The sequence below is a fragment of the Microvirga arvi genome, assembly GCF_016892765.1.
Classification (GTDB): domain Bacteria; phylum Pseudomonadota; class Alphaproteobacteria; order Rhizobiales; family Beijerinckiaceae; genus Microvirga; species Microvirga arvi.
This window is the reverse complement of the sequence record NZ_JAFEMD010000032.1, coordinates 1-57,671: the sequence shown is the minus strand read 5'-3', so window position 1 is coordinate 57,671 and position 57,671 is coordinate 1. Positions and strand designations below refer to the sequence as shown.

Below are 57,671 nucleotides of genomic sequence, written 5' to 3'. Positions count from 1 at the left end.
TGAGCAAGGGTGATCCTCGGGACGGCGTGTTCCACGAGCATCTCATAACCGAAATCGAGAGCCTCCCCGCAAAGCGCAATCGGCCGCCTGCGAATGAGCGCAGTTCGAGCGCATTCGCGAAACACCAGATGGGCCGGCAATGGTTGCCATTGCGCACCGAACCTTACTAACTAAGGCCTGCGCTCATGGAGCCGGGGAGTAAAACTTGCCACATCATCACCAATTCTACATCGATGGCCAATGGGTCGCGCCTGCTGGGGACACCTTCATCGACGTGATCAATCCGGCGACGGAGGAGGCCGTTGCAACCATTGCAGCTGGCGGAGCGGCTGACGTGGACCGGGCCGTTTTGGCCTCCCAACGCGCCTTCGAAAGCTATTCCCTGACCAGCCGCGAAGAGCGCCTGGATCTCCTGGGGCGGATCGTGGCTGTCTACCGGAATCGTACTGACGACTTGGCTGAAGCCATTTGCGCGGAAATGGGCGCTCCCCTTGCCTTTGCCCGTGACAGGCATGTGCCTGCCGGACTTGGCCACCTGACCCGGGCCATCGAGGTCCTGAAAACCTACCAGTTCGATGAGACGATCAACGCAACCCTGATCACCCGGGAGCCCATCGGAGTCGTCGGGCTGATCACGCCCTGGAACTGGCCGCTGAACCAGATTGGCTGCAAGGTCGGCCCCGCTCTTGCGGCCGGATGCACCATGGTGCTCAAGCCCAGCGAGGTCGCGCCTCTCTCAGCCCTCATCTTTGCGGAAATCCTGGATGAAGCCGGCGTGCCTCCAGGCGTGTTCAACCTCATCAACGGGGACGGGCCGAATGTCGGCCAGGCAATCGCAAGCCATCCCGACATCGACATGGTGTCCTTCACAGGTTCGACTCGGGCCGGCATTCTGGTTGCGAAGGCCGCAGCCGACACGGTCAAGCGGGTTCACCAGGAACTAGGTGGCAAGTCTCCCAACATCCTGCTCGACGACGCAGACTTCGATGTCGCGGTCACCCATGGGGCCCGGGCCTGCTTTGCCAACAGCGGCCAGTCTTGCAACGCTCCAACACGCCTCCTCGTCCCGGCGGACCGGCAGGAGGAGGTCATCGCAATTGCCCGCCGCATTGCAGACGAGACGGTGGTCGGCGATCCAAGGGCTGCTTCGACCACCATTGGACCTGTCGTCAGCCAAGTCCAGTTTGATCGCATCCAAAATCTGATTGAAGCAGGGATCAAGGAAGGGGCGTCTCTCGTGGCTGGTGGTCCTGGCCGCCCTGCCGGGCTCAACCGGGGCTACTATGTGCAACCGACCGTGTTTGCGGACGTGCGCAATGACATGCGCATCGCCCAGGAGGAGATCTTCGGGCCCGTCCTGAGCATCCTGCCGTATCAAGATGAGGAGGACGCCATCCGAATGGCAAACGATACGGTCTATGGCCTTTCGAGCTATGTCACATCGGGAGACCTTGAGAGATCCCGTCAAGTGGCTCGAAGGATCCGGGCCGGCATGGTCCATTTGAACGGGTCGCGCGGCGACACAGCCGCGGCTTTCGGCGGCTACAAGCAATCCGGCAATGGACGCGAATGGGGTCGGTTCGGGTTCGAGGAATTCCTCGAAATCAAGTCCATGTTCGGCTTCGTGGCTTAGCCGACCTCGGAGGACGAAATCGAATGCCGGGCTTCCAAGGCGATCAAAACGAGGAAGCCGGGCATTGATGAGAAGGATTGCAAGACCGGCACGAGCAGATCAGGGCATTGCCCTAGAGCATCGGATCCTTCAGGACTTAACAGGTGAACGCTTCACGGGTCGCGCTCATGGAACCGCCAAGCATCGCAGGTGCTTAATTATTGGAGCCTTTTCGCTCAAGGCTCGTCAAAGCACCGGGGTCGTCCATGCCACTGAGCCAAAACCCCATCGTCGAATGGCCAGCGGATCTTTATCCGCTGCTGCAGAACCTGCAGATTACCACCCATGCGGAGGGCAGGCGCTGTGGCCAGACCGACATCGACGTGGACGCAGAAACCCTGTTCCTGCTCAATGATTTCGAAGCTCGGGTGCGTCACCGTCGCGTCCGGCTCAGGTCGGCGACCAGTAACGAATGCCTCGTGGGCGAGATGAACGTGCTGGTTGGCCTGGGCCAATCGGCTGACCCGGCCCGGCACGTCGGCAAGGTCCGCATCAGCTTTCACGATATTCAGGATGACAGTTGCGTGGATCCGGTCCCTCACGAGTGAGGCTTTGTTCAAATCCCCGTCCAAAGGCGCAGTTGTTTTTCCCTGAGAAGCCTTGCAATATTATCGAAGCAGGAATGGCTCATCATAGGCTAACAGGCCTTTCTGGAGAAAATGACCGGAGGAAAACCTCCGGCATCGAAAAGGGTGTTAGGGACCATGAAGGACTCGGCTGTAGCGCCCGAGATCGCGGATCCGTATGCGGCTCTAGAGAAGATCCTCAAAATCGTCGGCAGATCTTGGCTGAGCGAGGAATGGCGGCTTGAGGATATTCGGCTCCTGGCCCAGGACGCAATCGCGACCCGTGGCAGAACCGGTGAGGGCAAGCGCACCAAAGGTGCCATGAGGACACTTCAGTCTCGGTCAGCCTGAAGTTCTTGCCCTGGACCAAAATTTTCCATGAGACAGAGGGGCAACTTGGTGCCCTTGAGGAAGGTGCGTAGCACAGGCAAGTTGCGGGCCTGTGTCAGCCCTTCGCCAACAAACAAAGCTTGGCCAGAAGCCCTAACAGTTGCGGTGCGGCACATTGTCAGAAAGGGCAAAATTCAAGCAGTTTTGCTTTTAGTCCTTCTCCTAATCTTTTAATAACCATTCAAACGATATCTTTTCGCGAGACAATCCAAGCAAAAGCATTCTCGCACTGGGGCACAAGCATCATGATCGGTATTTATCTGTTGTAACGCTTCGTCATGCCCATTTTTGGCGCATCCATTGCAATGTTTATTCAGTGATTGTCTTTGAAATCACAGCGTAAGCCGCAGTGCTGCAGGCGCCTCATTTCGGGATTAACTTCGCATTTATCGCCTTTATCACAAAATTGAACTGCAATGCCCGCTGTCGAAAGCTACAACTCTACTGGGAATATTTATATCGACTCCATCCTCGGCAATCTGAAATGGGTGCCGAGCGATCTGACATATAGCTTCCCTGACTCTGCGCTCTCGTATGGCGCGTTATATGGAGATGGCGAGACTGCCAAAGGGTTTGGTTCCTTCAACGGCACCCAGCAATCGATCACGCGATCGGCCTTGAACCTCTTCTCCTCAGTGAGCAACCTGACATTCCAGGAGAGCACCGGAGCAGGTGCGGCATCGGCCGATCTGCGTTTCGCGCAATCAGACGTTCCCGGGACTGCTTGGGCCTACTTTCCGACCTCGGATTCAACCGGCGGCGATGTGTGGGTCAACAATTCAAGCCGGAACTACGTGAGCCCCGAGAAGGGCAACTATGCCTACCTCACCATCGTGCATGAGATCGGGCATGCCCTCGGGCTCGAGCACGCACATGAGGGCAGCAACGTCATGCCCCTGTCGCACGACAGCATGGAAAACACCGTGATGAGCTACCGTTCCTATGCCGGCGCCTCGACCAGCACCGGCTATATGAACGAGACCTGGGGCTATGCGCAGTCGCTCATGATGTACGACATTGCCGCACTCCAGCATATCTACGGCGCGAATTACCAGACCAACAGCGGCAACACGACCTATTCCTGGAGCCCGACCACCGGCGAGATGTTCATCGATGGCATTGGGCAGGGGGCGCCCGGGGGCAATCAGATCTTCCTGACGGTGTGGGACGGCGGCGGTGCTGATACCTACAGCTTCACCAACTACACGACAGCCCTGACCATCGATCTCCAGCCCGGCGCGTGGACCATCACCTCGCAGGAGCAGCGTGCGAAGCTTCATTGGGAAGGGTCGAAGCTCGCCACCGGCAATATCGCCAATTCCCTTCTCCATCAGAATGACACGCGCTCCCTGGTCGAGAACGCCTATGGCGGATCGGCCAGCGATACGATCAAAGGCAACGTTGCCAGCAATACGCTCCGCGGCAATGCCGGCGACGACAAGCTTTATGGTCTGAACGGCAACGATGTGTTGATCGGCGGCAGTGGGAAGGACGTGCTGAGCGGTGGAACCGGCACGGATATCGCGAGCTACAGCACCGCGAAAGCGGGAGTCGTGGCCGACCTTCTGACGAAAGCCAACAACCGCGGCGATGCTGCCGGCGATTCCTTTTCAAGCATCGAGTGGCTCATCGGCAGTGCCTACAGCGACAATCTTCGCGGCAATGGAGCAGCCAACGAGATCAAGGGCAGCTCGGGCAACGACACGCTCTTCGGGCGTAGCGGCAACGATGTGCTGGATGGCGGTTCAGGGAAGGACAAACTTTTCGGGGAAGCCGGAAAGGATGTCCTTATCGGCGGCAGCGGAGCGGATACCTTCGTCTTCCGTGCTCTGAGCGACTCGCGCCGCTCATCGATGGACACGATCAAGGACTTCCGTCGCGGCTCCGATCATATCGACCTGCGCAGCATCGACGCCAGCACGAAATCCGCAGGCGATCAGGCCTTCACCTTCATCGGCAGCAATGCCTTTCACGGCAAGGCTGGAGAGTTGCGTTTTGCCGATGGTGCCGTAGCCGGCGATGTGAACGGCGACAAGGTCGCCGACTTCTCCATCAATGTTCTCGGGCTCTCGGCTTTGTCGAAGAGCGACTTCTATCTCTGAGACATTAATTTTATTACATACCATCTTTTTTGATGCGATCGACGATATGGCAGCCGATCGGTCCGCCCCGATCAGCTGCACCCACGTTCACAGGAATTCGGCATTAACCATCTAGACAACCGTCAAGCTTAGGCCTTATCCCCACTTCAAGACCTCTCGGCTCCTGGAGAAGCACGATGGATCGTTCGGGAAAACGCCACCCGGCCAATGATACATTGGCCTATCTGATGAATCTGATTGGGCTTGCCTTCAGCATCAGCTGCCTCTGGATCGTCGCCTCCGCCGCCAAGATGTGATGCGACCAGCGCCTGCTTTCAGCGGGAACGAGATTCCCTTGCCGCATCGGCAGCCCGATAGCCCCAATAGGTGAGCTGAACCGCGGCGCGGCCCAGGATGCCGCCATTCCATGCCAGATCGAAGGGTGCGAACAGACGGTAGCGGTCGCTCTCTCCCGAAATGCCTTGCGCAATCACCGTGCCACCGATGGCGGTCGTGTTCATCCCGTGCCCACCGAAGGCCGTGCAGTACCAGATCCCCGGCTTCCATTGACCGATCTGCGGCATCAGGTGGCGGGCATAGGACATGAGGCCCGACCAGGCGATCTCGACTTTGAGATCGGCCAGTTGCGGATAGGTCGTCACCATCTCGTGCCTGAGCAGGGCCGCTATATCGCGCGGGTCGGTCGTGCGCGTGGTGATGCGCCCGCCCCACAGGATACGGCTGCCGTCATCGACGACGCGGTAGTAATCCCCTGCCCGGCGATCATCGAGAATGGCGGCCCGCGTGCGGATGGCGCTTTGCACCAGGTCCGGCGCGCGCTCCGTCAGCAGAACATAGGTGGCAATCGGCAGGAAGGCGCGTTTCAACGCCGGCAGCACGGCGCCCGTGTAGCCGCCCGTCGCGAACACCACATGCTCGGCTGCAATCTCCGCCTCCTTCGTGCGGACGATCTTGAGCGCGCCGTCCAGGTCGACGGAGATCACGGGCGAGTGCTCATGGATTGCAGCGCCCAGGCGCAGCGCCTCGCGGGCCAGCGCGCGTCCGTAGTTCAACGGGTGAAAATGGAAGGCACCCTCGTCAAGGATCGCCTCATGATACTTCTTCGAGACGAAGAGGCTTCTCACCTCGTCGCGGGGAAGATAGCGTAGCTTCAACCCGAACTCGCGCTGCTGGCTCTCACAGGCAGCATGCAGGGCTCCGCGCGAGTCGTAGCGCAGCGCCTTTGCGATGCCGGATACGAGCCGAGCGTCCTCGATGCCGGGTCCGACGATGGTGTCGCGAACGATCTCGACGCCTTCCATCGACAGGCGGAAGAGCTCATGCGCCTGAGCTTTGCCCACGCGCCTCTCGATGGAGGAAAGTCCCGTCGCATAGCCCGCAGAGACGAAGCCGCCGTTGCGCCCTGACGCGCCCCAGGCTACGCGCTGCGCCTCAAGGAGTACGACCTTGCGCCCGCTGCGGGCGAGCTTCAGCGCCGCCGTGAGACCGGCGAGCCCACCACCGACGATGCAGACATCCGCCTGGATCCGGCCGCTTGCAGCAGGATAGGTCTCCGATGTTGCCGCGGTGCGACTGTAATAGGTGTCGATATAGGCGGACGACATGCTGAAAGGCTACAAGGCGATCTCGGACGCGGCGAGATAGATCTGCACGAGCGCCTCGCAACCCTCACGATCCGTCTCGTCGAAGCGATCGGGGTGCGGGCTGTCGAGATCGAGAACGCCCAGCACCTGCCCGTTCTTGATGAGCGGCACGACGAGCTCGGACCGGGAGGCGCTGTCACAGGCGATGTGTCCCGGAAAGGCATGGACATCCGCCACCACGATGGATTCCTGGCGCTCCACCGCCGTGCCGCAGACCCCGCGCCCAACCGCGATGCGTACGCAAGCCGTCTTGCCCTGGAAGGGGCCCAGGACAAGCTCCGGTCCGCGCATGAAATAGAACCCGGCCCAGTTCAGGTCGGGCAGAAACTGATAGATCAGCGCCGACATGTTGGCCGCGTTCGCGATCATGTCCCGCTCGCCCTCCAGGAGGCCGGTGAGCTGCTGAGCGAGCGAGGCATAGAAGTCACGCTTGTTGTCGGAGACGGAGATATCTTTGACTTCGAACATGCGATTTTCCTTATGAGCCTGAGGGTCCGTTGTCCAGATCGGCCTATTCGGCCGCCATGTCGGGCCGTTGAGCCCTGGCGAAATCCAGCCCCTGGTGGTCACACAGGCGGCGGTAGAGGCCGCCTCTGCGGTAGAGGCTGAGATGATCCCCCTCCTCCACGATCCGTCCCTTGTCGAACACGAGGATGCGGTCGAGGGCGCGCACCGTCGAGAGCCGGTGCGCGATGACGATGGAGGTCCGCCCCACCATGAGCCGCTCCATCGCCTGCTGGATCAGCACCTCCGACTCCGAGTCGAGGGCGGAGGTCGCCTCATCCAGGATCAGGATGGGCGCATCGGCGAGAAACGCGCGGGCGATGGCCACGCGCTGACGCTCGCCGCCCGAGAGCTTGACGCCACGCTCGCCAACGAGGGTGGAATAGCCCTTGGGCAGGCTCATGATGAAGTCGTGGGCGTTGGCAAGCCGCGCCGCCCGCTCGATCTCCGCCATGGAAGCGCCGGGCCGCGCATAGGCGATGTTCTCGGCGAGCGTGCGGTGGAACAGGATCGGCTCCTGCTGCACGATAGCGATCTGCGAGCGGAGCGACGCCTGCTGCGCCTGGGCGATGTTCTGCCCGTCGATGCGGATCTCGCCGCCCGTCACGTCGTAGAGACGCTGGATCAGCTTGACGAGCGTCGTCTTGCCGGAACCCGATGGCCCCACGAGGCCGACCCGCTCGCCCGCCTGCACCGTCAGCGACAGATCCCGGTAGAGCGGCGTGTCGTGCCCGGCGTAGTGGAAGGTGACGCGGTCGAATGCGACCTCGCCGCGCGAAACGCGGATCGGCTTCGCGTGGGGGCGATCAGGCACGCCGACGCGCTCCCTGTGGATGTCGATGAGTTCCTCCATGTCGTTCACGGAGCGGCGCAGGTTGTTGATGTGCATGCCCACGTCCCGCAGGTAACCATGGATCACGAAGTAGGTGGTGAGCACGTAGGCAAGGTCGCCCGGCGTCGCCCGGTTCTCCCACCACAGCCAGATCGCCGTGCCGATGATCGCGGCGCGGATGCCGAGCAGCGCGATGAACTGCACGGTGCCGCTGTTGGTTCCGCGCTGCCAGAGTCGGCTCGTGCGCTTCTGCCACTTGTTCAGCACCCATGTCAGGCGCGCGTCCTCCCGCGCCTCCGCGCCGAAGGCCTTCACGACCGGGTTGCAGCTCAAGGCATCGGCCAGGGTGCCGCCGACCCGCGTATCCCAGGCATTCGCCAGGCGCGCTGCCGGTGCCACATATCGGGTTGAGAGCAGGGCCGTCATCACGATGTAAGCCAGCGCGCTCGCCCCGATGACCAGGCCCATCACGGGCCAGCGCAGGCCAAGCACGATCATCGAGCCGGCGAGCACCGTGAGCGAGGGCAGCAGCGCGAGCAGAAGCGTGTCGTGCATCAGGTCGAGCGCCCACATGCCGCGGGTGATCTTGCGCACGGTCGAGCCCGCGAAGGAATTGGCATGCCAATCGGTGGAGAAGCGCTGCACGCGGGCAAACGCATCCTGCGCCACGCGCCCCATGACGCGCAGCGTCAGCTCCACGATGCCGTAGAACGCGAGATGCCGCATGACGATCATGAGCAGGCCGAGCCCCGTCATGAAGCCGAAAGCGACAAGCGCCGCATGCAAAGCACCATCACGGTCATTCCCGCCCATGGCGATGGCATCAACGAGCTGCCCCGCGAAGACGGGCATGAACACGTCGGCAAGCGTCGAAACCATCATGGTGACGGCGATCAGTGCCACATAGCGCGGCTCCGCGCGCCAGTGGCGGAACGTGAATTTCAGTACGTCGCGGGTCGCATCCCCGCTCTTCGTCTTCTGGTTCATGGAGGCGAACAGGCAGCGCCTGGAGCGCATGCCTCTCCCGAAAAATTTCGAGGAGCGACAGCAGAACGGCGGCTTACGGCGCCTGACTTCGCTCGACGATCATGGATATGGAAAGCTTGATAAGGGTTGCCGGGCCTCGGAGCCCCGCCTGGTCCAGCCTAGGGCTTGGACACGGGAGGAACGTTCAGCAAGCACACAAAAGCCATGCAGTCCTCCCTTTCTAGAATTGAAACCTGGGCGCAAAGTAGTGCAGTTCGTTCAACTTGGCAACCGCACTTTTGTTTCAGGGCTCCTGGAAGGATTTACACGACCTCGAGCGGTCGGCGCGTTCCAGCCGGCAATTCCACCCGGACAGCATCTCCCGGCCTGACCTCACCGCCTTCGAGCACGATGCCCATGATGCCGGACTTGCGGATGAGATTGCCTTGGCTGTCCTTATCCAGAACCGCTTTCATAAGCCCCTTCTGAAACCGGTCGATCTGGACGCAAGGGTTGCGCAATCCGGTGATCTCCACGATGGCACTCCCGCCGAGGAGAAGGCGCGCACCGGCCGGAAGATCCAGCAGGTCGATCCCGCGCGTGGTGACGTTCTCGCCCATCTCGCCGGCCGATACGACGAAGCCCTTGGCTTCCAGTTCATCGAACAGTTCCGCGTGAATGAGATGGACCTGCCGCAGGTTCGGCTGGCTCGGATCCTTCGCCACCCGGGAGCGGTGCTTGACCGTCGTACCTTGATGAGCGTCGCCCTCCACGCCCAAGCCTGCCAGGAGACGAATGGAACCTTGGTTGGGTTTGCTGAAGCTGTGGCTCGAGCTGCAGCTCACCGCCGTAACGACTCCATTCATGATTGCCCCAACCTCTCTCTGCACATTCTTCTTTTAGCGTCAGAGAACCATCAGATCCACTATCTCGAAACCCTTCCCGGCAAGACGCTGCGCCAGCACAGTACGATGGCAGTTGGCGGGATCGCGCTCAAAGCACAGGAGGCAGATCGGCTGGGCTCCAGCCAACGCCTCCAGTTCGTGAAGGGCCTCCTGGGCCGGTTCGGTGGCCAGAACCTCGTCGCAATAGATCCGGCGCATCAGATCTCCGTCGCCGGCACGTGCCGCCTGGCGGCCCTCCTTCGGCGTTCCGAGCTTGATGAAATGCTGGTAGCCGATGCCCTGATGGGCCAGGGCATCACGCAGGGCGGATTTCGAGAAACCGCGCTTGCGGGAGAGCGCGACGGCGCGCACATCGGCAAGCGTCGAGACACCGGCATCCTTCAAGGTGGTGAGGAAGCGGTCCACGTCCGCTCCCTCATACCCGATCGTAAAGACCTGCGGCTTTGCCATGCGGATTTACATGGACGGCATAGGACGCTGCGGCGCCTGCGGCTGCGAATAGGGCCGCATGGCTTCGGGCGTGCGAAAGTCCCGCGGCACCTCGAAGTCCTGCGCGGCGCCATGGCTCTGGCCGATGCCACGAGGATAGCCCGTGCGGTCGGAGTAATCCTGCATCGGCGGCAGCGGGTGCGGGCTTTCGCGGCTCAGCGTCTGGGCGCAGTAGAAGTCGAGCGCCGTCACGCCGGCCACCGCCGCCATGGCGATGCCGACATTACCCTTCTTGGGGTTCCTGCCCTCGAGCGCGGTCGCCAGCGTTGCGAGATCGAGCCCGTCGCCCGCCACGCGGCCCCAGATCCAGGGCGTCGGATCCTTGGATGCCAGGATGCCGATGCCGGTGACGATCTCGCGCACGCCATAGCCTGCGATCAGGCCCTCCTGTCCCTTCATGCCGAGCGCCCGCGCCAGGGAGCGCGGTGCCGCAATCTCAGCGATGCCAAAGGCGATGGAGAAGATCCCAAGACCACGGGCCAAGGTGTCGGTGGCCGTGTCGGCATGACCACGACGGCGCGTTCTTTCAGTTTCGTAGCGCATGATCTCACCTATCAGGGTTTGAGAACGACCTTGATGCAGCCGTCCTGCTTGTCGCGGAAGATCTTGTACATGTCAGGACCTTGATCGAGGGGCACCGTATGGGTGATCACGAAGGACGGGTCGATCTGACCCTCCTCGATGCGGCGCAGGAGATCATCGGTCCAGCGATTCACATGCGTCTGGCCCGTGCGGATCGTGAGGCCCTTGTTCATGATCGCGCCGAAGGGGATCTTGTCGAGGAGACCGCCATAGACGCCTGGGACCGAGAGCGTGCCCGCCGGGCGGCAGACATACGCCATCTCTCTCAGCACATGCGGACGGTCCGTCTCCATCATGGTGGCCTGTTTCACCCGGTCATACATGGAATCGATGGTCGCGGTCGCATGCGCCTCCATGCCGACGGCATCGATGCACTTCTCGGGTCCCTTGCCGTTGGTGAGTTCGTTGAGGCGTTCGATGACGCTCTCCTCATCGAGATTGATCGTGATGGCGCCGCCGGCCTTCGCCATGTCGAGGCGCTCGGGAACGCGGTCGATCACGATGACCTGCTTGGCGCCGAGCAGGATGGCGCTGCGGATCGCCATCTGGCCGACCGGGCCGGCGCCCCAGATCGCCACCGTATCCGTCGGCTCGATGTCGCACTGCACAGCAGCCTGCCAGCCGGTGGGGAAGATGTCACTGAGGAAAAGCAGCTGCTCATCGGAGAGGCTGTTCGGCACCTTGATGTGGGTGGCATCGGCAAAGGGCACGCGGAGGTACTCGGCCTGGCCACCCGGATAGCCGCCGGTTAGATGCGTGTAGCCGAAGAGACCCGCCGTGGTGTGGCCGAAGGCCTTGGCTGCGATGTGGCCGTTGCGGTTCGTGCGCTCGCAGACCGAGAAATTGCCGCGCTTGCACTGGTCGCACTCGCCGCAGATGATGGTGAAGGGGATCACCACCCGGTCGCCCACCTTCAGCTTGCCCTTCGACTCTGCGCCGACCTCGACGACCTCTCCCATGGTTTCGTGGCCCATGATGTCGCCGGATTTCATACCAGGCATGAAATGGTTGTAAAGATGGAGATCCGAGCCGCAGATGGCACAGCTCGTCACCTTGATGATCGCGTCGCGCGGATGCTCGATCTGAGGATCGGGAACCGAGTCGCAACGGATGTCGGTGGTGCCGTGCCAAACAAGCGCCTTCATGGAAGCCTCCCTCAAATGTCTGGAAATGGCCAAGCTCCGCCGCTTGACCGCTTTCGTCACAGGAAAGACTTCTTGAAGGGCTTTGCGTTCCCTTGAGGGCTGCAAAAACTGCCCTCTGCCTCCTCAGGGCGCAAGGTCAGACGTGTTCGGGCAGGCTTCGAATGAGTTCCGCGAGCGCCGGCTCGAGAACCTGATGGGCAGCCTCCTCGACCTCGAACCACTGCGCCTGACGCTGGCCCTTCTCGCGCCAAGACTTGAGCTGCTTGGAAACCTCAAGCGGGTAGACGTTCACGCGGCACAAGTCGAAATGCGCAGCCCGGCGCTTCCAGTAGTCATAGAAGCCGAGGGGCTTATTCTTGATCTCGCCCTTGACGCCCGCCTCCTCTTCCGCCTCCTGCGCTGCCGCCTTGTGAGGCTTCTTGCCCTTCATGGGCCAGCCCTTCGGGATCAGCCAGCGCTTGGTCTCACGTGACGTTACGAGAAGCACCTCGACCTTCCCGTCCTTGATGCGGAAGGGAAGCGCTGCGACTTGGCTGAGTTCATCTTTTGTGGTTTGGGGCATTCGACGAGAGTAGGATTCCGAACTGGTTAGTTTGTAACGTAAATGATTTGAGCCGGCTAAGAAAGATCAATTTACAGAGGAATGAGGACATTGGCAGGCCTCAGCCTCGTACGATTGTCCATCCTTCCAAAGCTCCATGACGGGCTCATAACAAAGAAGACACCGCTTTTGATCCACAAGGACACACAGCCCTAATGACGACCGATAGCCTGGACATGAGATTTGCCGCCGCCTGTGCCATCGCGCGGGAGGCTGGCGTTTTAGCGCGCAAGCGCTTTCTCGAGCGACCGCGCTCGCAACGGCCGGACTTCAAGGGGCCGCAGGACTTTCTCACCGCCACGGATGCGGAGGTCGAGGAACTGATCCGCACCCGCCTGAGCAGTCTTTTTCCGGACGACTCCTTTTTCGGAGAGGAAGGCGGCGGCTCCTTCGAGCGCGACGTCTGGGTGGTGGATCCCATCGATGGCACGGCGAACTTCGCTCGCGGCATTCCCCATTTTGCCATCTCCATCGCCTTCGTGCGCGACAGCCGGGTCGAGATCGGCGTGATCTACGATGTGATGCAGGCCGAACTCTATACCGCTCAAAGGGGTCGGGGCGCGATCCTCAACGGAGAGCCGATCCGGGTGAGCGGCCTGGGCGACATGAAGCAGGCGACCGTGGAAGCCGGCTGGTCGTCGCGCCTGCCTCCCGAGCCCTACATCGCCGCTGTGGATAAGCTGAAGACAGGTGGCGCCAATGTGCGACGCGCCGGCTCCGGTACGTTGGGCTTGGCTTACGTTGCGGATGGGCGCATCGACGCCTATTGCGAGCTCCACATCAATTCCTGGGATGTCCTGGCCGGCCTCCTGATCATCGAGGAAGCCGGTGGCTGGACCAACAACTTCTTGGCCAAGGACGGTCTTCGCAAGGGCAATCCCGTCCTCGCCTGCACTCCGGAACTGGCAGAGGTGCTGATGCAGGCGACGGGAATTGCGAAAGAGCCCTGAGGCGGGCATCTCATTCTAAAGATTCAGCTTTGGAGAAGGTGCAAGGCTCTTGACCCGCCGCGACAATGGGGGGAGCTTAGCCGGCCAAGCAACTAAGCATAATAAGCATGACATCACGGGAGGATAGAATGACGTTGAAGAAGACTTTCACTGCGGCAACCATGCTGGCAGGCGCCGTGACGGCCCTGTCCTTCATGTCCGCCGGAGCGGCCCAGGCCCAGGGCGAACTCGTCATGTATTGCGGCGTGCAGGAGGAATGGTGCCGCGCCATGACCACCGCCTTCGAGCGCGAGACCGGCATCAAGGTCTCCATGACCCGCAAGAGCGCGGGCGAGGTCTATGCCCAGGTGAAGGCAGAGGCCGCCAACCCCCGCGCCGACATCTGGTGGGGCGGAACCGGCGATCCCCATATGCAGGCGGCCGAGGAAGGTCTCACCGTGGAGTATAAATCTCCCAAGATGAGCGAGCTGCAGGATTGGGCCGTGCGCCAGTGGGAGCAGTCCAAGCAACGCACCGTCGGCATCTATTCCGGCGCCCTCGGCTTCGGCTACAACACCGAGCTTGCCCAGTCCAAAAAGATCGGCGAGCCGAAGTGCTGGGCCGATCTGCTGAAAGCAGAGCTGAAGGACGAGGTGCAGGTCGCAGACCCGAACTCCTCCGGCACCGCCTATACCCTTCTCGCCACGATCGTCCAGATCATGGGCGAGGACAAAGGCTTCGAGTACCTCAAGGCCCTGCACAAGAACGTCAACCAATACACCAAGTCGGGCGCGGCTCCCGCCAAGGCCATGGCGCTGGGCGAGACGACGGCCGGCATCGCCTTCATGCACGACATCGTGACGATGGTGGTTGACAAGGCCCCGGTTAAGGTCGTCGCCCCCTGCGAGGGCACTGGCTACGAGATCGGCTCCATGTCGCTCATCAAGGGCGCCAAGAACATGGACAACGCCAAGAAGTTCTACGACTGGGCGCTGACGGCGGACGCGCAGAAGCTCGGCGCTGACGCCAAGTCGTATCAGGTCCCCTCGAACAAGAGCACGCCGGTTCCGCCACAGGCACCGAAGCTCAGCGACATCAAGCTGATCAACTTCGACTTCGCGAAATACGGCTCTTCGGCTGAGCGCAAGCGTCTCCTGTCCAAGTGGGACAACGAGGTGAAGAGCCTGCCGAAATAGTCGGCTTGGCTAGGCCTTCGGCGAAGCGGATCACGCCTCGCCGAAGGCTTAATTTTTTCAGATCTGAACGTATGGCTGGTCGGTCTCTGCACCGGCTTTGAGGCAGGAACATAAAGATGGCACGGGCAACCCTTGGCTGGATCGTTCTGAGCTGGGTCGGATTTGCCCTCCTGCCCTGGTACGGCTTCGAACGCTCCAGTGCTGCCACCATCGCCGATTACTTCGTCAGCGGATCGGCGCTCGTTCATGGCTTTCGCGGTGCCGGGTGGCTTCTGCCGATCCTCGTGCCGCTCGTCATGGCCCTGATTCCGGTCGCCAGACCTTCGGAACAGCGGCAAGCCACCTGGCTCGTTGCGTCGGGACTTCTCGGTCTCGCTCTCATCGTTCTTCAGGGATTCACCATCGGCCTCAACGGATGGACGCTCGACATCCTAAGGAGCCTGTTCGGTGAGCCGGGTCCGAGTCAGGCCGGCATGGGCTACGGCGCTGCTCTCACGTCGGCTTCGTTCCTCATCATTCTCTGTCACGGCCTCGCAGCGCGCGGCTGGTGCCGCGGCGATGCTTTCGTCACCTCCTCGATCGGCGTCGTCATCGCGCTGATCGTCGTCTTCGTCTTCTTCCCGGTCACGACCATTCTCGCGAGCGCCTTTGCCGACAACAATGGCAACTTCGCGCCGTATGAATTCGTCACGAAGTTCCTCGACAAATCGATCTGGGGCCTCGACTGCCTTTCGAGCAACCTGCGCTGCGGCGTGGCCTGGAACACCCTGTTTCTCGGGTTGCTCGTGGGTGTCGGAACCACGGCCCTGGGACTTGCATTCGCACTGATCGCAACCCGCACCGAGTTCCGGTACAAGAAGCTTCTGCGCGTGATGAGCGTCCTGCCCATCATCACCCCGCCCTTCGTGATCGGTCTCGCCCTGATCCTGCTCTTCGGCCGCTCCGGCGCCCTCTCCGCCGTTCTTTGGGAGTGGTTCGGCGTGCCGCGTTCGCGCTGGATCTACGGGCTTCCCGGCGTGCTCATCGCGCAGCTTCTCGCCTTCACGCCCATCGCCTTTCTCGTTCTGATTGGGGTGGTGCAGGGCATCAGCCCGACGCTCGAGGAGGCCTCGCAAACCCTGCGGGCGAAGAGCTGGACGACCTTCTGGACTGTGACGCTGCCGCTCATGCGTCCGGGCCTCGCCAATGCCTTCCTCCTCGGCTTCGTCGAGAGCCTCGCCGATTTCGGCAATCCGCTGGTGTTAGGTGGCAATTACGAGGTGCTCTCCACCAAGATCTTCTTTGCCGTCGTCGGCGCACAGCAGGATCAGGGCCGCGCCGCCGTGCTCTCCATCATCCTGCTCGCCTTCACGCTTGGCGCTTTCTGGCTGCAGCACGCCTGGCTCGGCAAGAAGGTCTACACCACAGTCACAGGCAAGGGCGATGCGGGCATCCCGCTGCCGCTGCCGCGGCGGGTCGCTCTCGCGTCCTACTTCACGGCCATCCCCTGGGCGCTCTTTACGGTTGCCGTCTACGCCATCATCGTCGTCGGCGCCTTCGTGCGCTCCATGGGGCGCGACTACACGCCGACCTTCGAGCACTTCCTCACCGCGTTCCGTGTCGAGCGCGGCGCTTCGGGCTTCTACTTCTCCGGCTCGGCCTGGGATTCGTTCTTCGCTACCGTGAAGGTTGCCGCTTTGTCGGCTCCACTCACGGCCGCCATCGGCCTGCTGACGGCTTATCTCCTCACTCGCCAGCGCTTCTCCGGCCAGCGTTCCTTCGAGTTCGGCACGCTTCTGAGCTTCGCCATTCCCGGCACCGTGGTCGGTGTGTCCTACATCCTCGCCTTCAACGTGCCGCCCATCGAGATCACCGGCACGGGCTTCATCCTGGTGATGTGCTTCGTCTTCCGCAACATGCCGGTGGGCGTGCGTTCCGGCATCGCCACCTTGAGCCAGATCGACAAGAGCCTCGATGAAGCCTCGCTCACCCTGGGCGCCGGTTCGGCCACCACCATGCGGCGGGTGGTGCTGCCGCTGCTGCGGCCGGCCATCGTCGCGTCCCTCGTCTATTCCTTCGTGCGTGCCATGACTGCGGTCAGCGCCGTGATCTTCCTCGTCACCGCCGAGTACAACATGGCAACCACCTACATCGTCGGCCGTGTCGAGGCGGGCGAGTTCGGTCTCGCCATCGCCTATTCCACCGTGCTCATCCTCGTCATGCTGCTCGCCATCGTGGCGATCCAGCTGGCCGTGGGCGAGCGGCGCCTTGGGCGCCGTTCCGCGAGCGCCGCCCCTTCCCCCGTTGCCGTGCAGGCGATCCCATGAACAAGATGTCCTCCGTCCATTCCCTGTCCCGCCCTGCGACGTCCAAGAAGCAGGCTGCTTCCGTCGAATTCCGCAACGTGACGAAGCGCTATGGCAATGTCACGGCCGTGGATAATATCTCCTTCACTATCGATCCGGGACAGCTCGTCACCCTGCTCGGCCCCTCCGGCTGCGGCAAGACCACCACCTTGCGCATGATCGCCGGCCTTGAGATGGCCAGCGAAGGCCAGATCCTGATCGGCGAGCGTGACGTGACGAACCTCTCCGCCGCCGATCGCGACGTGAGCATGGTGTTCCAGTCATATGCGCTCTTCCCGCACATGTCGGTGCTGGAGAACGTGGCCTACGGCCCCTCCGTCCAGGGCGTTCCGAAGAAGGACGCCTACGCAATGGCCATGGAGAAGCTCGAGCTCATCGGCCTCAAGGGGCTGGAGAAGCGCGCGCCATCCGAACTTTCGGGTGGACAGCAGCAGCGCGTGGCAGTGGCCCGCGCGCTCGTGCTGGAACCGCAAGTCCTGCTCTTCGACGAACCCTTGTCCAATCTCGATGCCAAGCTGCGGCGGCGCGTGCGTGAGGACATCCGCGAGTTGCAGCAGAACCTCAATCTTACCGTGGCTTATGTGACCCACGATCAGGAGGAGGCGCTCGCGGTCTCCGACCACATCATCGTCATGTCGAATGCCCGCATCGCCCAGACCGGCACGCCCCGCGAACTCTATGAAGAACCGGCGAACCTCTTCGTGGCCGACTTCATCGGCGACGCCAACATCATCACCGGGGATCTCGCAGACATCGACGGGCCGATGGCGCAGGTGAAGATCGGCGGCCTCAACCTTCAGCTTCCCCATAGGGGGTCGAGCCAGGGGCCTGTGAAGCTGGCCGCCCGGCCCGATGCCATTTTCCTCGACGAGGCCGCACAGGCCGGCGCGCTGACCGGCACCGTGCGCAAGACGTCCTATCTCGGCACGCAGGTGGAATACGACGTGGAGAGCTCGATCGGGAACCTGTTCGTGGTCCAGTACGGGCGCAAGGAGGCGATTGCGCCCGGCACTCCCGTGTCGATCTCCTTCGCCACGCAGCGCGGCGTCGCCGTCATCCCAGACGCTTAGAAACGTCGGGACGCAACTTCATCGGAAATATGAGAGCAGGGTTGCAAATGCTGCGGGCTGTATTCCAGGGCGCAAGGGTTTATTCCCTCCGTTCTTAGCTAAAATATTCTAGAGACGATGTGATGCTCAAAGCCTTGATCTTCGACATGGACGGCACCCTGGTACATAGCGATCCGGCCCACTTGGAAGCCTTTGCCCAGACCTTGGGTCCCGAGGGCGTTGTCATCGACGAGGATCTCTATCGCACCTCGATCATCGGCCACACCAACGAGTCGATCTTTGCCGCGCTCCTGCCTCATCTGCCCATCGAGGAGCATGAGATCTATGCCGAGCGCAAGGAGGCTGCCTTCCGGCGATTGGCGCTTGAGCTGAAGCCCCTGGAGGGTCTGCTCGAACTGTTCGAATGGGCCGAGGCCCGCGGCATCAGGCTTGCCCTCGTGACCAATGCCCCGCTGCTGAACGCAACCCATATCCTCGATATTCTGGGCATCACCCATCGATTCGAGGTCAAGATCACCATCGATCAGGTCGAGCGCGGCAAGCCCGACCCCCTGCCCTATCTCACGGCTCTGGAGCGGCTCGGCATTCGTGCGGAGGAGGCCGTCGCATTCGAGGATTCGCCCTCCGGCATGAGAGCCGCCAAGGCGGCGGGGCTGTTCTCCTTCGGCGTCCTGACGGGGCTCAGCGCTGCGGAACTCACCAAAGTCGGCGCTGATAGAACCATTGGCACCTTCCGCGACCAAACGCTTTGGGACATTCTGGAACGCAAGATTGCAGCCTAAGCGGCATCAGAATGTTTCCGGTCAAGCTCGTCTCCGCCTGAGGTATCGAAGCGCTGCCTTGCTGCCAAGATCTCATCTCGATTGGCGATCGCCCATTCGCCAAGACCGCGTACAGTCTTGAGCAGGGAGCAACCCAGCCCTGTGAGTTGGTAATCCACGCGGGGCGGAATGGTCGGGTAGACCTTGCGCGTGACGAGCCCGTCTCGCTCCAATCCTCGTAGCGTCAGGGTCAGCATCCGCTGGGAGATCCCGGTCACAGCCCGGCGCAACTCATTGAATCTCTTGGAGCCGCCGCCCAACTGGACCACCACCTGGACGCTCCACTTGTCGCCGACCCGGGACAGAATCTCGGTTACGGTGCGGCAATCAGTGGGCACATGAATGTGACTGGGTGACATGAAAGTGCCTCCTTGCGGAACGCTCCAGAAGTTACTTAATGGTCCTTGGTAACAAACAGGAACTTAAGTGTTCTTAGTCCCGATTGCAAATCAAGGATCTCCCATGAAGCCCAAGCTTCACATCATCATCGCCAGCACACGCCCCGGCCGGGTCGGTCCGAGCATCGCTCAATGGTTCAGCGAGTATACGGCCGAGCATGGCAGGTTCGAGCCTGTTCTGGTTGATCTCGCCGCGTTCAAACTGCCGGTCTTCGACGAGCCCGAGCACCCGATGAAGCAGAACTATCACCATGCCCATACAAAGGCTTGGGCCGCGAGCGTGTCCGCAGCGGATGCCTTCGTGTTCGTGACGCCTGAGTACAATTACGCTCCGCCGCCGGCTCTCGTGAACGCGTTGAACTATCTGTCCCGCGAATGGAATTACGCTCCTGTCGGCTTCGTGAGCTATGGCGGCATCTCCGGCGGCCTGCGTTCGGTCCAGGTTGCAAAGCAGATCGTGACAACCCTGAAGATGATGCCGATCCCGGAAGGCGTGCCGATGCCGATGGTGTTCCAGAACCTGGACGAGAACGGCAAGTTGAAGCCCCTCGACATCTACAGAGCCTCGGCCGCGACCATGCTCGATGAGCTCGTTCGCTGGACGGAAGCGCTCAAATCGCTCCGGGCCGAGCGCAAGACTCCCTTGAAGGCCGCCGCCTGAGGCAGCGAGAGCAGTCAAAGCAAAGGCACCGCTGAAACTATCAGCGGTGCCTTTGTCGTTTGTTCCGTCGGATCAAAGACGCCCGGCCAGCGCATCCTCGAAGAGCTTGCGGGCGCTCTCCTTCGTGATCGGCACCGGATTGCCCCCGGCGGTCGGATCGTTGGGCGCCATCTCGGACATCTCGTCGAAGCGGGCATTGTCCACTTTGAGGCCTTCCAGGGTATGCGGCACGCCGAGATCGTTGCGCAGCTGCAGTACCCAGTCGAGGAAAGCCTGGAAGGAGGGCTCGAGGCCGATATAGGCGGCGAGCCGCTCGATCCGGCTCTCGATGGCCTTGCGGTTATAGACCAGCACGTAGGGCATGAAGACCGCATTGGTCAGGCCGTGATGGGTGTCGTAGAGCGCGCCGGTCGGATGCGACAGGGCATGGATCGCACCGAGGCCCTTCTGGAAGGCGGTGGCGCCCATGGCGGCGGCCGACATCAACTGTGCACGGGCCTCGATGTCCTTGCCGTCCTTGTAGGCGCGCGGCAGGTATTCCTTCACGAGGCGGACGCCCTCGACCGCGATGCCATCCGCCATCGGGTGATAGCCCGGTGCGCAATAGGCTTCGATGCAGTGGGCCAGCGCATCGAGACCCGTGCCCGCGGTGATGTGGGGCGGCATGCCCATTGTCAGCTCCGGATCGCAGATCACGATCTTCGGCATCATCAGCGGGTGGAAGATCACCTTCTTGGTGTGCGTGGCTTCCTGAGTGATCACGCCGGCGCGGCCCACCTCGGAACCTGTGCCCGCCGTCGTCGGCACGGCGATGATCGGCTGGATGCCATTGGGATCGGCGCGGGTCCACCAGTCGCCGATATCCTCGAAATCCCACATGGGTCGCCTCTGGCCCGCCATGAAAGCGATGACCTTGCCGGCATCGAGAGCCGAGCCGCCGCCGAAGGCGACGACCCCGTCATGCTTGCCGGCCTTCAGGGCTTCGAGGCCCTTGTAGACATTGGTCTCGACCGGGTTCGGCTTGATGTCGGAGAAGATGGCCGCCTTCAGACCCGCGCTGCTAAGCTGGTCGAGCGCCGCCTTCGTCATGGCTTGAGTCGCCAGGAAGGGATCCGTGACGATGAGCGGCGCCTGCATGCCAACCGACTTGCAGGCCTCGGCCAGTTCGGAGATGCGGCCTGCACCGAAGCGCACGGCGGTGGGATAGTTCCAGTTGGAGCGAGGAGACGTGGTCATGATGCTTTCAATCAGATCTGACGGAGATGATAGGATTTCGGGCGGGTGAGCGACTCGTAAGCCAAGCGCGAGAGACTTGCGCCGCGGCCCGTATCCTTCACGCCGGTCCAGGCGAGCGCGGGATCGAGATAATCGCAGCGGTTCATGAAGACGGTGCCGGTCTCAAGCTTCTCGCCGATGGCTTCCGCAGCATCCACATCCGAGGTCCAGATCGCAGCGGAGAGACCGTAGGGCGAGTCGTTCATGAGGCGGATCGCCTCCTCATCGCCCGTCACCTTCATGATGCCGACGGTTGGGCCGAAGCTCTCGTCGCGCATGACGCTCATGGAATGATCGACATTCGTGAGCACCTGCGGCGCAAGATAGGCCGTGTCGCCTGTATCGGCTGCAAACTTCTTGGACTCGATATGGGCCCTCGCGCCCTTGGCTACCGCTTCCGCATTCTGCCGGCGCACGAGATCGGCGAAGCGCTTGTGCGCCATAGGGCCGAGCGTCGTCGCTTCGTCGAGCGGATTGCCGAGCACATAGGTGTTCACGAGATCGGCCGCACCTTCGACGAAGCGATCATAGTGCTTCTCGTGCACATAGATGCGCTCGATACCGCAGCAGCATTGCCCTGAGTTGAAGAAGGCGCCGTCGACGAGGTTCTCGATGGCGTGATCGAGATTGGCGTCCTCGCGCACATAGGCCGGATCCTTGCCGCCGAGCTCGAGGCCGAGCGACGTGAAGCTGCCCGCAGCGGCGCGCTCGATGGCGCGTCCACCGGAGACGGAGCCGGTGAAGTTGCAGTGATCGACGAGGCCTTGCCCAAGAATGCGGCTTGTCTGGTCGTGGCTCAGATGCATGTTCTGGAACAAGCCCTTCGGCAGGCCGGCCCGATCCATGGCCATCTGGAAGCGCTCACCCGCCAGCACCGTCTGCGAGGCGTGCTTGAGCAGCACCGCGTTGCCCGCCATCAGCGCCGGAACGATGGTGTTGATGGCGGTCAGGTACGGATAGTTCCAGGGTGCGATCACCAGCACGAGACCAACCGGCTCGCGCTTGATCATGCGGCGGAAGCCCGGCTTCTCGTCATCGGCCGGGATCGGTTGCAGGCTTTTTTCCGCAATCGCGATCATGTAGCGCGCCCGCTCCTCGACCCCGCGGAACTCGCCGCCATAGCGAACCGGGCGGCCCATCTGCTGGGCGATCTCGGGCACCACCTCCTGGTTCATGGCGAGCAGCGCATCGAGGAAGGCGGACACCCTGCTCGCGCGCTCCGCGATGGTGGTGTTGCGCCACGCAACTTGCGCCTCGCGGGCTGACGTGATCGCCGCATCGATGGCGGCCTCGGACATGATGGGGCGGCGGACAAGCTCGCGTCCGTCGATGGGGGAAATGCAGACAATATCGGTATCGGCCATAAGGCCGTCTCCTTCAACAATGATCCCCTCCCCCTTGCGGGGAGGGGTAAGGGGTAGGGTGGAACGACGGGGTGAGCAATTCAAATAAGTCAGACGCTGTATCAGCTTCGTATCTGAGCGACTACGCACAGCATTCTGACTTTTCGACCCCCACCCCTACCCCTCCCCGCAAGGGGGAGGGAAAACTCCTGGAGCCTCAGATTTTCTAAATGATCTCGAAGTAACGCGCGAGCTGCCAATCGGTGATCGCCTTGCGTGCCTCGCGCTCCTCCCATTCGCGGGTTGCAGCGTAATGGTCCACGAAGGTGTCGCCAAAGAGCTGGCGTGCGGCCTGCGACCCTTTGAGCCGCTCGGCGGCCTCGCCCAGGGAGCGCGGCAGGGCCCGCTCCTTGGGATGCTCGACCGCATAGGCGTTTCCTTCAATCGGCTCACCCGGATCGACCCTGTTCTCGATGCCCCACAGCCCCGAGCCGATGGCGGCGGCGAGCGCGATATACGGGTTGATGTCGGCGGCCGCGACCCGGTACTCCACGCGCTGCGACTTCTCCGAGCCTGGAATGACGCGTAGCGCCGTGGTGCGGTTCTCCACGCCCCAGGCGGAATCGGTGGGCGCCCAGAAGCCGGGGATCAGCCGCGTGTAGCTGTTCACCGTGCAGGCGACCATGGCAAGGAGATCGGGCATCAGCTTCTGCTGACCGCCCACGTACCAGCGCATGGTCTCCGACATGCTGTGCTTGCCGTTGGCATCGTAGAACGCTCCCTTGCCGGTGCCCAGATCCCGCAAGGATGAGTGCAGGTGGCCGGACTGGCCGGGCCAGTCGCGCGACCACTTGGCCATGAAGGTCGCCATCCAGCCTCGGCGCTGGGCGAGGATCTTGGTGTATGTCTTGAAGAGCGCCGCCTTGTCGGCCGCGTTCAACGCATCGTCGACGCGGATCGCGGCTTCCAGCACGCCGGGGCCCGTTTCCGTGTGCAGGCCCTCGATCTCGAAATCCATCTTCTTTCCGAGGTCGAGAAGCTCGTGGTAGAAATCCGCGTGCACGCCGGAGCGCAGAACCGAGTAACCGAAGAAGCCGGGCGTGATGTTCTTGAGATCCCGGTAGCTCTTCTCGCGCACGGAGTGCGGGGTTTCCTCGAACAGGAAGAACTCGAATTCTGCGGCGGCCGAAACGGCAAAGCCCATGTCCTCCGCCTTCTTGAGCACGCGCCGCAGCACGCCGCGTGGGCAAGCCGCCTCCGCGTAGCCCTCGAATTCGGCCAGGAAGAACGGCAGATCGTTTTCGAAGGGGACGAGCCGCATGGATTCGGGGATCACCCGCGCCGTGGCATCAGGATAGGCTGTGTGCCATCCGGTGAGCGTGGTGTTGTCGTAGAGCTGATCGTTGGAGTCCCAGCCCAGCACCACGTCGCAGAAGCCGAAGCCCTTCTCGAGAGCGGATTCGAACTTGTCGCGGGCCATGTACTTGCCGCGCATGATTCCATCCACGTCCGTGAGGCCGATCTTCACGAAGGGCAGATCGCGGTCGCGCACGTATTCCATGGCATCGGCGGCATTCTTGATCTTGGGAGCGTCCATACGAAAAACCTTGACCGGTGGAGGGGAAGGGAGCGCGCAGGATGCGCGCTCCCAAAGGGGTTAGTAGGACTTGTACTCGCTCTCGCCCTTGGTGAGCGCGAACTCCTCCTCCGGCGAGAGGATCAGCTTATGCCGCCCGATCAGCAGGAAGTAGGCCATCATCACGGCATAGTACACGGCAACACCGATGACGGCGGTCCGGAAGACCGAATCGGTGAGCTGGAAGTACAGCGTCACCGCTGCGATCACCATGCAGATCACCGCGCCGGCCATGCCGAACGGGCTCCTGTAGGGGCGGTGCAGGTTCGGGAACTTCTTTTTAAGCACGACATAGGACATGCCCTGCATGAAGTAGGCCAGCATTGCGCCTGCCACCGCCATGTTGAGCAGCGTGCCGCCGATAATGCTCGCGCCGGACTCGGCTCCCACCGAGAACCAGATGATCATCATCACCAGAAGGCCGAGCACCGCGCCTGCGATCAGCGCGACATGCGGCGTCTTCCGCTCGCCATGCGTGATTGACAGGAAGCTCGGGAAGTAGCCTGCTCGCGACAGCGAGTAGATCTGCCGCCCGAAGGCGAAGATGATGGTGTGGAACGAGGCAATGAGCCCGATCACCGCAACAGCCGCAAGGATCTTCGCGATGTCCGTGCCGAACAGGGTGCGAAAGCCGTCGAGCAGCGGTTCGCCTGACTTGCCGAGGCCCACCGCGCCCGGTGCGATGCCCGTGTTCAGGAAAAGAACGAGGAAGGCGGAAGCGATGAGCGTCAGGATCCCGGCGATGATGCCCTTGGGCATATCGGTCTGCGGATCGTGCGATTCCTCCGCCGCGAGCGGCAACTGCTCGATGGCGAGGAACAGCCAGACCGCAAACGGTAGCGAGGCCAGAATGCTGCCGAATCCTAAGGGCAGGAAGGGTCCGTTGCCGTTCGGCAGTTCGGCGCCATCGGGTCCGATGTTCAGGGCCCAGCGCGAGAAATTGAACTGGCCGGAGAGCAGCACCGACACGTAGAAGAAGGCCAGCACTGCAAGCGCCGCCACCGTCACGCCCACCGTCACCTTGAACGAGAGCTCCACGCCGATGATGTTGAGCCCGACGAAGAGCGCATAGCACAGGATCCAGTAGACGGGCTGGAAGGCCGGTGCCGTCTCGAAGATCGCGGAGAGATACGAGCCGATGAAGAACACGATCACGGCCGGCGTGAGCACGAACTCGATGTTCTCGGCGATGCCCGTGATATAGCCCGCCCAGGGCCCCATCGACGTACGGGCGAAGGAATAGGCGCCGCCCGTATGCGGCAGGGCCGGCGACATCTCGGCGATCGAGAAGGTGAGGCCCAGATACATGATGGCGATGATGATCGTGGCGAAGAACATCGAGCCGAAGCCGTTGGCAAGGCCGAGATTCCAGCCCGAGTAATGGCCCGAGATCACCGCGCCGACGCCGAGCGCCCAGAGCGACCAGACGCGGGCATGGCGCTTGAGGCGCCGTGCTTCGAAATAGCTCTCATCCACCGTTGTATAGGTAATGCCGGGAGCATTCTGCGCCCCGGCCGGCGGGGCATGAACCCCGGTGCTTTCTTGTCCGACTGACATCGAGTTGATCCTCCAAGAAGTTCTGCCTTTCGGGTCACGGCACATCATGCGCCATGCCCTTCGTCAGAGCGTCCGTGCCCCCTCCCTCAAAAGCGGCGCCAGACGGCCAGCCCACGACGCCTGTCCGTCTTGTGTGCGGATCAGGTCATTGCGGATTTCGATCATCAGCGGGGGAAGGCCGCGCCTCTCGGCGTGGCGCTCCAGGGTGTGGAACACCCGGTTCGCCGGTGAATAGGGTTCGTTCATGCCGACGATGAGCGCCTGGTCCTGCTTCAGCCCAGCCTCGACACTGCGCGCGTAGCGCTCATCGCGGTTGAAGATCAGGCCGACGTGCCAGGGGCGCTGAACGTCCCGGTAAACCGGCGTGAAGGAATGGATGGAGACAACCGTCGTCAGCTGCCCCGCCGCCATGCGGGCATCCGCGAAGGCGTCGACCGCGCCGTGAAACGCGTCGTACACTTCGCGCACGCGCCTCGCCCGCTCTGTCGGGTCGAGATCGAGATTGCCGGGAATCGCGGTGCGCTCGCTCAGTGTCCAGATCGAATCCGGTGCGGATGGATCGCGGTTGAGGTCGAGCACGAGACGCGAGACGGTGGCATGGATCAGCGGCGCATCGAGCAAGCGCGAGAGTTCCTGCGCCACGCCGAGCGCGCCGGGATCCCAGGCAATGTGGCTCTCGAGTTCCGAAGGCGCGAGGCCTAATGTGCCGTAACGGGCCGGCAGGCGATTGGAGGCATGTTCGCAGATGAGCAGGATCGGCGAGGGCCCTTGCGGGTTCTCGATGGCGGCAACCGGCTGCTCTGCCGTTGCGGCAGAGGACATCCCGGCTGTCACCCGACTCGCCTGCATCATGCGGTTCTCCGTCAACCTACCCGAAGGCAGGGATTGCCCCCGTTTGAACGCTTGATACGTTTCTTGTTGGTTTCTCAGATCTTGAAATTTCTGATACAGCTTTTCAAAAGCGTCAAGGAGGGGCTGTGAATCAATCCGGTATGCGCGGCGACCGCCGCATCTCCCCCCCTGACCCGCCGAGCCTTGCCGAGCGCATCCGGCTCGAGATGGATGCCTTCACGCCCAGCGAAAAGCGCGCTGCCCACCTTCTTCTGAGCCATTACCCCTTCGCCGGGCTCGATACGGTGGCCGAGTTCGCCTCCCGCGCCGGCATCTCGGCTCCGTCCGTCCTGCGCTTCGTCACAAGGCTCGGCTTCAGCGGCTTCCCGGATTTTCAGAAGCATTTGCGGGGGGAACTGGAGGCGCAGCTGCTCTCGCCCCTCGCCAAATCCGGTCCCTCCGACAAGGGTCAGGGTGCTCCCGCGCTTGCTTCCTTTGCGGAGGCCGTCATCGGAAATCTCCAGGCGACCGTGGCGAACATCGCTCCGGCCGAGTTCGGGGCCGTGGTGGAACTCCTCTCCGATCCGCGCCGGCAGATTCATTTCACCGGCGGGCGCTTCACGGGCGCGCTCGCGCGCTACGCGGAGAGCCATTTCCGCATCGTGCGCAGCCATGTGAACTTCATCGAGGGCCAGCCCGCCCTGTGGCGCGACCGGGTGATCGAGATCGGTCGCAGGGACGTGATCGTCGCTTTCGACATCCGCCGCTACCAGGAGGACGTCACGGCCCTCTGCGAGACCGCGGCCCGGCAGGGGGCGACGGTGGTCCTGCTCACAGATCCCTGGCTCTCCCCCATCGCCCGCGTCGCGCGCCACGTGCTGCCCGCCCATATCGTGGCGCCGTCCAACTGGGATTCGTCGGCGGGCCTCCTGCTCCTGACGGAGGCCCTCATCGCGGCCGTCACAAAGCGCCTGTGGGACACGGCCAAGCCGCGCATGGAGGCGGTGGAGCGGCTGCGCAACGAGCGGTCGTGAGCCTTATTCCGCCGGCGCCGTTTTGTCTCGATGCAGCCAGCCGATGACGAGCGGCAGCACGAGGCCGATACCGAGGAAGCGGACCAGGTGGTGGATGCCCACATAGAGCGGATCGAGTCCGAGAATGAGGGCGAGCACCGTCATCGCCTCGAGCCCGCCGGGCGCGAAGGCGATCAGGCTGTTGGCGAAACTCACCCCTGCCAGCCAGGCGGCAAGGCCCGCGAAGACAGTCGCGACGATCATGGCCACGGCGAAGGAGCCGAGCGCCGCCCGGAGGGACTTCTTCAAGGTCGAGCGCTGGATGTTGCGGAAACGCTCTGCGATGAAGAGGCCGATGAGAACAAGGCCGCCGGTGGCGATGACCGGAGGGATGACACCGGTCACGAATTCCGTGCCGTGGCTCACGGAGCTCATGATCGTCGCGCCCAACAGGATCGGAGCCGCCACCTTCAGGCGCTTGAACAATGCCCCCAGGGTCAGGCCGCCGAGGAGAATGATCGCCATGCCGCCGGGACTTTGAACCGGAAGCCCCTCCCCGACCAGTGCGTTCGAATGCTCCCCACCGCCGATGAAGACCACGATGCTTGGCAGAAGGGCGATCAGGACGAAGAGCCGGAGGTTTTGCGCGATTGCGATGGAAGCAATATCAGCCTTCCGGTCGATGGCGACGGCGATCACCGTCGAGAGCGCCCCCGGCGCGGAGGCAAGCAAGGCATCGAGCCTGCGCCAGCCGGAGACGCGGACGAGCCAGAAGGAGGAGGCATAGGAGATCGCGACGATCGCGATCACCAGCACGATCAGGCTTCCGGGGTAGCGCCCCATGGCGGCAATGGCAGCCGGCGTGACCGCCGCGCCCATGGCGGCGCCAGACGTCAGCATCGCGGCATCGGCCAGTGCGCGGGGCATCGGCACAGCCCAGCCGGTCACCCCCCACAGGATGGCCGCGACAGTGGCTCCCGACAGCCAAGCCGCGGGGACGCCGAGCCAGTGGAAAGCGAGCCCCCCGAGGGCGGCGATCAGGATCTGGACGAGATGGGCGAGGACGAGACGGATCACGGGTCTGCTCAATGGACGTCCTTTAACGCCCCGTCAAATGCCGATGGCGTGCACAGGCCATGCGCTCAGCGCCTGTCAGCGAACAGGTCGGAATCGCTGTGATGGCGCCGAGGGGAGACCGCGGCCCCTTCAGGTTACGAGCCGCGGCAGGGCCTCGCTGATGCGGCGGACCGCCTCCTCAACATCCTCTGCCTTGCGCAGGTAGCACAGACGGAGATAGCCCTCGCCCGCCTCGCCGAAGGCAGAGCCCGGCGCAAGACCCACATTGGCCTCGTCGATGAGGCGGAAGGCGATATCCTTCGAGTTCCTGGCACCCTTGATCTTCAGGAAGGCATAGAAGGCGCCGCTCGGCGGCGGCAGTTCGACGAGGCCGGTTTGCGTCAGCCGTCCGACGATGTCGCGGCCCTGCCGGGCCCGGGCGATCTGCTCGGCCAGGAATCCATCGCCCTGCTCGATGGCGGCCACGCCCGCGCGCTGGATGAAGGTCGGCGTGCCGGAAGTCTGGTACTGCACCAGGTTCTCGATGACCTGTCCAAGGGCGGGCGGAGCCTCCAACCAGCCGAGGCGCCAGCCGGTCATGGCCCAGTTCTTGGAGAAGGTCTGGATGAAGATGATCTTGTCCTCGGGCTCCATCACGTCGCGGAAGGACGGTGTACGGCCGTCGATGGCGAGCGCCGGATCGTGAATGAAGCGGCTGTAGATTTCGTCCGCCACGATCCAGAGGCCGTGACGCCGGGCGAGATCGAGGGCCGCACGAAGATCGTCCTGGCTTGCCACCCAGCCCGTGGGGTTCGAGGGCGAGTTGATGACGAGCACGCGCGTGCGCGGCGTAACCGCCTTCTCGAGCCTCTCGAAGTCGAGGTGCCAGCCCTGCTCGTCGATCGTCATCGGAACGGCGACCGGGCGGGCGCCGGCAACGGTGATCGCACCGGCGAAGTTCGGCCAGGCGGGAGTCGGGATCAGCACCTCGTCGCCGTTGCCCGCAAGCATGCGGAAGGCAAGCTGCATCGCCGGCATGCCGCCGGAGGTGACGAAGAAGCGCTCGGGATCGAAAGCCTTGCGGTAGACCTGCTCGTGGTAGCGTGCAATCGCCTGACGCAGTTCGGGGATGCCGCGCTGGTAGGTATAGAAGGTCTCGCCCTTCGCGAGCGATTGAGCCGCCGCCTCGCAGATGAAGGACGGCGTCGGCAGATCGCCCTCGCCAACCCACAGCGGTATGATGCCGGGCTTCAGGCGGCCGTAGCTGAACACGTCGACGATTCCGCTTGCCGGCGCCTGCTCCGCCTCGGGGCGCAGGTTGAGAACGGACGGAATTGAAACGGACGCATTCATGGGAAACTTCCTCGAAAACGGGCGAACAGGCATGGCCCGTCCGCACCCTCAAGGCAAGTCTTGAATGCGTCGCATGACAAAAGACGAAGGGTTCGATTGAAACCGGTGATGGATCAGATCGTCCGCCCCGTCTTCATCAGGTCGCGGATCTCCGTCAGCAGCTTCACATCGGCCGGGATCTCCGGGGGCTTGTCGGCGGTCCCGGTCTTGGCATCCTCGGTGCGGCGCAGGCGGTTCATGCCCTTGACCAGGAAAAACAGAATCCAGGCGATGATGATGAAGTTGATGGCAGCGGTGACGAAGCTTCCCCAAGCGAGCACGGCCCCCTGGTTCTTGGCCTCCGCCAGCCCCGTTGCCGTGACGGATTCGGCCAGGGGCGTGAAGTAGTTCGTGAAGTCGAGGCCGCCGGTGACGGCCCCGATGATCGGCATGAAGATGTCGCCGACGAGTGAATCCACGATCTTGCCGAACGCGGCACCGATGATGATGCCGATGGCCAGATCGACCACGTTGCCGCGAAGGGCAAACTGCTTGAACTCGCTCCACATGACCGGACCCCTTAAAGCTCGCCCCCAAGCTTAAGGCTGCCCGATCCAGGAATTTCGTCAAGCCTCTCTGCTGGCGAGAAGGTCCTGCAGATCCAGGCGGCGTGTGACCATCTGGAGTTCGCCGTCAGGCGTTCTCGGCCACTGGTCCTCGGGACGGTCGACATAGAGCTCGATCCCGTTGCCGTCGGGATCGCTGAGGTAGAGCGCCTCGCTCACCCCGTGATCACTCGCGCCCTGCAGCGGAATGCCGGCCTCGGCGATCCGGACAAGCGCATCGGCGAGAGCCGCCCGCGTGGGATAGAGGATCGCCACATGGTAGAGCCCCGTGGTGCCGGGAGGCGGCGGGGAGCCTCCTTCACTCTCCCAGGTGTTGAGGCCGATATGGTGGTGGTACCCTCCGGCCGAGACGAAGGCGGCCTGGCTGCCGTAGCGCTGGATCAACTCGAATCCGAGCACCCCGCAGTAGAAAGAGAGCGCCCGCTCGAGATCGGCCACCTTCAGGTGGACGTGACCGATCCTGACACCGGGATCGATGGGTCGCGCCGCCGGTTGCCCGGTGGCGTCATGAGACATGGGTTTGATCATCGCTTTCACCTCAGGCCGACCGCGTGGACAACGCGGGAGCAGGCTTCACCGATCCGGTCCGCACCGCAAGGGCGCCGTCGCCGAGAAGGGCCTGGGTCGCGAGGGCCGCAATCCAGAACGCGAGATATTCCCATCCGCCGTTCGGGTTGTTGAAGAAGAAGCCGGCAGGGCCGTGAACGAAGGCAATGGCACCCAGCAGAACCGGGATCAGGGCCAGGGACACCCAGCGGGTATGGAAGCCGAGAATGAGGGCGACGCCACCAACGGCCTCGATGAGGATCGTGAGATAGGCCAGAGCCGGCGGCAGGCCGAGGCTGCCGAAGAACTGGGCCGCACCGGCAGGAGTGAAGACGAAGATCTTCAGGCCGGCATGGGCGAGGAACAGAACGCCGAGCGTGACGCGCAGGATCAGGGCGGCATAGGGAGCAGTGCGGGTGTCGATCATGAGGACAATCTCCTGAATGGATGATCTCATATGATCTCAAACCAGGAATATGATAATCGTCTACGCAGAATATCAGTTCACACTCTTGGAATGAGATTAGTTCATGCTCGACCGCGTCACCAGCATGCAGGTCTTCGTTCGCGTCGCGGCCTTAGGCAGCTTCTCGGCGGCGGCGCGGGCGCTCAACCTGTCCCAGACCATGGTGACGAAGCATGTGGCCGCCCTTGAGGAGAGGCTCGGGGTCAAGCTGCTGCACCGCTCCACCCGCAAGCTGATGCTGACGGAGGGCGGCCGGAACTATCTCGCGGCCTGCGAGCGCATCCTGGGCGAGATCGAGGAGGCGGAAGCCTCCGCGAGCCTGGAGCGCATCGAGCCTAAGGGGGTGCTGCGGCTCAATGTGCCCCTCACCTTCGGCTTCCGGCACATCGCTCCGGCCATCCCCGAGTTCAACCGCCTCCATCCAGAGGTCTCCTTCGATCTCGGCCTTGCCGACCGCTTTGTGGATCTGATCGAGGAAGGGTGGGATCTGGCGATCCGCATCGGCCGGCTGAAGGATTCGAGCCTCGTCGCCCGACGTTTGGCCCCCTGCCGGACGATGGTCTGCGCCGCCCCCTCCTATCTGAAGGAGCACGGCACCCCGCAGAGCCTGGAGGATCTCGCCCGTCACAACTGCCTCGGCTACACCTTGCCGAGCGCCGTCGGTGCGAGCCGCTGGGCCTTCGGCGCTGATGGCGAGATCACCGTGCCGGTGCAGGGAAATCTTCGCGCCAACAATGGCGATGCCCTGCTGTCGGCGGCCGTGGCTGGACAGGGCCTGATCTATCAGCCCACCTTCATCGTCGGCGACAGCTTGCGCGAAGGCACCCTGGTTCCGGTTCTCGGCGGCCATCCGACCTATGGGCTCGGCATCCACGCAGTCCTTCCCTCAGGCCGGCAGGCTCCTGCGAAGGTCCGGGCCTTCGTCGAATTCCTCGCCCGGCGCTTTGCGCCGGAGCCCGAGTGGGACAGGGGCCTGTAGCGCCCCGCAGTGGCGCTCCAAGCCTTAACCGGCTAAAGCTATTCCTCTTTTTTCGAGGGTTCACGCCTATGGTCGCCACCTGGGCCGTCGTGTTGTCGGCGCTGGTCTATCTCTGCTTCCTGTTCACGGTCGCCTATTGGGGCGACAATTGGGGGCGGCGCTTCGTTCAAGGACCGGCCCGTTCCACGATTGCGGCCCTTGCGCTCGCCGTCTACTGCACCTCCTGGACCTTCTTCGGATCGGTCGGGCTTGCCAGCCGCTCGGGCTTCGACTTTCTCGCCATCTATATCGGCCCGATCCTGGTGATCGGACTGGGCCATCCGCTGGTGGCCCGGATCGTGCGCGTGGCGAAAACCCAGAACATCTCGTCCATCGCCGATTTCGTGGCCGCCCGCTACGGCAAGAGCGAACGGGTGGCAGCCCTCGTCAGCCTGATCGCCCTCATCGGCTCGGTGCCTTACATCGCCCTGCAGCTGAAGGCCGTCTCGTCGTCGCTCGACGTCTTCCTGAACACCGCGAGCGGATCATCACTGTCGCAGCTCCCCTTCCTCGGCGATCTGGCGCTCGTCGTTGCCCTGGTGCTGGCGGGCTTCGCCGTCGCGTTCGGCACGCGACACACGGATGCCACGGCGCACCAGAACGGCCTGCTGGTCGCCATCTCGCTCGAGTCGCTGGTGAAGCTCGTCGCCTTCCTGATGGTCGGCGGCTACATCACCTTCGTGATGTTCGATGGATACGACGGCATCGTTCAGCGCCTCAACGAGCAGGGCACAAGCTCCAACCTGATGGGGACGACCTCCGGGTTCGGCAGCTACCTCACCCTGATCCTGCTCTCCACCTGCGCCACCCTTCTGCTTCCCCGTCAGTTTCACGTGACGGTGGTCGAGAACCATGACATCGCCGATCTGAAACGGGCGGCCTGGCTGTTTCCGCTCTATCTCATCCTCATCAATCTCTTCGTCGTTCCCATCGCGCTTGCAGGAATGGCATCGTTTCCCGAGGGAGCCATCGATCGGGACATGACCTTGCTGGCCCTGCCGCTGACGGACAAGGCCGGGACGCTGGCCGTCATTGCCTTCCTCGGCGGTTTTTCGGCAGCGACCGCCATGGTCATCGTCGACTCCGTTGCGGTGGCGGTGATGATTTCGAACCATCTCGTCATGCCCATCGTGCTGCGGCGGCGCGCCTTTGCGGGCATCGACCCCGGCAGCTTCGTGATCGGCGTCAGGCGGGTTTCCATCGTCCTCGTGATCCTCCTTGGCTATCTCTATTACCGCGCCTCCGGAGAGGCGGCGCTTGCAGCCATCGGCCTTTTGTCCTTTGCCGCCATCGCGCAGGTCGCGCCGGCCTTTCTCGGCGGGCTCATCTGGTCGCGAGGCACGGCGCTCGGTGCCAGCATCGGCCTCGTCGTCGGCTTCCTCACCTGGGCCTATACGCTGCTTCTGCCGAGCCTCGTCTGGGACGGCGTGTTCTGGTCGGATGTGGTGGTCACCGGCCCCTTCGGCATCACGACGCTGAAGCCCACGGCTTTGTTCGGTGTCGATCTGCCTCAACTCACCCACGGCGTCATCTGGAGCCTGTCGCTCAACATCCTGTGCTACATCGTCTTCTCCCTGTGGCGGCCGGTGACGGCCATGGAGCAGATCCAGGCAAACGTCTTTCTCGGTGAGGCTGCCGCTTCCGTCGCCCCCAGCTTCCGCCTGTTCCGCGCCAGCGTCAGCGTCGGCGAGCTGCGCGCAACCGTCGCCCGTTATCTCGGCGAAGAGCGGACGGCCCGCTCCTTCGAAGGCTTCGCTCACAGCCGCGGCCAGAATCTGGAGGTCCGTGCCGAGGCCGACATCCATCTCCTGCGCTATGCGGAGCACCTGCTGGCCTCGGCCATCGGCACCGCCTCCTCGCGTCTTGCCCTGTCGCTGCTGCTGCGTCGCCGCACCGTCTCCACGGAGGCGGCGCTCAAGCTGCTCGACGACGCCTCGGCTGCGATCCAGCACAGCCGCGATCTGCTCCAGCATGCGCTGAACTACGCCAAGCAGGGCATCACGGTCATCGACGGCGACCTGCGCCTGCTCGCCTGGAATCAGGCTTTCCTCGACCTCTACGACATGCCGCCCAATTTCGTGCAGGTGGGAATCGGCATGGAGCAGATCGTTCGCTACAATGCCGCGCGCGGATCCTACGGACCAGGCCGAATCGAAGATCTGGTCGAGGCCCGCCTTCATTCCTTCCGGCATGACGTGGAGCCGGTGCGCCTCAGGCTCTATCCCTCCGGCAAGGTGATCGAGATCCGCTCGAACCTGCTGCCCGACGGCGGTCACGTCACTACCTACACGGATGTGACCGAAACCGTTCTGGCCGAAGAGGCGAGCCGCCGCGCCAACGAGACCCTCGAGCAGCGCGTGCGCGAGAGAACCGAGGAGCTCACGCGCCTCAACGAGGCGCTCAGGAACGCGAAGGCCGAGGCTGACGAGGCCAACATTTCGAAGACTCGCTTCCTTGCCGCCGCCTCCCACGACATCCTGCAGCCGCTCAATGCTGCCCGCCTTTATGCGACCTCGCTCGTGGAGCGGGATCGCGAAGCCGGCGATGTGACGCTCGCCGAGAACATCGATGCATCGCTGGATGCGGTCGAGGAGATTCTGACCGCCATTCTCGACATCTCGCGCCTCGATACCGGCGCGATGAAGCCGCAATGGTCGAGCTTCCGCATCGACGAGCTGTTCCGCCAGCTGCAGCGCGAGTTCGAGCCTGTCGCCCGGAACAAGGGCCTCAAGCTCACCTTCATTCCCTCCTCGCTGACGGTGCGCTCGGACCGGCGCCTCATGCGGCGCCTGCTGCAGAACCTGATCTCCAATGCGATCAAGTACACGCCCACGGGCCGTGTGCTCGTCGGCGGGCGCCGACGCGGCGGACATATCCTGCTTGAAGTCTGGGATACGGGTCTCGGCATCCCGGCCTCGAAGCAGCGTGTCGTCTTCCGCGAGTTCCAGCGTCTGGACCAGGGCATGAAGGTCGCGCGAGGCTTAGGGCTCGGGCTCTCCATCGTCGAGCGAATCGCACGCGTCCTCAAGCATCCGATCACCTTGAACTCGGAAGTGGGACGCGGCTCCGTGTTCCGTGTCGAGGTGCCTGTGGTCGCCGCCCTTCCGGCCACGGCCGCAGCTCCCGAGCCGCCGAAAGCTCCTGCGACCGTGCTGTCGGGCCTGCGCGTGCTCGTCATCGACAACGAGCCGGCCATTCTGGAGGGCATGCGCCTTCTGCTCTCGGGCTGGGGATGCGAGGTCTGGACCGCGTCCGACCTCGAGAGCGCGCATCAGGCCCTGCGCACAAGCAAGGGCCTGCCGGAGGTGATCATTGCCGATTATCACCTGGACGAAACCGACGGGCTCGAAGTCATCAAGGCCCTGCGCTGGAAGACCCAGGTGGATATGCCGGCCCTGCTCGTCACCGCCGACCGCACGCCCGCCGTGCGGGACGCGGCGGCGGCGATGAACATCCACGTTCTCAACAAGCCGCTGAAGCCCGCGGCCCTGCGCGCGCTGCTGACGCAATGGCGTGCCACGAAGGTGGCGGCGGAGTAAAGGCAACCTCCTCCACGTCATCACCGGCCTTGTTCCGGTGATCCACGTCTGTGCACGTAGTGGTTCTGAAGACGTGGATGGCCGGAACAAGTCCGGCCATGACGAGCGTGTCACGCAGATTTCAACGCCCAATCCACCGCCGCCACAGCATGGATCGTCGTGGTGTCGAACAGAGGTACGGCGCTGTCTTCCTCCGACACGAGAAGCATGATCTCGGTGCAGCCGAGGATCACAGCCTGCGCGCCGCGTTCGATCAGGCGCGCGATGATTTCGCGATAAGCCTGGCGTGAATCCGGCCTGGCGTGCCCGAGCACCAGCTCCTTGTAGATGATCTCGTGGACGATCCTGCGGTCGTCCTCATCCGGCACGATCACGTCGAGGCCATGGCTCCCCCGCAGCCGACCCTTGTAGAAATCCTGCTCCATGGTGAAGGCCGTGCCGAGAAGGCCAACCCTTCGCAGACCCGCGGCCTTGATCTTCTCAGCCGTGGGATCGGCGATGTGAAGCAGCGGGATGCTGACAGCGGAGGAGATCGCATCGGCCAGGCGGTGCATCGTGTTGGTGCACAGAACGATGAAGCTCGCGCCGCCGCGCTCCAGGCGCAGTGCTGCCTCCTGCATGGCTTCGGCCAGCCGATCCCATTCACCGTCGTGCTGGAGCCGCTTGATCGCGTCGAAATCGACCGACCACATCAGGCATTGCGCCGAGTGCACGCCGCCGAGCCGCCGGTTCACCTCCTGATTGATGATGCGATAATATTCGGCCGAGCTTTCCCAGCTCATGCCGCCGATCAGCCCGATGGTCTGCATAGTGACTTACGGGTTCGGCGTGTAGGGCGAGCGGCCGCTTTTCAGCGCATCATCGAGGAGTTCCAGCCGATCCTGCCCCCAGAACACCTCGCCGTCGAGCACATAGGCCGGGGAGCCGAAGACGTCGGCGGCAACCGCATTCTCCAGGTTGAGGGCGTAGATCGCCTCGGTGGTGCTGCCGGTGACCACATCCATCAGCGACGACGAGTCGAGATCGGCCTGCTCCGCCAGCTCCGCGAGAACCAGCGGATCCGCGAGATTGCGATCCTCCTCCCAAACAGCAGCGAAAGCGCGGCGCAGGAAGGCATCCGGGCTCTTGCCTGAGGCGTTGATCGCGATCACGAAGCGGTCGGCGAGGTTGACGTCGAAGGGCCAATGCTTCGGGGTGATGTTGAAGGACAGGCCGCGCTTGTCGCGCCAGCGCTGAAGCTCCAGAATTCGATAGCGCTGCCGTGCCGGATGGCGCTGAGCGAGCGGAAGACCGCCTGTTTCGGCGAAGACCCGGCCGAGGAAGACAGGCTTATGGTTGACCTCGACCCCATGCCTATGCGCGATCTCCATGAAGGGCGCGTGACCGATATAGGCCCAGGGGCTCACGAGGGAGAAGTAATAATCGATGATGCGAGGCATGGGTCCGATTCGGGGTTGTTCAGGCCTTCAACGGCGATGCCCCACCTTGAACCATCAGGCCGCGGTCTTCAACGTCTCTTCCGCCGTGAGAAAGGCCTCGACTTCGGGAGCGGCTGCCGGCGCTTCAGCCCGGACCCCGACCTCCTCCAGCAGGCGGGGCATCGAGACGAATTTTCGGCTCCGGCGGTCATAGAGCCCTGCCCTCACCAGGGCGATGGCGTTGAGGATCGGACTGCCGTCCTTCGACGAGGAGACCAGCCGATGCTCCATCACCACATGGGTGTCGGACCAGGTGAGGATGCGCGTCTCCAGGGTGAAGGCGCGAAACGGCCGGAGCTCCCGCCGGAAGCGGATCTGTGCCGCGCCCACCACCGGCACCCAGCCGTTCCTGAGGATCGGCCGCCACAGGCCCGAGCGGATCATGATGTCGGTGCGGCCGAGATCCATGAGCGTCCAATAGCGCCCGTTGTTCATGTGGAGCGACGTGTCGAGGTCGTGCGGCCAGACACGGAAGGTCAGGCGCGACACGTCCCGCACCGGATCGAGCTTCGGCCGGACAAAGGAGGCAAGGATCAGCTGAATGAGGCGCAGCCAGAGGTTCACGACAGGCCCATCCCGGTCTGGCGCTGAAACAGGATGAGATCGAGGGACGGCGCATCGAGGCCGAAGCCGGTGAGCAGGCAATGCACCTGTCCGCGATGGTGCGTCTGATGATTGAAGAAATGCGTCAGGGCCGGCGCCAGTGGCTGCTCGACATCGGTAGGGTTCGTGATCGTGCGGTAGCGGAAGCGCCCCACGAGATCGGCTTCGGAGAGGCCGTCGACATAGGCGACGATCCGCGCATCCTCCCTCTCGCGCGCGGCACGGAGTTCAGCGAAGTCCTCGAACAGGATCGCGTCGAGGCGGTTCGGCGCCTCCCCGTCTCCCGAGAACCGCCTCATCCAGATGCGGTCGGCAACGAGGAGATGGTTGAGGGTGCCGTGCACCGACTTGAAGAACGCCCCGCGATCCGCGCGGTAATCCGCATCGGACAGTTGCGCGGCAACCTCATAGAGGCGCTCGTTGCTCCAGGCATTGTAGCCCGCCATCATGGCGAAATGCGGTTTCATGGAAAGCCCCCTTTTGCCCTCTCCCCTCCGCGGGAGAGGGTGGCGAACGAAGTGAGCCGGGAGAGGGGAAGTCAGCGGGCGGACACGGCCCCTCTCCCGACCTGCTACGCAGGTCACCCTCTCCCGCAAAGGGGAGAGGGTTTAAGGCAGCTCACGCCGCCTTCTTCGCAGCGGCACGACCGTAGAAGGTCTCACCGCTCGCTGCCATGTCGAGGAGCAGCTTCGGCGGCGTGAAGCGGTCGCCGTGCTTGGCCTGCAGCCTCTGGCACAACTCCACGAAGACCTTGGCTCCCATGAAGTCGATGTAGGACAGCGCGCCGCCCGTATAGGGCGCGAAGCCGAAGCCGAGGATGGAGCCCACATCCGCCTCGCGCGGATCGGTGACGACGCCCTCCTCGACGGTGCGTGCGGCCTCCAGAGCCTGCGTCACGAGCAGGCGCTGCTTCAACTCGTCCATGTCGATGAGCTCGGCCGCCGGGTTCACCTGCAGGTCCTTCAACCCGGGCCACAGCCGCTTCGGCGCGCCTTCCGGATAATCGTAGAAGCCCTTGCGGTTCTTGCGCCCAAATCGCCCTTCCTTTTCCACGAGCGTGGCAAGCAGTTGCTCCTGCTCAGGGATGATGGCGGCATCGCCCAGCTGTGCCTTGGTGGCGCGCAGGATCTTGAGGCCGAGATCGACGCCGACCTCATCGTTGAGCGACAGCGGACCGACCGGCATGCCCGCCTGCTTGCCGGCCTGCTCGATCATCGGCGCCGGCACGCCCTCGGTCAGCATGAGGTGCCCTTCGAGGATGTAGGCGAGCACGCAGCGGTTGGCGAAGAACCCGCGGGAATCGTTGACGACGATCGGCGTCTTCTTGATCAGGCGCACGTAATCGAGCGCGGTGGCAAGCGCCTTGTCCCCCGTCTCTTTTCCTAAGATGATCTCGACGAGCATCATCTTCTCGACCGGCGAGAAGAAATGGATACCGATGAACTGGTCAGGCTTCTTCGACTGTTGGGCTAAACCTGAGATCGGCAGGGTCGAGGTGTTGGAGGCGAAGATGCAGTCGGGACGGATCGAGGCCTCGACCTTCTGGATCACTTCCGCCTTCACCTTGGGATCTTCGAACACGGCCTCGATGACGAGATCGCAATCCTTCAGGTCGCCGTAATCGGCCGATGCCGTGATGCGCGCGAGCAGCGCATCCCGATCCGCCGTCTTGGCGCGGCCCTTCATGATCTGGTCGGACATGAGCTTGTGCGAATGCGCCTTGCCCTTCTCGGCCGCTTCGACATCGCGGTCGATGAGCACGACCTCGAGTCCCGCGTTGGCCGTGACATAGGCCACGCTGGCGCCCATGAAGCCAGCGCCGATGACGCCAACCTTCTTGAGGCTGGTGGGCGGCACGTCCTTGGGCCGGCGCGCACCCTTGTTGAGATCCTGCATGGAGATGAAGAGCGTGCGGATCATCGCCGCCGCTTCCTTCGAGCGCAGGATCTTGGCGAACCAGCGCGACTCGACCTTCAGCGCCAGATCCATCGGCAGCTGGAGTCCCTGGTAGACGGATTCCAGAATCGCGCGGATCGCCGGGTAGTTGTCCTGCGTCTCGCGGCGGTAGATGGCGTTGGCCGGCGGCCAGATCTGCATGCCGGCGGCGGAATAGACCTTGTTGGACGGCAGCTTGTAGCCCTTCTGGTCCCAGGGCGCGACGGCGGAGCCGCCGCCCTTGATCCAGTCCTTCGCTGCCTGCACGATCCCGTCTCGCGGCGCGACCGCATGCACGAGCCCCATGTTGCGCGCCATGAGCGGGCGGATCTGCTCGCCCTTGAACAGCATCTGCAGGGCGTCGCCCGTCTGCATGAGGCGCGCCACGCGCTGCGTGCCGCCGGCGCCGGGGAAGAGCCCGACCTTCACTTCGGGCAGGCCGACGCGGGTGGAATCCACATCGGACAGGACGCGGAAATGGCAGGCGAGCGCCAGCTCGAAGGCGCCGCCGAGGCAGACGCCGTGCACGGCCGCCGCGAAGGGCTTGCCGCAGGTCTCGAGACGACGGTAGAGGAGCGAGAGCTTGCGGGATTCGTCGAAGAAGAACTGCATCGCAGCCTCTTCGCCCTTCTCCTTGGCAAGCCGCGCATATTCCGCGCCGAGCCCCTGGAGCATGGTGAGGTCCGCGCCGCCCGAGAACGCCTCCTTGCCGGAGGTGATCACGCAGCCCTTGATGGCCTCATCGCCCGCAACCGTCTTGATGATCTGCTCCAGCTCGCCCATCACCTCGGGAGTGATCACGTTCATGGAGCGTCCCGGCATGTCCCAGGTCGCGAGCGCAATGCCGTCGGCGTCGGTCTCGAAGCGGAAATTGGTGAAGTTCGTCATCCTGTCCTCCCGGGAGGTTTCCCGTCATCCCGGCCGCAGCGTAGCGGAGAGCCGGGATCGTTATCCGATTTCTGGTCTTACGATCCCGGATTCCGCTCCGCGGCTCCGGGATGACAGTGAAAGATCAAACCCGCTCGATGATCGCGGCCGTGCCCATGCCGGCGGCAACGCACAGGGTGACGAGAGCCGTCTGCCTGTTCGTGCGCTCCAGCTCGTCGAGCACCGTGCCGAGGATCATGGCGCCGGTGGCGCCGAGCGGATGCCCCATGGCGATGGCGCCACCGTTCACGTTGACCTTCGCCGGATCGAGATCCATCGCCTGGATGTAGCGCAGCACCACCGACGAGAACGCCTCGTTGATCTCGAACAGATCGATGTCGTCCTTCGTCATGCCGGCCTTGCGGAGCGCCAGCTCAGACACGTCGATGGGACCGGTGAGCATGAGCGCGAGATCGGAGCCGATGGAGGCAAAGCCCTTGATGCGCGCGCGCGGCTTCAGGCCAGCCTTCGCGCCGCCCTCCCTGTTGCCCACGAGAACGGCGGCAGCGCCGTCGACGATGCCCGACGAGTTGCCGGCATGGTGGACGTGGTTGACGAACTCCACATCCGGATGGGCCGCGACCGCCACCGCGTCGAAGCCGCCCATCTCGCCCATCTGCACGAAGGCGGCCTTGAGCTGGCCGAGCGACTGCATGTCGGTCTGCGGCCGCATGTGCTCGTCCTTGGCGAGGATGGTGAGGCCGTTGATGTCCTTCACCGGCACGACGGACTTGGCGAAACGGCCCTCGTCCCAGGCCTTCGCGGCGCGCTTCTGCGACTCGACCGCGTAGGCGTCGACATCGTCGCGCGAGAAGCCGTATTTCGTGGCGATCAGGTCCGCTGAGATGCCCTGGGGCAGGAAGTAATTGTCGATGGCAATGCCCGGATCGACCGGCCACGCGCCGCCGGACGCGCCCATGCCGATGCGGCTCATGGATTCGACGCCGCCGCCGATGGTGACGTCCTTCATGCCTGACATGACCTGCGCGGCCGCCAGAGCCACCGCATCGAGGCCCGAGGCGCAGAAGCGGTTGATCTGCACGCCCGGCACCTCCTTGCCGAAGCCTGCTTTGAGCGCCGCAGCACGTGCGATGTCGCCGCCTGCCTCGCCGACCGGATCGACGCAGCCGAGCACCACGTCCTCCACCAGTTTCGGATCGAGATCGTTGCGCTTGCGGATCGCATCGAGCGTCGTGACCGCGAGGTCCACCGCCGGAACCTCGTGCAGCGAACCATCCGGCTTGCCGCGTCCGCGCGGCGTGCGGACGGCGTCGTAGATATAGGCTTCAGCCATGGAGGCCTCCCGGTCAGGTTGTCATCCCGAACGCGAAGCGATCCGGGATCGTCATCAGAATAGGGCGTTTTACTCGTCGCGCGATCCCGGCTCTGCGCTTCGCTCCGGCCGGGATGACGGTTGTTGCAATCAGAACATCTCCGCCGGCATCGCCATGGTCGTGTCCGCGCCCGTGACGATGCGGACAAGCCGCGTGGCGGTCTCCGGCATCATGCGCTCCATGAAGAAGCGTCCGGTCAGCAGCTTGGCGTCCATCCGCTCGGCGACGCCATTGCCTTGCGCCTTCTTTCCTTGAGCGGCCTTCGCCATCCTGCCCCACATATACCCCATAACCACGAGGCCGAAGAGGTGCATGTAGTCGGTCGCGCCGGCGCCGGCGTTGTCGGGCTTCGCCATGGCGTTCTGCATGAACCACATGGTCGCCTGCTGCAGATGGCCCAACCCCTGCTGCAACGGCGCGATGTAAGCCTTGAGGCTTTCGTCGCCGGCATTCTCCTGGCAGAAGGCGCCGACCTCGTTGAAGAAGGTCATGACGGCGCGTCCGCCATCCTTGCCGAGCTTGCGGCCGACGAGGTCCATGGCCTGGATGCCGTTGGCCCCCTCGTAGATCTGCGTGATGCGGGCATCGCGCACGAACTGCGACATGCCCCATTCCTCGATATAGCCGTGGCCGCCGAACATCTGCTGCGCCTTGACGGCATTGTCGAAACCGAGATCGGTGAGCACGCTCTTCGCCACCGGCGTCATGAGTCCCATGTAGTCCTCGGCCACCTGGCGTTGCGCCTCGTCCGAGGAGCGGTGCGCGATGTCGCTGTTGAGGCCCGTCCAGACAATGAGCGCGCGGCCCGCCTCGTTGAAGGCCTTGATGGAGAGAAGCGTGCGGCGCACGTCAGGATGCACGATGATCGGATCGGCGGGCTTGTCGGGGAACTTGGCGCCCGTGAGCGAGCGGCCCTGCAGGCGGTCCTTCGCATAAGCCACGGCGTTCTGATAGGCCACTTCGGATTGCGCCAGGCCTTGCACGCCGACGGCGAGACGCGCCTCGTTCATCATCACGAACATGGCGTTGAGACCGCGGTTTGCCTCACCGACGAGCCAGCCCTTCGCGCCGTCGTAGTTCATGACGCAGGTGGCGTTGCCGTGGATGCCCATCTTGTGCTCCAGCGAACCGCAGGAGACGCCGTTGCGCTCACCCAGCGAGCCATCCTCGCTGACGAGAACCTTCGGCACCACGAAGAGCGAGATGCCCTTCGTGCCGGCGGGCGCCCCCTCGATGCGGGCGAGCACCAGATGCACGATGTTCTCCGCCATGTCGTGCTCGCCGGCGGAAATGAAGATCTTGGTGCCGGAGATGGCATAGGAGCCGTCGCCGTTCGGCACGGCCTTGGTCTTGAGCAGGCCGAGATCCGTGCCGCAATGGGGCTCGGTGAGGTTCATGGTGCCGGTCCATGAGCCCTCGATCATCTTCGGCAGATAGGTCTTCTTCTGCGCTTCGGTGCCATGGACGATGAGCGCGGCGATCGCTCCTTGAGTCAGGCCCGGATACATGCCGAGCGCCAGGTTCGACGAGGAGACGAATTCCTGCATGATAGTGTTGAGGACGGACGGCAGGCCCTGGCCGCCATATTCCTCCGGCGCCGCCAGACCCATCCAGCCGCCGGCGGCGTATGCTTCATAGGCTTCCTTGTAGCCTTTCGGCGTGGTGACCGATCCGTCGGGATTGCGGGTGCAGCCCTCCTGGTCGCCGGAGAGGTTCAGGGGCGCGAAGACCTCCTCGCAGAGCTTGGCGCCCTCGGCGAGGATCGCCTCCACCGTGTCGGGCGTCGCGTCGGCGAAGCCGGGCAGGTTGTTGTAACGCTCAATCGGGAACACGTCGTTCAAAAGGAACGCGACGTCTTCGACGGGGGCCTTGTAGACCGGCATTCGGATGTCTCCCAGATCGGATACACGCGCCATCTTCCGTTAGGATAGCGCATCGGCCAAGTAGATAGTTCACATATAAACTATCTTGCCGCTTTGGGAAGAGGGAGGGCAGGAATTCTTGGGCGGACAGACGCAAGCCGGTTTCGGTGAAGCTCGACCGGATGGCCCCGAGGCCGCGTATCTGTTGGCCAAGTCTCGATAAGGGGTAAACCAAAACGCCCGTACGGCATCAGGCGTCTCACCTGATGCCGTACGGGCGTCACTTTGGACTCTGCGGGAGGAGTCAGCCTCAGGCGGCGGCGGCCATGTCGGCGCGGCGGGCCTTCAGCTCGGCCAAGGCCTCTTCGATCTCGCCCTTCTGCTGCTCAAGGTGCCGGATCTGGTCCTCGACCTGCTCCAGCGAGAGCTTGAGGTTCATGGCAGGCCCATTGCCTGAGCGCTCCTCGGCCACCATGGCGCGGATTTCCGTCAGGGTGAAGCCAAGCTGCTTGCCCTTCAGGATCACGGACAGGCGGTCACGGTCACGGGCATCGTAGATGCGGGCCGTTCCGTCGCGGCGGGGGGACAGCAGGCCGCGATCCTCGTAGAAACGGAGAGTGCGGAGAGTGACTCCGAACTCGCGCGCGAGATCACCGATCGTATAAACCCTTGCACCCTCTCCGGCATCGCCAGCCTTGGTGCTCATTGCATATTGATCCATGGAATGCCCCATCTTTCATTGTTGCCGGCTCTGTGCTTGGAGCACGTCCCCTTCAGTAATGAAATGATATAACATATAATTTGAAAGATGCAAGAGTATTACGATCATCATATACCCATGGGGCAGTGGAATGGCCCCTTTGGGGCAGGACGTAGGGGAAAGGGCGGGTTCTCGGGCAGGATTTCCCGCTAAAGCCCCTCCGTTTAACGGGTTTTTTACCACGCTCGACAAAAGTTGCGGCGTCGGTCGAAGAGCCTGAAGGCGGTGTGATTCGCCTCACGCAGGCTCCAAGCCCGTCAGGCGGGCATCGGTACGGGGGGCTCCTGTCCGCCTCAAGGTCCTGCGTACCCCACGAGCCCACGATGAGACGATACGTCCTCTCAAGACTTGACGACCTCGACCGCGATGCCCGCGAGCTGGCCATGGCTGCGGCCCGCCGGGCGGGCCTGAGCCTTGAGGAATGGGCTGCGACCCTTCTGGCCGAACAGGACGACGAGCCGGCCCCTCCCCCGCACCCGGCCCGCCGGAACACCGGCAGCGATCTCGACGCCCTGATCGCCCGGATGTCATCCGTATCGCGTCCGCGACCAAAGCGGGATTACGAAGCCCTGATGGCGGCCATCGCCACGGAGAGCGAACGTCAGGCCCAGGATCAGGCATCGCGAACAGCCATCGCGCTCGAATCCATGGCGAGCTGGATCGAGCAGGCGGAAGCCCGGCTCAACGACGCCGCCCGCAGCTCCGCCGATCAGCAGGACCGGATCGCCGCGATCCTGTCCCAGGCCCTGTCGTCCCTGAAGGAGCGCCTCGACGCGGTGGAGCGCCAGGTCGCTTCCGAGCGGGCCGTTCCGCCGCGCATTGCGTTCCCGATGGAGGAGGCGCTCAAGGCGCTGGCTCCCGTGTCCGAAACGCTAGCCGGTCTGCGGGCCGATATGTCCCGCCTCGCCATGCGCCTGGAGAAGCCCGACCCAGCCTTCGCGCCTGCCGTGGAGACCATCCGCGCCGAGATCGATACCCTTCGCTCCGGCATGGATCATCTGGCGACCCGCGAGGAGATCGCCGCCCTCGATGCCTCCCTCGGCTCCATCGCAAAAGATCTCGAACAGGGACCGACGACGAAGGACCTGCGCACCCTCGCCAGCTCGATGACCGTCCTCTACGAACAGGTCCAGACCCTCTCCGAGGGACTGAACGAGGGCCTGCACCAGCGCATCGGCCGCGGCATCGATCTGCTCAAGGAGAAGATCGACCGGATGGCCGATGCCGGGACCGACCGGTCGGTCGTCGATTTCCTCAGCAGCCAGATCGTGGACCTGCGCCAGGATCTAGCCAGCCGGGCCGAACCGCAGCAGATGGCCAAGCTCTCCGACGAGATCGAAACCCTCGGCCGTCACGTTGCTGAGCTGCGCCTCCATCAGGTCAGCAAGAGCGATTTCACGGCCCTGAAGCGATCCCTCGACGATGTCTGTTCGGCCCTCTACGTCACCGCCACCGCACAGGAGGCCGGCAAGGTGCCGGAGCTGCTGGAGCGCGTCGACCGACGCCTCGACCTCCTGGCCCGCCGTCCGGATCCGAAGCCGGCCGATTTCACGCCGATCGGCGAGCAGCTGGCGCTTCTGACCGAGCGAATGGCGAACCTGTCCGGCGCCCGCTCGATGGACAGTGATGCCTTGACCGACGCGGTAGAGCGGCTGTCGTCCCAGGTGCAGGCCGTGGCCGAAAGGGAGGCCGTCTCCCATGAGCCCCTGCTGCAGCGGTTCGACCGGATCGAGCAGGAACTGCGGCTGCTCGGTCGGGAGACCGATACCGCCGACATGGCGCAGGTGCTGCGCTCCATCGACGAGAAGCTGGACCGGACGCCCGCCCAGCCTGCGGGCTTCGATGCCCTGGAACGGCAGATCGCGGCGCTTGCGGAGCGCCTTGGATCCACGCCCGATGCGCCGCTGCACAAGGCTCTGGAGGAGGCCACCGGGCACCTGCGGCATCTTCAGAACGAAGCTGCCGGGATTGCGGAACGTGCCGCCAAGGCCGCGCTGAACGACATTCGGCCCACCCTGCCGGATGCCGGCGACCTCGATAGCCTCAAGCATGGCTTCGTGGAGCTGAAAGCCCTTCACAACCGCTCCGACCGGAAAACGCAGGAGACCCTGAGGGCCGTTCATGAGGCCCTGGAGAACCTCGCCACCCGTTTGCCGAACCAGTTCGCGCCGGCGGCCGGCAGGCCGATCACGCCCGCGGCGGAGCCGCTGCCTCCCTCGCTGCCGTCGACGGATCGCCTCGAGGCCGCCGTGCGCCGGCTTCACGCCGCCACCCTGTCCCAGATCGAAGAGGTCGCTTCGCCCGTATCGGACACGCCCGCCCCCGAAATCCTGAGAGCGCCGCCCTCCGGAGAACCTGCGGCATCGGGCCTACCCCTGACGGCTTCGGATGAGGAGCGTGGCCATGTCCGCGCCAGCTTCATCGCAGCCGCACGAAGGGCCGTGCAGAATGCAGCGCTGGAGCCGGCTGAAGGATCCGCCTCCGCGCCGCTCATGCAGGAGGCAGGGGACACCGATCCCTCCGAGGATAAGGAAGCGGACGAGGCGGCGCCCCCATCCCTGTTCGAGCGCCTGCGCCGGACCCTCGATGGCCAGCGCCGCCCCTTCCTTCTCGGTCTGGCCTTTCTGATCCTGGCGGCCGGCACAGCACGGATCCTGTCCGGAGAGCATGGCGTTTCGGCCATCGCCTCCCCCTCGCCGGACGTGTCGCACGAGATCCTTCAGGCTCCTGAAACCCGATCCCGCAACATGGCGGACGCTTCAGCGCCGAAGGAAGCCGCGACCCTCTTCCAGGCTTCAACCCTCTCTCCGGAATCCTCAGCCTCGGCCCCACTGGCAGCCGGCAGGTTCCTCGTGGACCCGGCGACGGTGGTTGGGATTCCGGCGGATGTCCCGGCAGGCCTGCGGCAGGCGGCCCTCTCGGGCGATGCGGCAGCGCTCTATGAGATTGGAACCCGGCTGGCTGAAGGGCGCGGCCTCGCCCAGGACATGGCTGCGGCCGCACGGCTTCTCGAGCGATCCTCCCAGGCAGGCCTCCCGCCGGCCCAGGAGCGCCTGGCCACCATGTTCGAAAAAGGCCTCGGCGTCGCGCGCGACTTCAAGCAGGCCGTCTTCTGGTACGAGCGGGCGGCGCTGGGCGGCCATGTCCGCGCCATGCACAACCTCGCGACCCTGCTCGCCTCCGGCGCCGCCGGCAAACCGGACTACGCCACCGCTCTGCGCTGGTACACCGAGGCCGCCGAGGCAGGCTTCCAGGACAGCCAGTTCAACATGGGGATCCTCCTTGCCCGCGGCATCGGCTCGAAGCCCGACCTGTCCAAGGCGTTCCAGTGGTTCTCACTGGCCGCTGCCCGGGGCGACGCGGAAGCGGCCCGCAAGCGCGACGAACTGGCCCCGCGCCTCAGCCCGGCGGACCTGAAAGCCGCCAAGGCCGCAGTCGATCTCTGGCGCCCGCGGGCGGCCGACCCGGTCGCGAACCAGCCTCCGACCGCGGCCCCGGAATGGACGGCCGCTCTGGATCGATCTTCAGGCAACAGGAGTTAAGAGCAGGCAGGCTCCGTCATCTTCCATTCAGACCATGACCGTTACATCGCCTGCATGATGCTGTAACAACAAGGTGGCTGCACCGGCCATTGGGGGAACCGGGTTGCAAATCTATTTGCCGATCGCTGAAATGCCTGTGAGCGTTCTTCTCATCCTTGGGATGGGTGCGGCGGTGGGCTTCATATCCGGGCTGTTCGGCATCGGCGGCGGCTTTCTCATGACGCCGCTCCTGATCTTCCTCGGCATTCCTCCGGCCGTCGCGGTGGCGACTCAATCGGCCCAGATCGTAGCCTCCTCCACCACCAGCGTGCTGAGCGCGCTGAGACGGGATGCGCTCGATCACAAGCTCGGCGCGATCCTGGTGGCCGGCGGCTTCGTGGGATCCGCCCTCGGCGTCTGGTTCTTTGCGGCGGCACGCCGGGCCGGGCAGCTCGATCTCGTGATCGTCATCTCATATGTCACGCTTTTTACCGTCGTCGGCAGCCTGATGCTGAAGGAGAGCATCCGGGAATTCTGGCACAGACGAAAGGGAGGCACGGTGCGCCTGCGGCGCAAGGCCGGCGAACATGCACCCTATCTCGGCTGGCCGTTGCGAATGCGCTTCTATCGCTCCAAGCTCTATGTCAGCGTCATTCCCATCCTCGGGCTGTCGCTCTTCATCGGTTTCGCGGGAGCCCTGCTCGGCATCGGCGGCGGCTTCATCGTGGTGCCGGCGCTGCTCTACGTCTTCAGGGTGCCGACCAACGTGGTCGTGGGCACATCCCAGTTCCAGATCGTCTGCACCACCCTCGTCGCTCTCGTCCTCCATGCGGTCACGAATCAGGCCGTCGACATGGTGCTGGCGATCCTGCTCATCGTCGGCGGCGTCTTCGGCGCGCAGTTCGGCGCCCGCATGGGACGCCACCTGCGAGCGGAACTGTTCCGCTTCCTGCTCGCCCTCCTGCTCCTGGCCGTAGGACTGCGCTTCGGCCTCGAGCTCGTGCTGCAGCCGAAGGAGCCCTTCTCCATCACGACGCAGGAGGTGCGCACGTGAGGACGCTCGGCCTCCTCCTGCTCCTGTTGATCAGCCTGGTGCCAGCCAAAGCCGAGACGCTGATCACGTCGCTCTCAAACCACCGGGTCCTGATCAACTCCAACTACACGGGAACCCAGATTGCGGTCTTCGGAGCCATCGAGCGTGACGCCCAGACCGTGGCCCGCGCCACGGGTTTCGACGTGGTCGTCACGGTCCGGGGGCCGCGGCAGTTTCTCACCGTGCGCGAGAAGGAGCGGCTCGGCCCCGTCTGGATCAACCAGGAGCAGCAGAAGTTTCCAACGGCGCCGTCCTACCTGGGCGTGCTGACCTCCCGGCCCATCGCGGAAATCACGAGCGATCAGCTGCGCCAGCGCCAGAAGGTCGGTCTCGAAGCCATCGTCAATTCCACCGATTTCACCCCCCAGCGCAATGGTGCGGACAGGCCCTTCCGGGAAGCGCTTTACCGGCTGAAGGCGCAGGAGGGGCTCTACCTTGAGGACGAACGCGGCGTGACGTTCCTCACCCCCGACATCTTCCGCGCCGGCATTCCGCTGCCGGCGACGGCACCGCCGGGCAATTACGAGGTGGATGTCACGCTCTTCGCCGACACCGTGATCCTGGCCCGCACGAGCACGAATTTCGAGCTGGTCAAGACGGGGTTCGAGGAGCAGGTCGGCGCCGTCGCCCGGGACTGGTCGCTGTTCTACGGCCTCGCGACGGCCGTGATCGCCATCTTTTTCGGCTGGCTCGCCAATGTGATCTTCCGGCGCGACTGAAGCGGAAGATCATGTTGACGGTAGAGTTAATGCCATCAGGCACGGTGTGATCATTGATTAACTGTAATCCGCTCCAGTTGAGCGGAAGGCGCCGATACTGCTTGATGCAGAAGAAGAAGCCTCATACCAAATAGATGTTGGCGCAACGACCTTAGAAACGGGTCAAAACGCCCAAACAGCACGATGGTAAGCCTTCGTTTCGAAGGCGAGGCATGACGCCCTAGCCAGAGTTCCGGCGCAAGCCCGGATGCATGTGAGCAGCGGATCGAGAGCTCTCTCGAGGTATGACACCCCTCCGCTGGGTCGGTTGAAGTCCGACATTCCCTGACACATTCCCTTATCGCTCAAGGAACAGCACATGACTTCCATCAACACCAACCTCTCCGCCATGACCGCCCTGCAGTCGCTCAAGTCGACCCAGAGCAACCTCGGCAAGACGCAAAGCCAGATCTCCACCGGCCTGCGCGTCGGTGAGGCTTCGCACAACGCCTCCTACTGGTCGATCGCCACGCAGATGAAGTCCGACAACGGCGCGCTCAGCGCGGTCAAGGACTCGATCCAGCAGTCCAAGGCACTCATCAACACCTTCACCTCGGCCCTCGACAAGACCCTGGTCTACCTGAACAAGATGAAGGAAGGCCTCGTGGCCGCCACTCAGCCCGGCGCGGACCTGGCCAAGATCAACACCGAGTTCAAGGCCAACATCGAAGGTATGAAGAGCGCCGCCACCTCGGCCCAGTTCAACGGCCAGAACTGGCTCATCAGCGCTCCGAGCGCCGCCGCAGGCACTGCGGCTTCCGACGTGAACATCGTCGTATCCTACGATGCCAAGAACAACTCGGTCGGCCAGCTGGCCATCGACATCGAGGACATCCAGCTCTTCGAGACGAACACCACCACGGACGGCGGCATCCTCAACCAGGGCACCACGCCGGCTTCCAAGTACATGGACTCGGTTGTGGGCATGAACCTCGAGGATACGACGTTTGCGGCCAAGAATACGGCCGGCAAGGAAGCCGACCTGAAGGTGATGCTGACCACCATCGACACGGCGATCACGGCCGTGACGAAGGGCTCGTCGATGCTGGGCGCCAACAAGGCCCTGCTGGAGACGCAGGAGGAGTTCATCGGCGCGCTGTCGAACAACCTGACGGCGGGCGTGAGCGCCTTCGTCGATGCCGACATGAACGAGGCTTCGACCCGCCTGCAGGCTCTGCAGACGCAGCAGCAGCTCGGCGTGCAGGCGCTCTCGATCGCCAACCAGAACAGCCAGATGATCCTGCGCCTCTTCCAGTAAAAGGTTCAATCATTAAGCTAAAGGGAGCCCCGCCTGAAAAGGCGGGGTTTCCTTTTGGACCGCTCAATCCCTGCAGAGCATGGACTTTGCAATGGCGAAGATGCGCTCGGTTCCGATGAGATGGGCGGTGAAGCCGTTCGAGAAGAGCGGCTTGAAGGCGGCGTCGCAGGCATTGAGCCCGCCTGCATAGGCGCCGAGCGCCGGCATCACGCAGCGGCTTCCGTCGGTGAGAAAGCAGCGCCGCCGCGTGGAGCGTCCGCGCATCACCACCTTGCCGACCGGATGCAGGTGGCCGGCGATCTCCGCCTGTTCTCCCGCCATGGGTTCGTGGCGAAGCGTCAGCGATCCGAGCGACATTTCCTCCACCACCTGCCCGCCGATGCTGTCAGGCAGGATGCGATCGTGGTTGCCCGTGACCCAGATCCACTCGCGGCTCTTCTGCACGTCAGCCAGCGCGGCGCGCTCCTCATCGCCCAGCCGGTCCGGCCCGGCGATATCGTGAAACGAGTCGCCGAGCGCGATGACGGTCTTCGGATTGAAGCGGAACACCGCGTCGGAAAGGGCCAGCAGGATCTCGCGGGTGTCGTAGGGCGGCAGCATCATGCCGCGCCGGGCGAAGGACGAGCCCTTCTCGAAATGGAGATCGGCCACGAGCAGGGTGTCCTGCGCAGGCAGATACATCGCCCCCGTCAGGTCGAGGAGCGCCAGCTGCCCCTTCAGCTCGATCTCGTGCGTTGTCTGTTTGTTCTTTCGCAATGCCGTCACGCCAAAGCCTCGTCGAGAAGCGCTGCTTCCGCCTCGGCCAGAATCTCGTCCGCATTGTCGCTATAGACGCGCTCGCGGCCGATCTCCAGCATGACGGACACGCTCAAAGGAGAAACCCGGTCGAGCGGCTTGTGGATGATTCGCCCCCGGATGCGCTCTAGCATCATGCCGAGGCGCCTCACGTCGAGGAGTCCAGTTGCCGCATCCGCCCGCGCGGCGCGCAGCAGCACGTGGTCGGGCTCGTGCTTGCGCAGAACGTCGTAGACGAGATCGGTGGAGATCGTGACCTGCCGCCCCGTCTTCTTCTCCCCCGGGAAGCGGCGCTCGATCAGCCCTGCGATGACCGCGCATTGGCGGAAGGTGCGCTTCATGAGGGACGATTCGGCGAGCCAGTCCTCCAGATCGTCGCCCAGCATGTCCTCGGAGAAGAGGTCGTCCATGAAGCCGGGATCGCGCGCGGCGCGGCCGGCGATGTCGCCCGAAGCATAGACCGCGATGCCGTAATCGTTCGCCACGAAGCCCAGCGGCTTGAGCTTGGCGCGCTCCAGGCGGCGGGTGAGCAGCATGCCCAGGGTCTGGTGCGCCAGCCTTCCCTCGAAGGGAAAGCAGGTCATGTAGAAGCGGTTGGCCCTGGGAAAGGTCTCGACCAGGAGGTCGCGCGGACCCGGCACGATGGAGCGGCGACGCTGGTGCAGGAGCCATTCGGTCATCTGCGGCGGCAGGCGGTCCCACTCGAAAGGGTCGGCGAGGATCTCGCGCACCCGCGCTGCGAGAAAGGTCGAGAGCGGGAACTTGCCGCCCTCGTAGGACGGGATCATCGGATCGGTGCCGGCGCCGGCGCGGGTGGCCAGCACCTCGTCCTCGGAAATTCCCTCGAAGCGCAGCACCTCGCCGGCGAACAGAAACGTGTCGCCCGGTGTCAGGGTCTCGGCGAAATACTCCTCGATCTCGCCCAAGATGCGCCCGCGTGGCAGAACGGTGCCGGGCCGGGAGCGCATGCTCTTGCCGAGGCGCACCTTGATCATGCTCGACTCGACGATGGTGCCCACGTTCAAGCGGTATTGCTGCGCGATCCTGGCATCGCGCACGCGCCAGAGGCCGTCTTGGCCCTTCACGATCTTGGCAAAGCGCTCATAGGCCCGAAGGGCATAGCCGCCGGTCGCGACGAAGGCGACGCAGGCCTCGAAATCCTCGTAAGGAAGATCGGCATAGGGCGCGGCGGAGCGCACCTCCTCGTACAACTGCGCAAGGTCGAAAGGTCCCGCGCAGGCCATGCCGAGAATGTGCTGGCACAGCACATCGAGGGCGCCGATGCGCGCATCGGGCGTATCCTGCGCCGCCTCGTGCACCGCATCGAGCGCCGCGCGGCATTCGAGGATCTCGAACCGGTTGGCGGGCACGAGATAGGCCTCCGACGGCTCGTCCATGCGATGGTTCGAGCGGCCGATGCGCTGCATGATGCGCGAGGCGCCCTTCGGCGCGCCCACATTCACCACGAGATCCACATCGCCCCAGTCGATGCCGAGATCGAGCGTCGCCGTGCAGACCACCGCCTTGAGCTTTCCCGCCGCCATCGCCTCCTCGACCCGGCGGCGCTGCGATACGTCGAGGGAACCGTGGTGGAGCGCAATGGCGAGACTGTCGTCGTTGAGCTTCCACAGCTCCTGGAACGTGTACTCCGCCTGCAGCCGGGTGTTGACGAAAACCAGCGTCGTCTTGTGCGTGCGGATGAGCTCGTAGATCGACGGCATCGAGAGCGAGGCCGTGTGGCCGGCGAGCGGCAGGCGCTCGTCGAGCTCGAGCATGCGGATGTCAGGCTGCGCGCCGCCCTGCACGACGACGAGGTCGGCCATGGGTGTTTCCCCTCCCCCTTGCGGGGAGGGGCCAGGGGTGGGGGTGGTGCGACTGGGTGAGAGTTCAGCCAAGTCTGGCGTCGTACGCGCGACAGCACCATCTGATTGAAGCACAGCGCTTTGACTGTCCGACCCCCACCCTTCATCCCTCCCCGCAAGGGGGAGGGAATCTACGGCGCGCTGCGGCACCAGATAGCGCCTGAGATCATCCGGCTGGCGCACCGTCGCCGACAACCCCACTGCGGTCGCCTGCGGTGCCATCGTCATCAGCCGCGCAAGACCGAGCGAGAGGAGATCGCCGCGCTTCGAGGTCACGAGGGAATGCAATTCGTCCAGGACGACCCGGCGCAAATCCTTGAAGAACTCCTGCGCCTCCGCATGCGCCAGCAGCAGCGCCAGTTGTTCCGGCGTGGTGAGCAGGATGTCCGGCGGCCGTTCGATCTGCCGGGCGCGCTTGTGGGAAGGCGTGTCGCCCGTACGCGTCTCGATGCGGATGGGCAGCCCCATCTCGGCGACCGGCGCCTCGAGGTTGCGGGCGACGTCGGTGGCGAGCGCCTTCAGGGGCGAGATGTAGAGGGTGTGGAGCCCGCGCTTTTCACCTTTCGCCCCCCCTTCCCGCTTCGAGAGTTCGACGAGGCTCGGCAGGAACCCGGCGAGCGTCTTGCCTGCCCCCGTCGGCGCGACGAGCAGGACGGAGCGCCCCTCTCCCGCCTTGGCGAGCAGGTCCAGCTGGTGTGCCCTCGGCTTCCAGCCGCGGCTCTTGAACCAGTCACGAAACGTCTTGGGGAGAAGGGAGGCGGAGATTCGAGACATGAATCCTCAAGATAAGGTTGCTGGAAAGGTTCCGCCATGGCTGAGGTTCCCGGAGCACCTCCACTGTCATCCCCGCGCAGGCGGGGATCCATAACCACGACGCCCAGACGATCCAGTCAGCGGCCGATACACATCATTCCCCAGCGTCAGCGGTTATGGATCCCGGACTCTCGCTGCGCTCGCCCCGGGATGACGGTGGACCGGCAAGAGAAGATGTGAACGCTTCCCTTTGCCGGCTTGCTATCCGGCTTGAGATCCTTTCAGGTCGCTCCAACGCCAACCGCGATAGAGAGCAAACGTCATGCCGCACGAGAACCAGTTCCAGAACGCCGTCGCCGTCGTCACCGGAGGCACGCAAGGGGTGGGCGAAGCCATCGCCCGCACGCTCGCCGAACGCGGCGCCAAGGGCCTCGTGATCTGCGGCCGCAACGAGGAGCGCGGACATGCCGTGGCGCGCGATATCTCGGGCCAGGGCTGCCATACGGAATTCGTGCGGGCCGATCTGGAAAGCGTCGAGGAGGCGCGTCAGGTCACGGCCCGGGCCGACAGCATCTTCGGACGCGTCAATGTGCTGGTGAACGCCGCCGGCATCACCGACCGCGGCACGATCTTCGACACGACGCCGGAGCTCTTCGACAGCATGTTCGCCGTGAACGTGCGCGCGCCCTTCTTCCTGATGCAGGAAGCCGCCAAGATCATGCGGCGGGAGTCGATCGAGGGCACCATGGTCAACATCCTGTCCATGTCGGCCCATGGGGGCCAGCCTTTCATCTCCGCCTATTGCGGCTCGAAGGGCGCGCTCGCCACGCTCACCAAGAATGCCGCCTTCAGCCTCATGCCCTGGCGCATCCGGGTGAACGGCCTCAACATCGGCTGGATGAACACGCCGGGCGAGGACCGGATCATGAAGACCTATCATGGGGCGCAGGACGGCTGGCTCGAGAAGGCCGCCAGGGAGCAGCCGTTCGGGCGCCTGCTCGACCCGCGGGAAGTGGCCCGCGCCGTGGCGTTCCTCACATCTCCTGAATCCGGCATGATGACCGGCTCGATCATCGACTTCGACCAGTCGGTGCTGGGCTGCTACGAGAGCTCGCCGCACCCCTCGACCCCGGCGCAGTAAATCGCTCCCACAAACACGCTCTCATCCTGAGAGTCTGGCTCATTAAGGTTGTGCCGGGTGTTTCCCTCCCCCTTGCGGGGAGGGATTAAAGGGTGGGGGTCGCAAAGTCGGAGCGCTGCGCTCGACAATCCGTCAAAGCCTGTTCTACCGCGTCATCCCCGGACTTGTTCCGGGGGTCCACGCCTTTGATGCGCTGCGGTTCTTAAGACGTGGATAGCCGGGACAAGCCCGGCCATGACGGAGAGGTCTCATCCAGTCGCACCACCCCCACCCCTAACCCCTCCCCGCAAGGGGGAGGGAAATGGCAGCACACGGCTTTATGAGCCAGCCTCACGGCTACTCCTCAGGATGAGGCTTTCGGGCTGACCTTGACGCTGGAAATCAGCGCTGCAGCACACACAAAAACCCGGGAACCGGCACGCCGCGATCCTCCCGGGTCGAGACCCGCTCGAAGATCACGATGGTGAAGCCGGTCCCTTCGGCAAGGCGGCGCAGGTAGCTCTCGCTGTGGGCGTAACGCGCATCCTTGCCGAGCATGAAGTCCGCGCCCTCATGCGCCTGCACCGTGAAGGCGAAAAGGCCTTCGCTCTTCAACACCCTTTGCGCCTCGCGAAACACCGCATCGAGCGCCGCCATGTAGACGAACACATCGGCGGCCACCACGAGGTCGGATTCGGCGGTCGGACGGCCCGAGAGAAACGACACGAGCTCACCCTCGTGCAGCGCGTCGTAGAGCTTCGTCCTCCCGGCCTTCTCCAGCATGCCGGGGGAGAGATCGACGCCTTCGAGGGCCGAACACAGCCCCGCAAGCGCCTGCGCCATCAGGCCGGTGCCGCAGCCGAGATCGAGGGTGAGGCCGAAGCAGTAATCCCGGAAGCGCCTGGAACAGGCGCGGCGCAGGGCATCCGCGATCAGATCCGGGCCGCGATAGGACAGGCTCCTGGTCAGGTGCCTGTCGAACTTCGGCGCGTAATCGTCGAAGAGCGCCCGCACATAGCCGTTCGTGATGGCCTCGCCGGGCGGAAGAGCACCGAGCCGGGCGAGGTCGAGGCGCACACCCAGTTCATCGACAGGCTCTAGGGCAAGCGCCCGGCGCAAGGCCTCGACTGCCCCTTCCCCTGCGCCCAATTCGGCAAGCGAGCGCCCCAGCATGGCATGGGCCGCCGCGAAATCGGGCGCGAGCTCCAGCACCTGCCGGGCGAGATCGGCAGCAGCCTCGAAGTCGCGCTCGTCGAAGGCGGCGCGGGCATATTCGTAGCGGCGATCGGCGCGGAAATCGCCGGTGGATCGGGCGGTCGAGGTCGGTGGCATGGCTTGTGGATGCGGGAGAGCGGAAGGGCTGTCAACAACGTGTTCCGCCCTGACGCTCCTTGCCCATCATTACTGGCCGTGACCTGCCGGTGTCACCCCGGGACACCAGAGGGCGAGCCGGGATCGTGAGCAGGATAAGGCGCAGGCATTCCCTCCCCCCTTTGCGGGGGAGGGTGGCGAACGAAAGTGAGCCGGGAGAGGGGACGTCATCGGTCTCGCACCGCC

47 protein-coding genes are annotated in these 57,671 nt (G+C 63.8%); 17 read left to right on the top strand and 30 right to left on the bottom strand.

The genetic code is table 11. From position 1 onward, the window contains the following. The first annotated feature begins 205 nt into the window (after nt 1–205). From ILT44_RS19040 to ILT44_RS19030, 3 genes are all read left to right on the top strand, one after another. Complete coding sequence (locus ILT44_RS19040; RefSeq protein ID WP_204241195.1) at nt 206–1,633, top strand: aldehyde dehydrogenase family protein; 1,428 nt, start codon at nt 206–208, stop codon at nt 1,631–1,633. A gap of 245 nt (nt 1,634–1,878) precedes the next feature. Continuing rightward, nucleotides 1,879–2,220: a hypothetical protein gene (locus tag ILT44_RS19035; protein ID WP_204241194.1), complete on the top strand. Its 342-nt coding sequence runs from the start codon at nt 1,879–1,881 to the stop codon at nt 2,218–2,220. 824 nt (nt 2,221–3,044) lie between these two features. Further along, nucleotides 3,045–4,730 carry a M10 family metallopeptidase gene (locus ILT44_RS19030; RefSeq protein WP_204241193.1) on the top strand — a complete coding sequence of 562 codons (1,686 nt, stop codon included), beginning with the start codon at nt 3,045–3,047 and terminating at the stop codon, nt 4,728–4,730. Nucleotides 4,731–5,044: 314 nt separating this feature from the next. Here ILT44_RS19030 and ILT44_RS19025 read toward each other — a convergent pair whose 3' ends face one another. The 8 genes from ILT44_RS19025 to ILT44_RS18990 form a co-directional block, all read right to left on the bottom strand. Beyond that, complete coding sequence (locus ILT44_RS19025; protein ID WP_204241192.1) at nt 5,045–6,334, bottom strand: NAD(P)/FAD-dependent oxidoreductase; 1,290 nt, start codon at nt 6,332–6,334, stop codon at nt 5,045–5,047. Between the two features lie 9 nt (nt 6,335–6,343). Then, nucleotides 6,344–6,841 carry a free L-methionine (R)-S-oxide reductase MsrC gene (msrC, locus tag ILT44_RS19020; protein WP_204241191.1) on the bottom strand — a complete coding sequence of 166 codons (498 nt, stop codon included), beginning with the start codon at nt 6,839–6,841 and terminating at the stop codon, nt 6,344–6,346. Between the two features lie 43 nt (nt 6,842–6,884). Next, the gene (locus tag ILT44_RS19015) at nt 6,885–8,726 is read right to left on the bottom strand and encodes an ABC transporter ATP-binding protein (protein ID WP_204241190.1); all 1,842 of its coding nucleotides are present in this window, start codon (nt 8,724–8,726) and stop codon (nt 6,885–6,887) included. A gap of 272 nt (nt 8,727–8,998) precedes the next feature. After that, complete coding sequence (locus ILT44_RS19010) at nt 8,999–9,541, bottom strand: MOSC domain-containing protein (RefSeq protein ID WP_204241189.1); 543 nt, start codon at nt 9,539–9,541, stop codon at nt 8,999–9,001. Nucleotides 9,542–9,580: 39 nt separating this feature from the next. After that, on the bottom strand, nt 9,581–10,030 hold the full coding sequence (locus ILT44_RS19005) for a DUF488 domain-containing protein (RefSeq protein ID WP_204241188.1): 450 nt from the start codon (nt 10,028–10,030) through the stop codon (nt 9,581–9,583). Nucleotides 10,031–10,036: 6 nt separating this feature from the next. Beyond that, nucleotides 10,037–10,612: a hypothetical protein gene (locus ILT44_RS19000; protein WP_204241187.1), complete on the bottom strand. Its 576-nt coding sequence runs from the start codon at nt 10,610–10,612 to the stop codon at nt 10,037–10,039. Between the two features lie 11 nt (nt 10,613–10,623). Continuing rightward, nucleotides 10,624–11,796, bottom strand: coding sequence for a zinc-dependent alcohol dehydrogenase (locus ILT44_RS18995; protein WP_204241186.1), 1,173 nt, complete (start codon nt 11,794–11,796; stop codon nt 10,624–10,626). 136 nt (nt 11,797–11,932) lie between these two features. Then, the gene (locus ILT44_RS18990) at nt 11,933–12,358 is read right to left on the bottom strand and encodes an NUDIX hydrolase (RefSeq protein ID WP_204241185.1); all 426 of its coding nucleotides are present in this window, start codon (nt 12,356–12,358) and stop codon (nt 11,933–11,935) included. A gap of 194 nt (nt 12,359–12,552) precedes the next feature. Here ILT44_RS18990 and ILT44_RS18985 point away from each other — a divergent pair, with 194 nt between their 5' ends. From ILT44_RS18985 to ILT44_RS18965, 5 genes are all read left to right on the top strand, one after another. Then, complete coding sequence (locus ILT44_RS18985) at nt 12,553–13,347, top strand: inositol monophosphatase family protein (RefSeq protein WP_204241184.1); 795 nt, start codon at nt 12,553–12,555, stop codon at nt 13,345–13,347. Between the two features lie 134 nt (nt 13,348–13,481). Further along, on the top strand, nt 13,482–14,522 hold the full coding sequence (locus ILT44_RS18980) for an ABC transporter substrate-binding protein (RefSeq protein WP_504739443.1): 1,041 nt from the start codon (nt 13,482–13,484) through the stop codon (nt 14,520–14,522). Between the two features lie 116 nt (nt 14,523–14,638). After that, nucleotides 14,639–16,828, top strand: coding sequence for an ABC transporter permease (locus ILT44_RS18975; RefSeq protein ID WP_204241182.1), 2,190 nt, complete (start codon nt 14,639–14,641; stop codon nt 16,826–16,828). A 5-nt stretch (nt 16,829–16,833) separates the two neighbouring features. Further along, complete coding sequence (locus ILT44_RS18970) at nt 16,834–17,937, top strand: ABC transporter ATP-binding protein (protein WP_239468378.1); 1,104 nt, start codon at nt 16,834–16,836, stop codon at nt 17,935–17,937. A 122-nt stretch (nt 17,938–18,059) separates the two neighbouring features. Next, complete coding sequence (locus ILT44_RS18965; RefSeq protein WP_204241180.1) at nt 18,060–18,719, top strand: HAD family hydrolase; 660 nt, start codon at nt 18,060–18,062, stop codon at nt 18,717–18,719. Here ILT44_RS18965 and ILT44_RS18960 read toward each other — a convergent pair. Then, nucleotides 18,716–19,117, bottom strand: a complete 402-nt coding sequence (locus ILT44_RS18960) for a winged helix-turn-helix transcriptional regulator (protein WP_204241179.1) — start codon at nt 19,115–19,117, stop codon at nt 18,716–18,718. The genes ILT44_RS18965 and ILT44_RS18960 overlap by 4 nt on opposite strands. Before the next feature lie 103 nt (nt 19,118–19,220). On the opposite strand from ILT44_RS18960, the gene ILT44_RS18955 reads away from it, so the two are divergent. Then, nucleotides 19,221–19,817: an NADPH-dependent FMN reductase gene (locus tag ILT44_RS18955; RefSeq protein WP_204241178.1), complete on the top strand. Its 597-nt coding sequence runs from the start codon at nt 19,221–19,223 to the stop codon at nt 19,815–19,817. A gap of 72 nt (nt 19,818–19,889) precedes the next feature. Here ILT44_RS18955 and ILT44_RS18950 read toward each other — a convergent pair whose 3' ends face one another. The 5 genes from ILT44_RS18950 to ILT44_RS18930 form a co-directional block, all read right to left on the bottom strand. Further along, nucleotides 19,890–21,053: an iron-containing alcohol dehydrogenase gene (locus ILT44_RS18950; RefSeq protein WP_204241177.1), complete on the bottom strand. Its 1,164-nt coding sequence runs from the start codon at nt 21,051–21,053 to the stop codon at nt 19,890–19,892. 11 nt (nt 21,054–21,064) lie between these two features. After that, entirely contained in the window at nt 21,065–22,456 is a 1,392-nt protein-coding gene (locus ILT44_RS18945; RefSeq protein ID WP_204241176.1) for an aldehyde dehydrogenase family protein, read from the bottom strand. Between the two features lie 205 nt (nt 22,457–22,661). Further along, the gene (locus tag ILT44_RS18940) at nt 22,662–24,032 is read right to left on the bottom strand and encodes a glutamine synthetase family protein (protein ID WP_204241175.1); all 1,371 of its coding nucleotides are present in this window, start codon (nt 24,030–24,032) and stop codon (nt 22,662–22,664) included. A gap of 60 nt (nt 24,033–24,092) precedes the next feature. Then, entirely contained in the window at nt 24,093–25,628 is a 1,536-nt protein-coding gene (locus tag ILT44_RS18935) for an amino acid permease (RefSeq protein ID WP_204241174.1), read from the bottom strand. Between the two features lie 63 nt (nt 25,629–25,691). After that, nucleotides 25,692–26,480, bottom strand: coding sequence for an N-formylglutamate amidohydrolase (locus ILT44_RS18930; RefSeq protein WP_204241173.1), 789 nt, complete (start codon nt 26,478–26,480; stop codon nt 25,692–25,694). A gap of 125 nt (nt 26,481–26,605) precedes the next feature. On the opposite strand from ILT44_RS18930, the gene ILT44_RS18925 reads away from it, so the two are divergent. Next, nucleotides 26,606–27,493, top strand: coding sequence for a MurR/RpiR family transcriptional regulator (locus ILT44_RS18925; protein ID WP_204241172.1), 888 nt, complete (start codon nt 26,606–26,608; stop codon nt 27,491–27,493). A 3-nt stretch (nt 27,494–27,496) separates the two neighbouring features. On the opposite strand, the gene ILT44_RS18920 is transcribed toward ILT44_RS18925, so the two are convergent. The 5 genes from ILT44_RS18920 to ILT44_RS18900 all read right to left on the bottom strand — a co-directional run bounded on the left by ILT44_RS18920 (nt 27,497) and on the right by ILT44_RS18900 (nt 31,459). Next, nucleotides 27,497–28,549, bottom strand: a complete 1,053-nt coding sequence (locus ILT44_RS18920; RefSeq protein WP_204241171.1) for an AbrB family transcriptional regulator — start codon at nt 28,547–28,549, stop codon at nt 27,497–27,499. A gap of 129 nt (nt 28,550–28,678) precedes the next feature. Beyond that, a complete protein-coding gene (locus tag ILT44_RS18915; RefSeq protein WP_204241170.1) occupies nt 28,679–29,881 on the bottom strand; it encodes a pyridoxal phosphate-dependent aminotransferase in 1,203 nt (400 codons plus the stop codon). A 113-nt stretch (nt 29,882–29,994) separates the two neighbouring features. Beyond that, nucleotides 29,995–30,429 (bottom strand): large conductance mechanosensitive channel protein MscL, encoded by a 435-nt coding sequence (mscL, locus tag ILT44_RS18910; protein WP_204241169.1) that lies wholly within the window; start codon nt 30,427–30,429, stop codon nt 29,995–29,997. Between the two features lie 57 nt (nt 30,430–30,486). Then, a complete protein-coding gene (locus ILT44_RS18905) occupies nt 30,487–31,002 on the bottom strand; it encodes a VOC family protein (protein ID WP_204241168.1) in 516 nt (171 codons plus the stop codon). Between the two features lie 22 nt (nt 31,003–31,024). Then, on the bottom strand, nt 31,025–31,459 hold the full coding sequence (locus ILT44_RS18900; protein WP_204241167.1) for a DoxX family protein: 435 nt from the start codon (nt 31,457–31,459) through the stop codon (nt 31,025–31,027). Between the two features lie 103 nt (nt 31,460–31,562). On the opposite strand from ILT44_RS18900, the gene ILT44_RS18895 reads away from it, so the two are divergent. Further along, nucleotides 31,563–32,477, top strand: coding sequence for a LysR family transcriptional regulator (locus tag ILT44_RS18895; protein ID WP_204241166.1), 915 nt, complete (start codon nt 31,563–31,565; stop codon nt 32,475–32,477). A 68-nt stretch (nt 32,478–32,545) separates the two neighbouring features. Beyond that, a complete protein-coding gene (locus ILT44_RS18890) occupies nt 32,546–36,055 on the top strand; it encodes a hybrid sensor histidine kinase/response regulator (RefSeq protein WP_204241165.1) in 3,510 nt (1,169 codons plus the stop codon). A 110-nt stretch (nt 36,056–36,165) separates the two neighbouring features. Here the strand turns inward: ILT44_RS18890 and ILT44_RS18885 are convergent, their stop codons facing one another. The 8 genes from ILT44_RS18885 to ILT44_RS18850 form a co-directional block, all read right to left on the bottom strand. Next, the gene (locus tag ILT44_RS18885; RefSeq protein WP_204241164.1) at nt 36,166–36,864 is read right to left on the bottom strand and encodes an aspartate/glutamate racemase family protein; all 699 of its coding nucleotides are present in this window, start codon (nt 36,862–36,864) and stop codon (nt 36,166–36,168) included. Nucleotides 36,865–36,870: 6 nt separating this feature from the next. Beyond that, nucleotides 36,871–37,494, bottom strand: coding sequence for a 2-hydroxychromene-2-carboxylate isomerase (locus ILT44_RS18880; protein ID WP_204241163.1), 624 nt, complete (start codon nt 37,492–37,494; stop codon nt 36,871–36,873). Between the two features lie 54 nt (nt 37,495–37,548). Next, on the bottom strand, nt 37,549–38,097 hold the full coding sequence (locus ILT44_RS18875) for a thioesterase family protein (protein ID WP_204241162.1): 549 nt from the start codon (nt 38,095–38,097) through the stop codon (nt 37,549–37,551). Then, a complete protein-coding gene (locus tag ILT44_RS18870) occupies nt 38,094–38,603 on the bottom strand; it encodes a DinB family protein (protein ID WP_204241161.1) in 510 nt (169 codons plus the stop codon). Before ILT44_RS18870 ends, ILT44_RS18875 begins: the two co-directional genes overlap by 4 nt. A gap of 151 nt (nt 38,604–38,754) precedes the next feature. After that, on the bottom strand, nt 38,755–40,959 hold the full coding sequence (locus ILT44_RS18865; RefSeq protein ID WP_204241160.1) for an FAD-dependent oxidoreductase: 2,205 nt from the start codon (nt 40,957–40,959) through the stop codon (nt 38,755–38,757). Between the two features lie 124 nt (nt 40,960–41,083). Beyond that, nucleotides 41,084–42,292 (bottom strand): acetyl-CoA C-acetyltransferase, encoded by a 1,209-nt coding sequence (locus ILT44_RS18860; RefSeq protein WP_204241159.1) that lies wholly within the window; start codon nt 42,290–42,292, stop codon nt 41,084–41,086. Nucleotides 42,293–42,421: 129 nt separating this feature from the next. Beyond that, on the bottom strand, nt 42,422–44,215 hold the full coding sequence (locus ILT44_RS18855) for an acyl-CoA dehydrogenase C-terminal domain-containing protein (protein WP_204241158.1): 1,794 nt from the start codon (nt 44,213–44,215) through the stop codon (nt 42,422–42,424). Between the two features lie 289 nt (nt 44,216–44,504). Beyond that, nucleotides 44,505–44,900 (bottom strand): MerR family transcriptional regulator, encoded by a 396-nt coding sequence (locus tag ILT44_RS18850; RefSeq protein ID WP_204241157.1) that lies wholly within the window; start codon nt 44,898–44,900, stop codon nt 44,505–44,507. Nucleotides 44,901–45,277: 377 nt separating this feature from the next. Here ILT44_RS18850 and ILT44_RS18845 point away from each other — a divergent pair, with 377 nt between their 5' ends. From ILT44_RS18845 to ILT44_RS18830, 4 genes are all read left to right on the top strand, one after another. Then, nucleotides 45,278–48,496 carry an SEL1-like repeat protein gene (locus ILT44_RS18845; protein WP_204241156.1) on the top strand — a complete coding sequence of 1,073 codons (3,219 nt, stop codon included), beginning with the start codon at nt 45,278–45,280 and terminating at the stop codon, nt 48,494–48,496. A 103-nt stretch (nt 48,497–48,599) separates the two neighbouring features. Beyond that, nucleotides 48,600–49,529 carry a sulfite exporter TauE/SafE family protein gene (locus ILT44_RS18840; protein WP_239468371.1) on the top strand — a complete coding sequence of 310 codons (930 nt, stop codon included), beginning with the start codon at nt 48,600–48,602 and terminating at the stop codon, nt 49,527–49,529. Continuing rightward, the gene (locus tag ILT44_RS18835; protein WP_204241154.1) at nt 49,526–50,287 is read left to right on the top strand and encodes a TIGR02186 family protein; all 762 of its coding nucleotides are present in this window, start codon (nt 49,526–49,528) and stop codon (nt 50,285–50,287) included. The genes ILT44_RS18840 and ILT44_RS18835 overlap by 4 nt, the downstream gene beginning before the upstream one ends. 358 nt (nt 50,288–50,645) lie before the next feature. Continuing rightward, nucleotides 50,646–51,584: a flagellin N-terminal helical domain-containing protein gene (locus ILT44_RS18830; RefSeq protein ID WP_204241153.1), complete on the top strand. Its 939-nt coding sequence runs from the start codon at nt 50,646–50,648 to the stop codon at nt 51,582–51,584. A 63-nt stretch (nt 51,585–51,647) separates the two neighbouring features. Here the strand turns inward: ILT44_RS18830 and pdeM are convergent, their stop codons facing one another. Together pdeM and ILT44_RS18820 are read right to left on the bottom strand one after the other, a co-directional pair. Next, the gene (gene pdeM, locus ILT44_RS18825; RefSeq protein ID WP_204241152.1) at nt 51,648–52,349 is read right to left on the bottom strand and encodes a ligase-associated DNA damage response endonuclease PdeM; all 702 of its coding nucleotides are present in this window, start codon (nt 52,347–52,349) and stop codon (nt 51,648–51,650) included. Continuing rightward, complete coding sequence (locus ILT44_RS18820; protein ID WP_204241151.1) at nt 52,346–55,015, bottom strand: ligase-associated DNA damage response DEXH box helicase; 2,670 nt, start codon at nt 55,013–55,015, stop codon at nt 52,346–52,348. Before ILT44_RS18820 ends, pdeM begins: the two co-directional genes overlap by 4 nt. A gap of 301 nt (nt 55,016–55,316) precedes the next feature. Here ILT44_RS18820 and ILT44_RS18815 point away from each other — a divergent pair, with 301 nt between their 5' ends. Further along, nucleotides 55,317–56,135: an SDR family oxidoreductase gene (locus ILT44_RS18815; RefSeq protein ID WP_204241150.1), complete on the top strand. Its 819-nt coding sequence runs from the start codon at nt 55,317–55,319 to the stop codon at nt 56,133–56,135. 381 nt (nt 56,136–56,516) lie between these two features. Here ILT44_RS18815 and ILT44_RS18810 read toward each other — a convergent pair whose 3' ends face one another. After that, nucleotides 56,517–57,446: a class I SAM-dependent DNA methyltransferase gene (locus tag ILT44_RS18810; protein ID WP_204241149.1), complete on the bottom strand. Its 930-nt coding sequence runs from the start codon at nt 57,444–57,446 to the stop codon at nt 56,517–56,519. Between the last annotated feature and the right edge of the window lie 225 nt (nt 57,447–57,671).

Bases quoted from the DNA above. Each gene is read 5' to 3' on its own strand.
- ILT44_RS18810 (WP_204241149.1), bottom strand. From the start codon at position 57,446: ATGCCACCGACCTCGACCGCCCGATCCACCGGCGATTTCCGCGCCGAT.
- ILT44_RS18850 (WP_204241157.1), bottom strand. From the start codon at position 44,900: ATGAGCACCAAGGCTGGCGATGCCGGAGAGGGTGCAAGGGTTTATACG.
- ILT44_RS18855 (WP_204241158.1), bottom strand. From the start codon at position 44,215: ATGCCGGTCTACAAGGCCCCCGTCGAAGACGTCGCGTTCCTTTTGAAC.
- ILT44_RS19035 (WP_204241194.1), top strand. From the start codon at position 1,879: ATGCCACTGAGCCAAAACCCCATCGTCGAATGGCCAGCGGATCTTTAT.
- ILT44_RS18990 (WP_204241185.1), bottom strand. From the start codon at position 12,358: ATGCCCCAAACCACAAAAGATGAACTCAGCCAAGTCGCAGCGCTTCCC.
- ILT44_RS18820 (WP_204241151.1), bottom strand. From the start codon at position 55,015: ATGTCTCGAATCTCCGCCTCCCTTCTCCCCAAGACGTTTCGTGACTGG.
- ILT44_RS19005 (WP_204241188.1), bottom strand. From the start codon at position 10,030: ATGGCAAAGCCGCAGGTCTTTACGATCGGGTATGAGGGAGCGGACGTG.
- ILT44_RS18885 (WP_204241164.1), bottom strand. From the start codon at position 36,864: ATGCAGACCATCGGGCTGATCGGCGGCATGAGCTGGGAAAGCTCGGCC.
- ILT44_RS19025 (WP_204241192.1), bottom strand. From the start codon at position 6,334: ATGTCGTCCGCCTATATCGACACCTATTACAGTCGCACCGCGGCAACA.
- ILT44_RS18975 (WP_204241182.1), top strand. From the start codon at position 14,639: ATGGCACGGGCAACCCTTGGCTGGATCGTTCTGAGCTGGGTCGGATTT.
- ILT44_RS18865 (WP_204241160.1), bottom strand. From the start codon at position 40,959: ATGACGAACTTCACCAATTTCCGCTTCGAGACCGACGCCGACGGCATT.
- ILT44_RS19000 (WP_204241187.1), bottom strand. From the start codon at position 10,612: ATGCGCTACGAAACTGAAAGAACGCGCCGTCGTGGTCATGCCGACACG.
- ILT44_RS19010 (WP_204241189.1), bottom strand. From the start codon at position 9,541: ATGAATGGAGTCGTTACGGCGGTGAGCTGCAGCTCGAGCCACAGCTTC.
- ILT44_RS18935 (WP_204241174.1), bottom strand. From the start codon at position 25,628: ATGTCAGTCGGACAAGAAAGCACCGGGGTTCATGCCCCGCCGGCCGGG.
- ILT44_RS18985 (WP_204241184.1), top strand. From the start codon at position 12,553: ATGACGACCGATAGCCTGGACATGAGATTTGCCGCCGCCTGTGCCATC.
- mscL (WP_204241169.1), bottom strand. From the start codon at position 30,429: ATGTGGAGCGAGTTCAAGCAGTTTGCCCTTCGCGGCAACGTGGTCGAT.
- ILT44_RS18815 (WP_204241150.1), top strand. From the start codon at position 55,317: ATGCCGCACGAGAACCAGTTCCAGAACGCCGTCGCCGTCGTCACCGGA.
- ILT44_RS18880 (WP_204241163.1), bottom strand. From the start codon at position 37,494: ATGCCTCGCATCATCGATTATTACTTCTCCCTCGTGAGCCCCTGGGCC.
- ILT44_RS18905 (WP_204241168.1), bottom strand. From the start codon at position 31,002: ATGTCTCATGACGCCACCGGGCAACCGGCGGCGCGACCCATCGATCCC.
- ILT44_RS18945 (WP_204241176.1), bottom strand. From the start codon at position 22,456: ATGGCCGATACCGATATTGTCTGCATTTCCCCCATCGACGGACGCGAG.
- ILT44_RS18940 (WP_204241175.1), bottom strand. From the start codon at position 24,032: ATGGACGCTCCCAAGATCAAGAATGCCGCCGATGCCATGGAATACGTG.
- ILT44_RS18965 (WP_204241180.1), top strand. From the start codon at position 18,060: ATGCTCAAAGCCTTGATCTTCGACATGGACGGCACCCTGGTACATAGC.
- ILT44_RS18830 (WP_204241153.1), top strand. From the start codon at position 50,646: ATGACTTCCATCAACACCAACCTCTCCGCCATGACCGCCCTGCAGTCG.
- ILT44_RS18870 (WP_204241161.1), bottom strand. From the start codon at position 38,603: ATGAAACCGCATTTCGCCATGATGGCGGGCTACAATGCCTGGAGCAAC.
- ILT44_RS18960 (WP_204241179.1), bottom strand. From the start codon at position 19,117: ATGTCACCCAGTCACATTCATGTGCCCACTGATTGCCGCACCGTAACC.
- ILT44_RS18860 (WP_204241159.1), bottom strand. From the start codon at position 42,292: ATGGCTGAAGCCTATATCTACGACGCCGTCCGCACGCCGCGCGGACGC.
- ILT44_RS18890 (WP_204241165.1), top strand. From the start codon at position 32,546: ATGGTCGCCACCTGGGCCGTCGTGTTGTCGGCGCTGGTCTATCTCTGC.
- ILT44_RS18845 (WP_204241156.1), top strand. From the start codon at position 45,278: ATGAGACGATACGTCCTCTCAAGACTTGACGACCTCGACCGCGATGCC.
- ILT44_RS18995 (WP_204241186.1), bottom strand. From the start codon at position 11,796: ATGAAGGCGCTTGTTTGGCACGGCACCACCGACATCCGTTGCGACTCG.
- msrC (WP_204241191.1), bottom strand. From the start codon at position 6,841: ATGTTCGAAGTCAAAGATATCTCCGTCTCCGACAACAAGCGTGACTTC.
- ILT44_RS18955 (WP_204241178.1), top strand. From the start codon at position 19,221: ATGAAGCCCAAGCTTCACATCATCATCGCCAGCACACGCCCCGGCCGG.
- ILT44_RS18900 (WP_204241167.1), bottom strand. From the start codon at position 31,459: ATGATCGACACCCGCACTGCTCCCTATGCCGCCCTGATCCTGCGCGTC.
- ILT44_RS18915 (WP_204241170.1), bottom strand. From the start codon at position 29,881: ATGAATGCGTCCGTTTCAATTCCGTCCGTTCTCAACCTGCGCCCCGAG.
- ILT44_RS18895 (WP_204241166.1), top strand. From the start codon at position 31,563: ATGCTCGACCGCGTCACCAGCATGCAGGTCTTCGTTCGCGTCGCGGCC.
- ILT44_RS19030 (WP_204241193.1), top strand. From the start codon at position 3,045: ATGCCCGCTGTCGAAAGCTACAACTCTACTGGGAATATTTATATCGAC.
- ILT44_RS18930 (WP_204241173.1), bottom strand. From the start codon at position 26,480: ATGATGCAGGCGAGTCGGGTGACAGCCGGGATGTCCTCTGCCGCAACG.
- ILT44_RS19015 (WP_204241190.1), bottom strand. From the start codon at position 8,726: ATGCGCTCCAGGCGCTGCCTGTTCGCCTCCATGAACCAGAAGACGAAG.
- ILT44_RS18970 (WP_239468378.1), top strand. From the start codon at position 16,834: ATGTCCTCCGTCCATTCCCTGTCCCGCCCTGCGACGTCCAAGAAGCAG.
- ILT44_RS18950 (WP_204241177.1), bottom strand. From the start codon at position 21,053: ATGACCACGTCTCCTCGCTCCAACTGGAACTATCCCACCGCCGTGCGC.